Source organism: Geminocystis herdmanii PCC 6308 (assembly GCF_000332235.1).
In the GTDB taxonomy this organism is placed as follows: Bacteria; Cyanobacteriota; Cyanobacteriia; order Cyanobacteriales; family Cyanobacteriaceae; genus Geminocystis; species Geminocystis herdmanii.
Genome location: NZ_CM001775.1, coordinates 174,098 through 231,768, shown reverse-complemented (window position 1 = coordinate 231,768; position 57,671 = coordinate 174,098). Strand labels below are relative to the sequence as shown.

At 35.2% G+C, this 57,671-nt stretch carries 52 protein-coding genes, 1 pseudogene and 1 other annotated feature (2 of these 54 running past the window's edge); of the genes and pseudogenes, 26 read left to right on the top strand and 27 right to left on the bottom strand.

The features are described from left to right. From SYN6308_RS01250 to SYN6308_RS01235, 4 genes are all read right to left on the bottom strand, one after another. Positions 1 to 412, bottom strand: the 5' portion of a protein-coding gene (locus SYN6308_RS01250; protein WP_017292611.1) for a type II toxin-antitoxin system VapC family toxin. Its footprint begins 8 nt before the window's first position; only the first 412 of its 420 coding nucleotides appear in the window; the start codon lies at positions 410 to 412; its stop codon lies off the left edge, out of view. Continuing rightward, positions 409 to 654: a hypothetical protein gene (locus tag SYN6308_RS01245; protein ID WP_017292610.1), complete on the bottom strand. Its 246-nt coding sequence runs from the start codon at positions 652 to 654 to the stop codon at positions 409 to 411. Before SYN6308_RS01245 ends, SYN6308_RS01250 begins: the two co-directional genes overlap by 4 nt. 287 nt (positions 655 to 941) lie before the next feature. After that, complete coding sequence (gene secD / locus SYN6308_RS01240; RefSeq protein ID WP_017292609.1) at positions 942 to 2,351, bottom strand: protein translocase subunit SecD; 1,410 nt, start codon at positions 2,349 to 2,351, stop codon at positions 942 to 944. Positions 2,352 to 2,446: 95 nt separating this feature from the next. Further along, positions 2,447 to 3,430 (bottom strand): alpha-ketoacid dehydrogenase subunit beta, encoded by a 984-nt coding sequence (locus SYN6308_RS01235; RefSeq protein WP_017292608.1) that lies wholly within the window; start codon positions 3,428 to 3,430, stop codon positions 2,447 to 2,449. A 550-nt stretch (positions 3,431 to 3,980) separates the two neighbouring features. On the opposite strand from SYN6308_RS01235, the gene SYN6308_RS01230 reads away from it, so the two are divergent. Together SYN6308_RS01230 and clpS are read left to right on the top strand one after the other, a co-directional pair. Continuing rightward, positions 3,981 to 5,237, top strand: a complete 1,257-nt coding sequence (locus tag SYN6308_RS01230; RefSeq protein ID WP_026101850.1) for an aspartate aminotransferase family protein — start codon at positions 3,981 to 3,983, stop codon at positions 5,235 to 5,237. A gap of 112 nt (positions 5,238 to 5,349) precedes the next feature. After that, positions 5,350 to 5,640 carry an ATP-dependent Clp protease adapter ClpS gene (gene clpS / locus SYN6308_RS01225; RefSeq protein WP_017292606.1) on the top strand — a complete coding sequence of 97 codons (291 nt, stop codon included), beginning with the start codon at positions 5,350 to 5,352 and terminating at the stop codon, positions 5,638 to 5,640. 76 nt (positions 5,641 to 5,716) lie between these two features. Here clpS and SYN6308_RS21390 read toward each other — a convergent pair whose 3' ends face one another. From SYN6308_RS21390 to thrC, 6 genes are all read right to left on the bottom strand, one after another. Next, positions 5,717 to 5,950 carry a MoaD/ThiS family protein gene (locus tag SYN6308_RS21390; RefSeq protein WP_052312581.1) on the bottom strand — a complete coding sequence of 78 codons (234 nt, stop codon included), beginning with the start codon at positions 5,948 to 5,950 and terminating at the stop codon, positions 5,717 to 5,719. Then, positions 5,946 to 6,965 (bottom strand): hypothetical protein, encoded by a 1,020-nt coding sequence (locus SYN6308_RS01215; RefSeq protein WP_017292604.1) that lies wholly within the window; start codon positions 6,963 to 6,965, stop codon positions 5,946 to 5,948. The genes SYN6308_RS21390 and SYN6308_RS01215 overlap by 5 nt, the downstream gene beginning before the upstream one ends. A gap of 23 nt (positions 6,966 to 6,988) precedes the next feature. Next, positions 6,989 to 7,924, bottom strand: a complete 936-nt coding sequence (locus tag SYN6308_RS01210) for a TRAFAC clade GTPase domain-containing protein (protein ID WP_017292603.1) — start codon at positions 7,922 to 7,924, stop codon at positions 6,989 to 6,991. Between the two features lie 81 nt (positions 7,925 to 8,005). Beyond that, on the bottom strand, positions 8,006 to 10,174 hold the full coding sequence (locus SYN6308_RS01205) for a hypothetical protein (protein ID WP_144051367.1): 2,169 nt from the start codon (positions 10,172 to 10,174) through the stop codon (positions 8,006 to 8,008). A gap of 739 nt (positions 10,175 to 10,913) precedes the next feature. Beyond that, positions 10,914 to 11,189: a MoaD/ThiS family protein gene (locus tag SYN6308_RS01200; RefSeq protein ID WP_017292601.1), complete on the bottom strand. Its 276-nt coding sequence runs from the start codon at positions 11,187 to 11,189 to the stop codon at positions 10,914 to 10,916. A gap of 127 nt (positions 11,190 to 11,316) precedes the next feature. After that, complete coding sequence (gene thrC, locus SYN6308_RS01195; RefSeq protein WP_017292600.1) at positions 11,317 to 12,630, bottom strand: threonine synthase; 1,314 nt, start codon at positions 12,628 to 12,630, stop codon at positions 11,317 to 11,319. 195 nt (positions 12,631 to 12,825) lie between these two features. On the opposite strand from thrC, the gene SYN6308_RS01190 reads away from it, so the two are divergent. The 3 genes from SYN6308_RS01190 to SYN6308_RS01180 all read left to right on the top strand — a co-directional run bounded on the left by SYN6308_RS01190 (position 12,826) and on the right by SYN6308_RS01180 (position 17,078). Next, entirely contained in the window at positions 12,826 to 14,247 is a 1,422-nt protein-coding gene (locus tag SYN6308_RS01190) for a dihydrolipoyl dehydrogenase family protein (RefSeq protein WP_026101849.1), read from the top strand. A gap of 315 nt (positions 14,248 to 14,562) precedes the next feature. Then, entirely contained in the window at positions 14,563 to 16,290 is a 1,728-nt protein-coding gene (locus tag SYN6308_RS01185) for an ABC transporter ATP-binding protein (protein WP_017292598.1), read from the top strand. A gap of 170 nt (positions 16,291 to 16,460) precedes the next feature. Continuing rightward, complete coding sequence (locus SYN6308_RS01180; RefSeq protein ID WP_017292597.1) at positions 16,461 to 17,078, top strand: metal-independent carbonic anhydrase; 618 nt, start codon at positions 16,461 to 16,463, stop codon at positions 17,076 to 17,078. Between the two features lie 103 nt (positions 17,079 to 17,181). Here SYN6308_RS01180 and SYN6308_RS01175 read toward each other — a convergent pair whose 3' ends face one another. The 4 genes from SYN6308_RS01175 to murG all read right to left on the bottom strand — a co-directional run bounded on the left by SYN6308_RS01175 (position 17,182) and on the right by murG (position 21,010). Next, complete coding sequence (locus tag SYN6308_RS01175) at positions 17,182 to 17,403, bottom strand: hypothetical protein (protein WP_017292596.1); 222 nt, start codon at positions 17,401 to 17,403, stop codon at positions 17,182 to 17,184. Then, positions 17,400 to 17,723, bottom strand: coding sequence for a DUF4258 domain-containing protein (locus SYN6308_RS01170; RefSeq protein ID WP_017292595.1), 324 nt, complete (start codon positions 17,721 to 17,723; stop codon positions 17,400 to 17,402). The genes SYN6308_RS01175 and SYN6308_RS01170 overlap by 4 nt, the downstream gene beginning before the upstream one ends. A 56-nt stretch (positions 17,724 to 17,779) precedes the next feature. Further along, the gene (locus SYN6308_RS01165; protein ID WP_017292594.1) at positions 17,780 to 19,762 is read right to left on the bottom strand and encodes a mechanosensitive ion channel family protein; all 1,983 of its coding nucleotides are present in this window, start codon (positions 19,760 to 19,762) and stop codon (positions 17,780 to 17,782) included. 180 nt (positions 19,763 to 19,942) lie between these two features. After that, positions 19,943 to 21,010 (bottom strand): undecaprenyldiphospho-muramoylpentapeptide beta-N-acetylglucosaminyltransferase, encoded by a 1,068-nt coding sequence (murG, locus tag SYN6308_RS01160; RefSeq protein WP_017292593.1) that lies wholly within the window; start codon positions 21,008 to 21,010, stop codon positions 19,943 to 19,945. A 290-nt stretch (positions 21,011 to 21,300) separates the two neighbouring features. On the opposite strand from murG, the gene SYN6308_RS01155 reads away from it, so the two are divergent. Then, a complete protein-coding gene (locus tag SYN6308_RS01155; protein ID WP_017292592.1) occupies positions 21,301 to 22,131 on the top strand; it encodes an inositol monophosphatase family protein in 831 nt (276 codons plus the stop codon). A 116-nt stretch (positions 22,132 to 22,247) separates the two neighbouring features. Here the strand turns inward: SYN6308_RS01155 and SYN6308_RS01150 are convergent, their stop codons facing one another. Then, the gene (locus tag SYN6308_RS01150; RefSeq protein WP_017292591.1) at positions 22,248 to 23,453 is read right to left on the bottom strand and encodes a CCA tRNA nucleotidyltransferase; all 1,206 of its coding nucleotides are present in this window, start codon (positions 23,451 to 23,453) and stop codon (positions 22,248 to 22,250) included. Positions 23,454 to 23,724: 271 nt separating this feature from the next. On the opposite strand from SYN6308_RS01150, the gene SYN6308_RS21385 reads away from it, so the two are divergent. From SYN6308_RS21385 to bchM, 9 genes are all read left to right on the top strand, one after another. Continuing rightward, positions 23,725 to 23,925, top strand: a complete 201-nt coding sequence (locus SYN6308_RS21385; protein WP_052312580.1) for a nucleotidyltransferase family protein — start codon at positions 23,725 to 23,727, stop codon at positions 23,923 to 23,925. Between the two features lie 306 nt (positions 23,926 to 24,231). Beyond that, the gene (locus SYN6308_RS23680) at positions 24,232 to 24,531 is read left to right on the top strand and encodes a HepT-like ribonuclease domain-containing protein (RefSeq protein ID WP_071590970.1); all 300 of its coding nucleotides are present in this window, start codon (positions 24,232 to 24,234) and stop codon (positions 24,529 to 24,531) included. Positions 24,532 to 24,735: 204 nt separating this feature from the next. After that, positions 24,736 to 24,870 (top strand) — a sequence feature (ribosomal protein L10 leader region). Between the two features lie 95 nt (positions 24,871 to 24,965). Continuing rightward, positions 24,966 to 25,499 carry a 50S ribosomal protein L10 gene (rplJ, locus tag SYN6308_RS01140; protein WP_026101848.1) on the top strand — a complete coding sequence of 178 codons (534 nt, stop codon included), beginning with the start codon at positions 24,966 to 24,968 and terminating at the stop codon, positions 25,497 to 25,499. Positions 25,500 to 25,549: 50 nt separating this feature from the next. Continuing rightward, positions 25,550 to 25,933: a 50S ribosomal protein L7/L12 gene (gene rplL, locus SYN6308_RS01135; protein ID WP_017292589.1), complete on the top strand. Its 384-nt coding sequence runs from the start codon at positions 25,550 to 25,552 to the stop codon at positions 25,931 to 25,933. Between the two features lie 150 nt (positions 25,934 to 26,083). Next, positions 26,084 to 27,454, top strand: a complete 1,371-nt coding sequence (gene glgA / locus SYN6308_RS01130) for a glycogen synthase GlgA (protein ID WP_017292588.1) — start codon at positions 26,084 to 26,086, stop codon at positions 27,452 to 27,454. A 100-nt stretch (positions 27,455 to 27,554) separates the two neighbouring features. Beyond that, a complete protein-coding gene (locus tag SYN6308_RS01125) occupies positions 27,555 to 28,193 on the top strand; it encodes a histidine phosphatase family protein (protein ID WP_017292587.1) in 639 nt (212 codons plus the stop codon). A gap of 210 nt (positions 28,194 to 28,403) precedes the next feature. Beyond that, the gene (gene grpE / locus SYN6308_RS01120) at positions 28,404 to 29,204 is read left to right on the top strand and encodes a nucleotide exchange factor GrpE (protein WP_017292586.1); all 801 of its coding nucleotides are present in this window, start codon (positions 28,404 to 28,406) and stop codon (positions 29,202 to 29,204) included. An 85-nt stretch (positions 29,205 to 29,289) separates the two neighbouring features. Then, positions 29,290 to 31,299, top strand: a complete 2,010-nt coding sequence (gene dnaK / locus SYN6308_RS01115) for a molecular chaperone DnaK (protein ID WP_017292585.1) — start codon at positions 29,290 to 29,292, stop codon at positions 31,297 to 31,299. A gap of 76 nt (positions 31,300 to 31,375) precedes the next feature. Then, positions 31,376 to 32,074, top strand: a complete 699-nt coding sequence (bchM, locus tag SYN6308_RS01110; RefSeq protein WP_017292584.1) for a magnesium protoporphyrin IX methyltransferase — start codon at positions 31,376 to 31,378, stop codon at positions 32,072 to 32,074. Between the two features lie 615 nt (positions 32,075 to 32,689). Here bchM and SYN6308_RS01105 read toward each other — a convergent pair. Next, entirely contained in the window at positions 32,690 to 34,843 is a 2,154-nt protein-coding gene (locus SYN6308_RS01105; RefSeq protein ID WP_017292583.1) for a polyribonucleotide nucleotidyltransferase, read from the bottom strand. A gap of 284 nt (positions 34,844 to 35,127) precedes the next feature. On the opposite strand from SYN6308_RS01105, the gene SYN6308_RS01100 reads away from it, so the two are divergent. Continuing rightward, on the top strand, positions 35,128 to 36,699 hold the full coding sequence (locus tag SYN6308_RS01100) for a photosystem II high light acclimation radical SAM protein (protein ID WP_017292582.1): 1,572 nt from the start codon (positions 35,128 to 35,130) through the stop codon (positions 36,697 to 36,699). A gap of 35 nt (positions 36,700 to 36,734) precedes the next feature. Here the strand turns inward: SYN6308_RS01100 and SYN6308_RS25075 are convergent, their stop codons facing one another. Both SYN6308_RS25075 and SYN6308_RS01090 read right to left on the bottom strand, forming a co-directional pair. Then, positions 36,735 to 36,902, bottom strand: a complete 168-nt coding sequence (locus SYN6308_RS25075) for a hypothetical protein (protein WP_017292581.1) — start codon at positions 36,900 to 36,902, stop codon at positions 36,735 to 36,737. A gap of 2 nt (positions 36,903 to 36,904) precedes the next feature. After that, positions 36,905 to 37,126: a hypothetical protein gene (locus SYN6308_RS01090; RefSeq protein ID WP_017292580.1), complete on the bottom strand. Its 222-nt coding sequence runs from the start codon at positions 37,124 to 37,126 to the stop codon at positions 36,905 to 36,907. Positions 37,127 to 37,237: 111 nt separating this feature from the next. Between SYN6308_RS01090 and SYN6308_RS24785 the strand changes: the two genes are divergently transcribed. From SYN6308_RS24785 to SYN6308_RS01075, 3 genes are all read left to right on the top strand, one after another. Beyond that, complete coding sequence (locus SYN6308_RS24785; RefSeq protein WP_017292579.1) at positions 37,238 to 37,393, top strand: helix-turn-helix transcriptional regulator; 156 nt, start codon at positions 37,238 to 37,240, stop codon at positions 37,391 to 37,393. Between the two features lie 269 nt (positions 37,394 to 37,662). Next, on the top strand, positions 37,663 to 37,857 hold the full coding sequence (locus tag SYN6308_RS21365; RefSeq protein WP_017292578.1) for a helix-turn-helix transcriptional regulator: 195 nt from the start codon (positions 37,663 to 37,665) through the stop codon (positions 37,855 to 37,857). 42 nt (positions 37,858 to 37,899) lie between these two features. After that, positions 37,900 to 38,787: an ROK family protein gene (locus SYN6308_RS01075; protein ID WP_017292577.1), complete on the top strand. Its 888-nt coding sequence runs from the start codon at positions 37,900 to 37,902 to the stop codon at positions 38,785 to 38,787. A gap of 114 nt (positions 38,788 to 38,901) precedes the next feature. Here SYN6308_RS01075 and rplT read toward each other — a convergent pair whose 3' ends face one another. The 4 genes from rplT to SYN6308_RS01055 all read right to left on the bottom strand — a co-directional run bounded on the left by rplT (position 38,902) and on the right by SYN6308_RS01055 (position 41,160). Beyond that, a complete protein-coding gene (rplT, locus tag SYN6308_RS01070; RefSeq protein WP_017292576.1) occupies positions 38,902 to 39,252 on the bottom strand; it encodes a 50S ribosomal protein L20 in 351 nt (116 codons plus the stop codon). 47 nt (positions 39,253 to 39,299) lie between these two features. Beyond that, entirely contained in the window at positions 39,300 to 39,500 is a 201-nt protein-coding gene (rpmI, locus tag SYN6308_RS01065) for a 50S ribosomal protein L35 (protein ID WP_017292575.1), read from the bottom strand. Between the two features lie 382 nt (positions 39,501 to 39,882). After that, positions 39,883 to 40,320 carry a Fic family protein gene (locus SYN6308_RS21360; RefSeq protein ID WP_272943052.1) on the bottom strand — a complete coding sequence of 146 codons (438 nt, stop codon included), beginning with the start codon at positions 40,318 to 40,320 and terminating at the stop codon, positions 39,883 to 39,885. Between the two features lie 228 nt (positions 40,321 to 40,548). Beyond that, positions 40,549 to 41,160 carry an alpha/beta hydrolase gene (locus SYN6308_RS01055; RefSeq protein WP_017292573.1) on the bottom strand — a complete coding sequence of 204 codons (612 nt, stop codon included), beginning with the start codon at positions 41,158 to 41,160 and terminating at the stop codon, positions 40,549 to 40,551. Between the two features lie 371 nt (positions 41,161 to 41,531). Between SYN6308_RS01055 and SYN6308_RS01050 the strand changes: the two genes are divergently transcribed. The 4 genes from SYN6308_RS01050 (at position 41,532) to SYN6308_RS01035 (ending at position 45,535) form a co-directional block, all read left to right on the top strand. Beyond that, a complete protein-coding gene (locus SYN6308_RS01050; RefSeq protein ID WP_017292572.1) occupies positions 41,532 to 42,269 on the top strand; it encodes a Tic22 family protein in 738 nt (245 codons plus the stop codon). A gap of 116 nt (positions 42,270 to 42,385) precedes the next feature. Beyond that, entirely contained in the window at positions 42,386 to 43,294 is a 909-nt protein-coding gene (locus SYN6308_RS01045; protein WP_017292571.1) for a hypothetical protein, read from the top strand. A gap of 64 nt (positions 43,295 to 43,358) precedes the next feature. Then, complete coding sequence (locus SYN6308_RS01040; RefSeq protein WP_017292570.1) at positions 43,359 to 44,540, top strand: sugar phosphate nucleotidyltransferase; 1,182 nt, start codon at positions 43,359 to 43,361, stop codon at positions 44,538 to 44,540. A gap of 119 nt (positions 44,541 to 44,659) precedes the next feature. Continuing rightward, the gene (locus SYN6308_RS01035; RefSeq protein ID WP_017292569.1) at positions 44,660 to 45,535 is read left to right on the top strand and encodes an RluA family pseudouridine synthase; all 876 of its coding nucleotides are present in this window, start codon (positions 44,660 to 44,662) and stop codon (positions 45,533 to 45,535) included. Positions 45,536 to 46,016: 481 nt separating this feature from the next. On the opposite strand, the gene SYN6308_RS01030 is transcribed toward SYN6308_RS01035, so the two are convergent. The 3 genes from SYN6308_RS01030 to SYN6308_RS01020 form a co-directional block, all read right to left on the bottom strand. Continuing rightward, a complete protein-coding gene (locus tag SYN6308_RS01030; RefSeq protein ID WP_017292568.1) occupies positions 46,017 to 46,403 on the bottom strand; it encodes a RidA family protein in 387 nt (128 codons plus the stop codon). Positions 46,404 to 46,503: 100 nt separating this feature from the next. After that, on the bottom strand, positions 46,504 to 48,639 hold the full coding sequence (locus tag SYN6308_RS01025) for an HAD family hydrolase (RefSeq protein ID WP_017292567.1): 2,136 nt from the start codon (positions 48,637 to 48,639) through the stop codon (positions 46,504 to 46,506). Between the two features lie 255 nt (positions 48,640 to 48,894). Beyond that, positions 48,895 to 52,107 carry a type ISP restriction/modification enzyme gene (locus SYN6308_RS01020; protein WP_017292566.1) on the bottom strand — a complete coding sequence of 1,071 codons (3,213 nt, stop codon included), beginning with the start codon at positions 52,105 to 52,107 and terminating at the stop codon, positions 48,895 to 48,897. A gap of 211 nt (positions 52,108 to 52,318) precedes the next feature. Here SYN6308_RS01020 and SYN6308_RS23675 point away from each other — a divergent pair. The 3 genes and pseudogenes from SYN6308_RS23675 to SYN6308_RS21355 form a co-directional block, all read left to right on the top strand. After that, positions 52,319 to 52,519 (top strand): annotated as a pseudogene (locus SYN6308_RS23675) (Uma2 family endonuclease); the annotation flags it as partial. A gap of 79 nt (positions 52,520 to 52,598) precedes the next feature. Next, entirely contained in the window at positions 52,599 to 53,747 is a 1,149-nt protein-coding gene (alr, locus tag SYN6308_RS01010; RefSeq protein ID WP_017292564.1) for an alanine racemase, read from the top strand. A 230-nt stretch (positions 53,748 to 53,977) separates the two neighbouring features. Further along, positions 53,978 to 54,784, top strand: coding sequence for a DUF3747 domain-containing protein (locus SYN6308_RS21355; RefSeq protein WP_017292563.1), 807 nt, complete (start codon positions 53,978 to 53,980; stop codon positions 54,782 to 54,784). Positions 54,785 to 55,052: 268 nt separating this feature from the next. Here SYN6308_RS21355 and SYN6308_RS21350 read toward each other — a convergent pair whose 3' ends face one another. Further along, positions 55,053 to 57,512: an alpha/beta hydrolase gene (locus SYN6308_RS21350; RefSeq protein WP_017292561.1), complete on the bottom strand. Its 2,460-nt coding sequence runs from the start codon at positions 57,510 to 57,512 to the stop codon at positions 55,053 to 55,055. A gap of 142 nt (positions 57,513 to 57,654) precedes the next feature. Further along, on the bottom strand, positions 57,655 to 57,671 hold the 3' portion of the coding sequence (locus SYN6308_RS00990) for a 5-(carboxyamino)imidazole ribonucleotide synthase (protein WP_017292560.1). Its footprint extends 1,117 nt past the window's final position; 17 of the gene's 1,134 nt are visible here — the last part of the coding sequence; its start codon lies off the right edge, out of view; it ends in the stop codon at positions 57,655 to 57,657.

Here is a 57,671-nt window from a genome sequence, read left to right as displayed (position 1 = left end):
GAAGTAAATTTTCAAAAGTATTAATATTATTCCAACGATAAACTGAAAAATCTCGAAAATCAGTAGTAAGAATTCTTCTTTCCTTTAATTCTTCAGCTAAAACCACCAAAGAAGCATCGGCATAATCCATCGGCAAATTTTGATATTGACTAATTAGTAATGCCATTCTATGGAAATGTTGAGGATTGAACTCAAAAATTTTAAATGCTTCATCGGCTACATCTTTTAAAAATTGACATTCTTGCTTAATTCCTCCTCCCCTAGTCACAAGTAAATAGCAAGTTTCTGTAATTACTGGATGGGTGGTAATTAAAGATTCACTAAGACTGTATAAAATATTTCGAGCTTTTAAGTGATATTTGTCATTAAGGTTGAATAAAGCTAAAAAAAACCCCGTATCTGCAATAATCATTTATTTTCTAGGGAATGACGGAAAATTTCTTCACACTTTTCCGATAAATTAGCATCCCCTTCAAAACTAGCAATTAAAGGACTTTGTTTGAGTCGTGCGAGGGGATCTTCTTGAGCTTTTATTTGTTTAAAATAAATTTCAATAGCTGTAATGATTGAAGACTCTATATTTTGATTAGTCTTTTCTTGAATATATTGGAGTTTTTCCTGATTTTCTTGGTTGAAATTAATAAAAGTTTCCATGATTCTTTAAATATATAAATATTAGAATAACAAAAATATTATAAGTTAAAAACAAAGAGAGACAAGGAAAGCATGAAGGATTTTTTATTAGTGTATTAGACATCTCCTAACATACGGGCAGGATGCCCGTTCCACAGTGAAACAATCATAATTATTGAAGACTCTTTCTTGTACAAAAAAAAGAAGAAAATCAATAAACATAAGTTTCTTCTCAATTCTTTAACCTAACACTTGAGACGTAAAATTTTACGTCTCGATCGAAATGATTGGAGAGACAATGACTAAGTTTATTCGATCGGCTTAAGATTAGGACAGAATAATTCGGGACGTTGACGAATATTGGGAAAGCCTAGTACGGTAATTAGCATAAAAGTACGAGTACAAGTTAACGCAGTGAACATACTGACGACAACACCAATACCTAAAGTTAAAGCAAAACCCTTGACTAAACCTGAACCTAACCAGAATAAAGCAATACAAGCGATTAAGGTAGTGACGTTACCATCTAAAATACTGCCAAATGCACGATAAAAGCCCGATTCGACCGATCGATAGAGGGTTTTTCCGTCTCTTAATTCTTCCCTTGTCCGTTCAAAAATTAACACGTTGGCATCTACCGCCATACCAATACTCAGGAGAAAACCTGCAATACCGGGTAAAGTTAACGTTACTCCTGCGATCGAAAAACAAGCTAAGTTAAGGATGGCATAGATAATTAAAGATAAATCGGCAATAATCCCCGGTAAACGATAATAAATAGCCATAAAGATTAAAACCAGCACTAAACCAGAAAGTCCTGCAATAATACTTCTACGAATACTATCTTGTCCTAAAGTTGCTCCAACGGTACGATTTTCGACAATTTTCACGGGTAAAGGTAAAGCGCCTCCTTCTAATTGTAGGGCTAATTCTCTAGCTTGTTCGAGGGTATAGCCTCCTCCACCAGAAATCGTTGCTCTACCCCCCATAATTCCTGTACTAGCATATTCAGCACTGACACCGGGAGCGCTAATTAATCTATTATCGAGAAAAATACCTAAAGTACGTCCTGTACCTGCGATACTTTTAGTTAATTCAGCAAATAATTTGCCTCCTTCGTCATTAAATTCGAGGATTACTTCCCAGTCTGTACCCTGTTGAGTCGGTTGATAACCGGCGGTTTTCAGTTTTTCCCCATTTAATTCGCTTTTTGTGTATAACTGTTCTGATAATTCGGCTATTTCAGCTCGTTTTGCCTCAATTTTAGCCTCTTGGGCGGTTAATTCTTCTCCTTGCAATAATTGAGCTTGAAAAACTAACTCTCCTAATTCTTGTTGTCTAATTTGATATTGAGCTTGAATTTCGGGGTTGTCGGTTTCGGTACGAAAATCTAATTGAGCTGTACCCCCTAAGACTCTTTCCGCTTCTTGGGGATCATTTACACCGGGTAACTGTACTAAAATTCGATCGTTTCCCACACTTTGCACCACCGCTTCTGATACCCCTAAACCATTGACTCGATTATCAATAACCGTGCGTACTCCTTCTAGTTTCTCAGTGGTAATTTCTGGCACTTCGGGAGTAGTTTGTAATTGTATGGTTAATTGTGATCCTCCTCGTAAATCTAACCCTAATTGTAAGGGCAAATTTATCAAAGTTACGATCGAAGTGGCAATTAAAACAATGATTAAAATAATAAAAGCTCTTTGTTTTTCCATTAAAATTTATAATAAATAATGATTATTTCTGTGTATATTATCCGTTGCATTGTTAATTATTCATTGTTAATTGTTAATTGTTAATTGTTAATTATTTAGATTTTATTCGTCATGATTTTACGCACAGCATCAACGATTTGCTCCGGTTGTACGATCGTCAATCTTTCTAAAGTACCATTATAAGGAGTAGGAATATCTTGAGAAGATAAACGCACCACAGGCCCATCTAACTCATCAAATAATTGATCATTAATCGATGCCGTTAATTCCGCAGCGATACCTCCCGTTTTCATACACTCTTCCACAATGATCACTTTATGGGTTTTGCGGATAGACTCCCCAATTGTCTCCATATCTAAAGGTTTGAGGGAAATTAAATCAATGATTTCAGGATCATATCCATCTTTTTCGATTTGTTTTAACGCTTGGGTACAATGATGTCTCATCCGAGAATAAGTCAAAATAGTGACATCTTTTCCTTTACGCACTATTTCCGCTTTGTTTAAAGGAACGGTATATTCGTAATCAGGTAGATTTTCTTTGTGGTTATAGAGTAAAACGTGTTCAAAAAATAATACAGGATTATCGTCTCTAATAGCAGATTTTAATAAACCTTTAGCATTATAAGCCGTCGAACAGGCAACAATTTTTAAACCGGGTACAGCTTGAAAATAAGCCTCTAAACGTTGAGAATGTTCAGCCCCCAATTGTCGCCCCACACCTCCGGGTCCTCGAATTACAGTAGGAATTTTATAATTTCCCCCCGAAGTATAACGCATCATTCCTGCATTATTGGCAATTTGATTAAAGGCAAGTAAGAGAAAACCCATATTCATCCCTTCGATAATGGGGCGTAATCCTGCCATGGCGGCACCCACTGCCATTCCTGTAAAGCTATTTTCGGCGATGGGGGTGTCTAATACTCTAAATTCGCCGTATTTTTCATATAAACCTTTAGTTACTTTATATGAACCGCCGTACTGCCCAACGTCTTCTCCTAATACAAAAACTTTGTCATCCCTTGCCATTTCTTCGTCTATGGCTTGACGCAAAGCATTAAACATCAATGTTTCTGCCATTTATTTCCTTTAATATTACTAGCTATAGCAAAAATTATCTTATCATTTTTTTCCCTCAATCCATGAGAGTTTAACTAGGGATGAATAATCGATTATCAAAAGAAGTTTGTAGTGATGGCTTTAGCCATTAGACATCAACCACATTTTCTGGAATAAGGGTTAAACCTGAGTGAATCATAAAATTTTTGGTGCTGTAAAGGTTGCGGAAAGGGTATCGGAAAGGGTTAAAGAATTCACAAAAAATATATCCTAATTGATTTTTTTATCTTCAATTCTTTGATCGAATTATATAATCTTCTGAAAATTACACCTGAAACCTGCAACCTGCAACCTGAAACCTGCCCTTATCAAACATTCTTGCATCGAACTAAGGTGGTTAAGGGTTAAAACCCTTACTACGAACTTATTAAAAATCTTTTGTGGAGGCTTAATTGTCTGCATTTCTTCATATTAATCATGGAAAGGGGTTGAATATGACAGAATAAAAGATAATTGTCAATCTTAAAGGAATTAATTATTTTCCCTTAGATAGAAAATCAGGAGTAAATTTGTGAACACAGCAATATTAGAATCGACTATAAATACTGGTTTCGATCGAGATACATTCAACACCTATGTAATGAACACTTACGGGCGTTTTCCCATTACGATCGAAAAGGGTAAGGGTTGTAAATTATGGGATACCGAAGGAAAAGAATATCTCGACTTTGTCGCAGGTATTGCAACCTGTACTCTTGGTCATGCACATCCTGCCTTAGTAGAAGCCGTAACCAAACAAATTCAGCAGTTACACCATATATCTAACTTTTACTATACAGAACAACAAGGACAGTTAGCAAAATGGATTGTCGAACATTCCTGCGCTGATAAGGTATTTTTCTGTAATTCTGGTGCAGAAGCCAACGAAGCCGCTATAAAATTAGTGCGTAAATATGCCCATACCGTACTAGAATTTTTAGAACAACCTGTGATTCTTACCGCTAAATCGAGTTTTCATGGACGCACATTGGCAACCGTTACGGCGACAGGGCAACCTAAATATCAAAAACATTTTGAGCCTCTCGTTCCGGGTTTCGAGTATGTTCCCTATAATGATATTATCGCCATCGAAGAAGCGATTACGAATATCGATGAGGGCGATCGAAGAGTAGCCGCAATCATGATTGAACCACTACAAGGAGAAGGAGGAGTCATCCCCGGTGATTTAGATTATTTCCTACGGTTACGCAAAATTTGCGATGATACGGGTATTTTATTAGTATTTGATGAAGTACAAACAGGAGTCGGTAGAACGGGTAAAATGTGGGGGCATGAAAATTTGGGAGTTGAGCCGGATATTTTCACCTCAGCCAAAGGTTTAGCAGGTGGTATTCCCATTGGTGCGATGATGTGTAAGGCTTCCTGTGATGTTTTTGAGCCGGGTAATCATGCCAGTACTTTTGGCGGTAATCCTTTCGTTTGTGCAGCGGGTTTAGCGGTTTTACAGACTCTGGAAAAAGATAATATCCTTCAAAATGTTCAAGCTAGAGGAGAACAATTACGCACGAAATTAAGATCGATCGTCTCAAAATATCCTAAAATATTCTCAGAAGTAAGAGGCTGGGGATTAATCGATGGTATTGAAATCGAAAGGGATTTTGATTTAACCTCTGTGGATATTGTCAAAAAAGCTATGGAAAATGGTTTATTATTAGCTCCAGCAGGTCCAAAAGTATTGCGTTTTGTACCACCTCTTATTGTCTCAGCTGAAGAAATCGATCGAGCTAGTGAAATTTTAGAGAGTACGATCGCTTCTTTAGTAATCTAGGGATTTTATTCCCTGATTGTTAATGGTTTTTTTCTAAAACCCAATAAATTTTGCTTATGTTAATCGTTAAAATAATCTTTATAAACTTTTATAAAGGAGGTAATTAAATTTTATGGGAACTCAAGTAATTGATAAACCTACAGAAAAATCAGCAACTAAACGCAAACATGACTCAGGTTACAGAGTATTGTTACACAACGACAGTTTTAATAGTATGGAATATGTAGTGCAAGTATTAATGGAAACTGTCGGCATGAATGAACCTCAAGCCGTTAGCGTCATGATGGAAACCCATACTAACGGTATTGGCTTAGTGACTACCTGTGCTTTAGAACACGCAGAATTTTACTGTGAAACTTTAAAAAGTCACGGTTTAACAAGCACGATCGAACCTGCGGAATAAGATAACATAACTGAACTTACGTTGTAGGGTGGGCAATGCCCACCCTATGATAAAATATAATATGATTTAGTTAAATTTAGCCCCCAGCAACCGCAGGTACAATACTAACTTCATCACCATCGGTTAAAGGAGTTGCCACATTATCTAAAAAGCGAATATCCTCACTATTAACATAGAAATTGAGGAAGCGACGAGGTGCACCTTGTTCGTCACATAAACGAGCTTTAATTCCGGGGCAATTCGCTTCTAAGGCATCAATCAATTCTTGAACATTAGTTGCACTACATTCGATCGAACTTTGAACTTTAATTCAGTTTTTGCACACTATCACTTAAATTTTGTTTTACTTTTGTCATTTCAGTTTTGTATTTAGTAGTTGCACCAGAAATATCTTTATTAAATTGTTTTTTTGCTTCTATAAATGCCTTCTCAAATTTATCTTTAGCAGTATTAATATCAGTTTCTAAATTGGTTGTTAGTCTTTCTACATCAGCTTTTGATTTATCAATTACTGATTGTAAATTTTCAATTTGATTGATTTTTTGTTTTAATTCATTAATTTGATAAAACCAGAAAATATTACTTACGATTAAGACTATTGCTAATACGATCGATAATCCGTTGATGAATAATCCGTTGGAATTGTTATTTGTGGAATAATTCTTTGATGATTTTGATGATGTCGATGATTGTGACTTTTTTTCTAAAATAATCCATTCTCCGCCATAAATTTTACTAGATAATCCACGCCAAGGCTTCAATTCCTCAACAATTTCTTTTGATTTACTGTCAGTAATCAAGATTAATAAACCTTCATTTTTCGGTAAATTATATTGCTCAATTTCTTTACTTAAATCTTGTTTATATTGAGCTAAATTCCCAATTTTATAAGCTAAATTAGATTGTGGTAAAGAAGCTCTTTTTACTTTAGTTTCATCACCAACACTCTTAATTTTTTGATAATCAATCTTAATTTCTGGTGTCTCAGTAATGGCTTTAGCAACTTTGCTTTCTAATTCATCTTTAGCAGTTAAATATTCATAAATAATTGCTCTAATTTTTGCTTCATCATCATTATCAGCAATCCAAATTAAAGAGTTACGAATAGGGCGAGTACGATTATCAGTTCTACCACTTTTTAAAGCAGTTATTGCCAGAATTAATTGCCTTGATTCACGGTATAAAACCAGAGATTCAAATTCAGTATCCACTAATTTTTCCAATTGATTAGGATTAGAAATACTCGGAAATTGTATTTGACTATTTTCAGCATTGAACCATTTATAATCTTTTGACTTGTTACTTGTTTTAACAAAAATATCCATAATAATTATTTTTCTATTTCTATTTAATTAATTGTTAATAAATTTGCACCTTGAAAAATTGTAAAAGCACCATTATTTTTGCAACCATTAGAAAATTCACTCATGGCATTGAGAAAAGTTTTATCTTGATCGAGCATCACAAAAATTAATTCTAGAAAAGACATTTTACGTTTTTGTAGATGAAGTTTTAATAAAAATCTGAGTAGATAACGTAAGGGTTGATCACTATTGTTTGGTGAATAAAATTTATTGGGATCTGGTTTACGAAAATAAAAAATGGGTTCACCATTTTCATCTTCTTCTACCCTAGAAAAATCCACACTGCCTAAAGTTTCCACTGGTGTCATAACTGTTGCAACGTAGGGAACTAAAGCATCACTACGGAAAAAACTGAGCAAGTTGCTATATTTTTCTTGTATTGCCGTGACCAATTGTTGTTCTCCAGTGGTGTCTCGTAAATATTTTTCACATTTAACGGGTGCAAAAATAACTAATTTAGGGGAATCGAGATCGGCAAAACTGCTTTTAAATAAATCATAAATAATTTGAGGTTGATTTAATTCCTCATGCCATTGACTATTATTTTCCATCAACGCTGGGGTATCAATAGCAATAAGAATAGCAACAGAATCACGAATATAGTTTATTACCGCTTCTTTTTTTGTGAAAATATCGCCACCAGAATAGTCTTGAAAAAGTAATTTTATCGAAGCAACTTTTCCTGTTTTGCCCAAGTCGAAATTATATGTTCTCGCTGTTTCCGTTTTATTGATACCTCCTCTAACCTTAATACTATTTTGTTGTGCTGATTCTTTTAATTCTTTTAAGCGTTGATCTAAGATAGTTTTTGTTTCATCATCAGGAGTTAATTGTAAATTAGTTTTCCCAATGATGCGATCGAATTGATCATACATAGCACATAAAAGACTTGTTTTCCCGACTCCAGAATGACCTAACATTGTCACTTTCAGAGTCTGTTTTTTAATTAGGGGTTACAATATTCTTGAAAGCATAATTTTTGTTCCTTAATTAATGATTAGTTATTGGAGTAAAGAAGAATTGATATTTTCTGTTTCTTCTATTAATTGAATCCACTGTTGACGTAAACGGGTATTATCTCCCAAAATTTGAAAGGTATCACTCCAAATGTCCGCTCTGTAAGGTAATAAAAACTTACGCCATTGTCTTTGAGCATCTTTACTTCTCAAAACTAAATCGACAAATTCCTCCACAATGGCAAAAGCCGCTTGACTTGGTATCCGCAAAAAGTTGTTATCTAGGGCATTTTTACATAGATAAATCGTTTCTTTGTATAACTCTTGCAGATTATCTAAAACATCTTGCTCTTTTCCTCCTTTCGGTAATGGACTATTATCCTGTCTTAAATTGTCCAAATTTTCTCGAATATGATATTGAATTAAGCCTCGATAAGATAACTCAAAATTTCCCATAACAGTAAAACCTTCTTTCAAAGTAGTACAGGAATCAGGAATTAAATCTGTTATTTCTTGCAAAAATTTACTACCTTTCTCCATGCTTAAACCTTTCAAATTACACTGATTAGTTAAAACATTAGTAATCTCTGTTTTTAATTCTTCGATCGATTTTTTTAACCCATCATCTAAATTAAGAAAACGACGAGATAAACCTGTTCTTATTTCATTAATATAAGTACCATAAGTACTAGGATAATCACCTTGTATAATGCTATTTTTTCTTTTTCTGATCTGTTCGAGACTAGGGAAAATAGTTTCATCTTTTTGGCACTCTTGAAAAACTTTTTCTACTTGTTCTTTAAAATAATCATCTTGATCATTTCTTTTTTCTCTTAAATCTTCTAATAAATCTGTTAAATCATTAGTAAGATTATCCCAAAAATTATCAAAAAGTTCATCAAATGTTGACTCAGATTCAACACTGTCAACTTTATTTAAAGTCTCTTTTGCTTTCTGCAATTCTCCTTTAATTGTTGACTGTAAATCACCTAATTGATCATAAAATGCAGTGACATATTTTTGATCTAATTGACTGATATTCTGACTTAAATAATCGAGGGTTTTTTCTAAAATTTTCTCGTTGACTTCTTCGGGATTCGCACAATTAACAATAATACAATCACTTACGTTAATGTGTTTTTCTGTCATGGATTGAATTAAATCTTGACAGTTAGCAGAATTATCACCATAATCTGAATTTTTATTAGTTTGATTTAACACCATAAATGACCATGATTTTACGGGTAAATCTTTCAAAGAAGTGTTGACGGCATCGTAAAGTTTAACATCCACATCCTCCCAATAAGCTCCTGAAGCATTAGGCTTTTTGACAAACAAGACAAAATCAATATCCTCGGCTAAGACTTGAATCATTCTTCTTTCATCACCAACCCCAGTATCTCCTAACCCCGGCATATCTACCACAGCAATTTGTCCTACTTCTTTATTAGGAAATTGACAAGTAATTTTGACTTCTTTAACAGCTAAATAGTTAAAATAAATACGCTCTCCGTTGTTGTCATCTTGGGCTACATATTGACGAATTTCATCTTGACGAATATTGCGAGGGGAAGGAGATTTTAAAAGATGACTATATTGGGAAAAATGGACGTGATAACGTTTTAAGTGTTCGTATTTAGCTTGATTTTCAGAGTCGTCTAATCTTAGACTGGGTAAGGGATTATTGGCAAAATCTTGAATGGAAATAGGATTTTGTCCTAAATCTAAGGCTCTATAGTAGGGATAGATAACTTCATAAAGAAAACTGCGTTCTGTATAAAAATATACTTCCCCATAGGTTTCCACATGGGGATTATGGTGAATGGTACTGCGAACACCTGTACAGTGTTGACGATTACCGTCGGGAATTTCTCCAGTTCCTAAACCCGTAATACTTTGTAATAAGCGACTTTTTCCTTGTCTAGCACGTCCCACTACTCCTATATTTAATGTTTGTCTTTGGAAACGACTGGATAGTTTACTAAGTTTTTCTAAGGATTCTTGTATTTTAGTTTTGGAGTCACTGAAATTGATTTCTTGTAATTTACCTAATACTTTATCGTCTTGAGTTTTGGCTTGTAACTGATTACGGTAATCTTCGAGTTTGTGCCAAGTAATCTGTAAGTGATTCAGGTTATCTTCTACGATCGTCAATTTTTGAGCTAGGGGTTGACGCAAAGAGATTATTTCTTTGATTTTTTGACTTTTGTTCATAACCATTATTAATTCATAATCAAATATTATAGAAGACTTTGTCTAATTAATATTTCATTTTTTTTGAATTACTAGCCCAATACTTGTAACTTGCATTAACCTAACTGATTTTGTAGGGAAAGGAGGTTAAGGGATGAAACCAATAGAAGTTACGCACTTATCCCAAAAAATCAAGGGATTGAGATTCAGTGATGTCTAGTTTAGTCATGTCAGCATTTTAACAAAATTGTTTCTAAAAGTTAAATGGGGAAATGATACAGGCTTTTGCTAGGAAGATAGTATTTAGGTTAGTTTATTCTACAAAAAGGCTATAAAAATCTTGATAAGTGACAATTTTCGTTTTCTCAAACTCTTTAATAATTAATAAATCTAAATCTCCTGTAATTAGATAATCTGCATTACTATCTAATGAGGCATATTATTAACAATAAAAAATAAATAAATGAAGGTCAAATGTTTTTACTCATTATAAAATATATTTCTACTATATTTTTGGTAAAGGAAACGCCTCAAAATACTCTACAGAATCGATCGAAACTATATAAATCAAAGGAGACACTCGATTTTTGACAAAATGTATCTAGTAACCTTTGTCTCTAAATTCCCTATAAATCTTGATATTAAAGAGTTTGAAGTGTGTTTTAATACAAATATTTAGGGAGAAGTTAGGCTATAAAGAAATCAAAAAAAAGTGGGGGGGAAATGAGACAGGCAAGATGCCTGTTTTACGAAAATTTGATCAGCCCCCAGCAACCGCAGGTACAATACTTACTTCATCACCATCGGTTAAAGGAGTTGCCACATTATCTAAAAAGCGAATATCCTCACTATTAACATAGAAATTGAGGAAACGACGGGGCGCACCTTGTTCGTCACACAAACGAGCTTTGATACCGGGGCAATTCGCTTCTAAGGCATCAATCAATTCTTGAACATTAGTTGCACTACATTCGATCGTAGCTTGTTCTTTAGTAAATTTTTGTAAAGGAGTGGGAATTAATACTTTAACGGACATATTTTGAGTAATTTTAATAAAGTTAACAAATTTGTAGGGGTTGAATAATATTCAACCCTTGATTACGAAAAACACAGGCAAGATGCCTGTTCTACGATGAATAAATTAGAATTATTGGATAAGTTTATTACACTAAGACTTGTTGCCATTCTAAACGCTCTAAAGTACGAGAGCGTTCTAAAGCACGTTCAAAGCTATCTAATTTAGGTTCGATTAAGAAAGGCTCACTAATATAACCTTGTACAGCTTCTTGAGTTTTCAAGCCATTACCAGTGATATAAACAACGGTAGTTTCTTCAGGATCAATTTTTCCTGCTTCCACTAATTTTTTTAATACGGCAACGGTTGTGCCTCCTGCCGTTTCTGTAAATATACCTTCAGTTTCCGCTAATAATTTGATCCCTTCAATAATTTCCGCATCGGTGACGGATTCGATATTACCGTTAGTTTTACGAGCTAAATCTAAAGCGTACATTCCATCCGCAGGATTACCAATGGCGATCGATTTTGCGATGGTGTTAGGCTTAACAGGGATAACAAAATCTCTACCTTCCTTGAAGGCTTGGGCAATAGGTGAACAACCTTCCGCTTGCGCACCACTGAAACGCACAGGTTTATCATCCACTAAGCCAACCTTAACGAACTCTTGGAAACCTTTATGAATTTTGGTAAATAAAGAACCAGAGGCTAAAGGTGCAACAATATGATCAGGTAACTTCCACCCTAATTGTTCAGCCACTTCAAAACCTAAAGTTTTAGAACCTTCAGAGTAGTAAGGACGTAAGTTGATATTAACAAAACCCCAACCATAGGTATTACCAACTTCACAACAAAGGCGGTTAACTTGGTCATAGTTACCTTTAACAGCCATTACCGTAGGATTATAGATCAATGTGCCTAAAACTTTTCCTGCTTCTAAATCCGAAGGAATAAAAACACAACAGTCTAAACCTGCATGGGCGGCGATCGCAGCAGTGGAGTTAGCCAAATTACCGGTACTAGCACAGGAAACGGTAGTAAAACCTAACTCTCTAGCACGGGTTAAAGCAACAGAAACAACTCTATCCTTAAAACTAAGGGTAGGCATATTAACAGCATCATTTTTAATATAAAGATTTTTCAGACCCAAACGACGAGCCAAACGATTTGATTTCACAAGGGGAGTCATCCCAGTACCCACATCGATGGGATTTTCACTTTCAACGGGCAAAAAGGCTTTATAGCGCCAGATAGAATTAGGCCCATTAGCGATACTTTCACGGCTTACTTGAGCTTTGATAGCATCGTAATCGTAGGCTACTTCTAAGGGTGCAAAGGTTTCTTCGCAAATATGGATTGCTTTAAGGGGATATTCTGTATTTCCCTCTTTAGAAACTAATTTGGTGAAGGTAGGTTTAAATTTAGGGGTGTTAGTGACGGGACGATCGAGTGCTTGGGTCATTTTATCTTCTCCTGTGTGATCGATAATGATGAATCTGAAAATAATCTTTAAATGATTGCTTTTTCAAACTATAACAGTTATTTAATTAGTTGGCAAATATACCCGACTAAAATAGTCGGGATTTTAAGCTCAAATTGTTTTGTATTTTCATCTTTGAGAGAGAATAGGAACAACAGTAAAAAAGGTACTCTCACCATGAAAGAATATGACTTAGTGATTATCGGAGGCGGTTCAGGTGGTTTGGTTGTAGCTAGTGCGGCATCACAATTAAAAGCCAAAGTTGCCTTAGTAGAAAAGCATCGTTTAGGGGGAGATTGCTTATGGTATGGATGTGTACCAAGTAAATCCTTGATTCATGCTAGTAGAATGGCTTATCAAGTACAAAATAGCGGTAATTTTGGGGTTTATAGTCAGGATGTGGAGATTAAATTTGATCAAGTAATTCGTCATGTTGATAATGTAATTAGCACGATCGAACCTCACGATTCTCCCGAAAGATTTAGGGGGTTAGGAGTTGAAGTTATTTTTGGAGATGGTAAATTTATCAATAAAAATACTTTTGAAGTTGATGGGAGACAATTACAAGCTCGTAATTTTGTGATTTCTACGGGTTCAAGTCCTAAAATTCCTGATATTGAAGGGTTAAAGGAAGTGGGTTTTATTACCAATGAACAGGTTTTTTCTTTAAGGGAATTACCAAAATCTATGGTTATTATGGGAGGAGGCGCCATCGCCTGTGAGTTAGGACAAGCATTAAGAAGATTAGGCTCGAAAATAACTATTATAGCCAGTAGAAGTCAACTTTTAGCTAAAGAAGACCCAGAAGCCTCAAAAATCATCGAAAATCAGTTTCAAGAAGAAGGGATAAGAATAATTAAGTCGGCTAAAGCGGAAAAAGTGGAATTAATTGATGGTAAAAAAGTTGTTTTTGTGCTAGGTGAAAAGTTAATTGCTGAAGAAATTTTAGTTTGTGTTGGACGTACTCCGAACATCAAATCTTTAGATTTAGAAAAGGCAAATGTTGACTATAATCAACAGGGAATTAAGGTTAATGAAAAACTGCAAACTACCAATAAAAAAATCTATGGTTGCGGTGATGTGATTGGCGGTTATCAATTTACCCATGTCGCAGGATATGAAGCGACGATCGTACTGCAAAATGCTCTTTTTTTCCCTAGCAAAAAAGCTGATTATCGAGTCATTCCCTATGGCATTTTTACTTCCCCTGAATTAGCTAGAGTTGGCTTATTAGAAAGTCAAGCTAGGAATATTTATGGAGATAATATCATAGTTTTAAAACAAGAAATTCAAGGGATCGATCGAAATCAAACAGAAGGAAAAATAACAGGATTTGCAAAAATTATTACTACTTTAAAAGGGGATATTTTAGGGGCAACAATCATTGGAGAATCCGCAGGAGAATTAATCAATGAAATTATATTAGCAATGAAAAATAATCTCAAAGTAAGTAGTTTAACTGGTATTCATATTTACCCAACTTTAAGCGAAATTAATAGTAAAACAGCATTACTTTTTACTAAACAAAATTATGCTAAAAATTTAACTTTACAAAACTTATTAAATAATTTTTTTAGTTTTCGCCGTTGGTTAGAGTAGCCTATTTCTATCTCAAAAAATTAGCATTTTTACTTTAATTTTATTTAAAACAATTTTGTATAACTTTATCTATACAAAGTCTCAAAACCTTGATTTTTCACTTTTTAACCAAAAACCAAAAACCCGCCCTTTCAAAACAGGAAGTTTGGGATTGCCTACCTACGGATATTTTTTGGTTGAGTGCTTTTCATTCTCCGTTAAATTCTGTGAGTATTTTTGGTTGTAAATTTTAACGGGGCATTCAATCGACATTTAAGGTAAAATGATTGTCTAATTTATCATTGCTTACCTAATACCTAATCAATATTAATCGTTTTGAAATTACCACCAAAAACAAGCTACTTATTACCCTATCTTCGTCAAGAAAGACAAACTATCATTATCGCCTTTATCTTTACCATCGGTTTTACTATCTTTTGGCCTATCTTAGCATGGGCATCAGGTTCGATGACAGAATATGTTGGCACTGGTGATACAAATTCTATTATCCCTTTTGCCGGAGTTATCGCCGTTGTCTTTTTGCTTAGAGGTGTAGCACAATACGGGCAAGATACTTTTATGGCAAAAGCAGCTCTTAATATTACTCTGGATTTACGCCGATTAGTTTATAGTCATTTACAAAAGTTGAGTTTAAATTATTTTGAAGTAACAAAAACTGGTGATTTAGCTTATCGATTAACGGAAGATGTCGATCGAATTGGAGAGGTTATTAATAAATTTTTTCAGCAATTTATTCCTAGTATTTTACAGTTAATTGTACTATTAGGCTATATGATTTTTGTAAATTGGCAATTAACTATTGCTACTTTTATAGTTGCTCCTTTGATGGCAGGTTTAGTAACTTGGTTTGGGGATAAGCTATTAAATTTGACAAGAAAAAGCCAAGCAAGGGTATCAAATTTATCAGCATTGATTACGGAAGTTTTTTCGGGTATTAGATTAGTTCAAGCCTTTACTGCTGAAGAATATGAGATCGATCGATTTGTCATCGAAGCAGAAAATAATCGTAAAAGTAAATTTGCCGCCGAAAAAATTAAAGCCCTTCAGTTTGTAGTAGTGGGATTTTTAGAGGCAATGAGCATCATTTTTTTATTATTTTTAGGTGCTTGGCAAATCTCTTTAGATAACATCACCGGTGCTGATTTTGTTAGGTATATTGTGGCGGTAGTTTTGTTAATTGATCCTATTAGTATTACGACGAATAATTATAATGAATTTAAACAAGGTCAAGCATCGATCGAGCGCGTTTATGAGTTGTTAGAAATACAACCTTTAATCACTGAAAAAACCGACGCAATCGAGTTATTAAATGTTAATGGATTAGTAGAATATCGAGATGTTAATTTTGGTTATGACAGCGATAAATTAGTCCTCAAAAATATTAATTTGACGGCGAAAAAGGGGGAAGTAATTGCCTTAGTTGGTTCATCAGGAGCGGGTAAAAGTACCCTAGTTAACCTCTTACTACGTTTTTATGATGTTTTGTCTGGAGAAATTTTAATTGATAATATTAATATTAAAAATCCAACTGTAAAAAGTCTTAGACAACAAATTGCTATCGTACCTCAAGATACTAACATTTTTTCAGGCACGATCGCCGAAAATATTGCTTTTGGTTGTAAAAATTTTGATATTCAAGCAGTAGAAAAAGCAGGAAAAATTGCTAACGCCCATCAATTTATTAGTACCTTAACCCAAGGATATTATACCTATGTGGGAGAAAGGGGAGTTAGTCTTTCAGGAGGACAACGGCAACGGATTGCGATCGCACGGGCAATCTTTTCCAATCCGCAAATATTGATACTAGATGAAGCTACATCCGCCCTAGACTCAGAATCAGAAGCCTTAGTACAAGAAGCCCTAGAGCGCATTATGGAACAGCGTACAGTGTTTGTAATTGCTCACCGTTTAGCCACCGTCAGAAAAGCGACAAGAATATTAGTACTAGAACAAGGAGAAATTATCGAATCTGGCACTCACGAGGAATTGTTAGCAAAACAAGGAAAATATGCCCGTTTTCACGCTCAACAATTAAATGATTAACCGATTTTTTAACTAGAGTCAAATACATCGATTAAGTGGTTTTCTTATTTTCAGATGGATAACAAAAAATACTCAAGTAATAAATAATCAATACTTTTTTTTGTGTTAATGTTTATCGTTAGGTAAATTTACAATTTGTAACCAACCACTAAAAATTTAAACATCCATCTATGAAACTTTTAAAAACAAGTATATCAGTATTATTTGCTACGGTGACATTTGTCTCCCTTCCCCGAATTATTTTTGCTCAGACACCGGTTATAGAATCGACTAATGTTAATGTCATAGATGTCGAAACACCCATTGTCAATAGAGCAATTACTAAAAGTGAAGTATTAGCCGCTCAAAAGGCTTGGGGGGAAGCATTGGTAGCTATTGCGACAACCTACGACAATAATGGTATCGAAGCGGCTTCATCATTGGCTGGAAGAGTAATTGACGAAGCCTATGGCTATCAATTTGGCATTGTACTTTTTAACCCTACACTTACTGTTCGTCCTCAAACTTTTCGTACTACTCGTGCCGGAGCTTTAGCGTACTTTGTCGGTAATGATCCAGAATTTCCCAATGATCAAGGTTTTGCATTGGGCGGTTGGCGTAAAGTGGAGATTAAAAACGCCGGTATTTTTATTTCTGGTAACACGGCGACTACCATGGGGAATGTGACTCTTACGGATAAAGATGGTAATATTACCACAGTGGACAAGACTTGGCAGTTTTTTAAGGATGATAACGGTAAATTGAGAATTATTGTGCATCATTCCTCACTACCTTTTACAGAAAAATAGGAGATAGAAGAAAAGATTTTTTCTTAGTTTGTAGGGGTTAAATATGATTCAACTCCTACTGGTTTTTAATTCTTATTCTCTCAATTTTGAAGATGTCTATTCCTTAAGCACTTAAAGCTACAGGAGTAAGGTGATAAATTTGAGCTAGTTGAGTTGCTGTTTTTAAGTCTTTATTTTCAAGGGCAAGACGTAGGTTATCGAGTTTTTGTGCTTCCTCAAGGGATAGATAAGGAGACCAATCATCATCGGTATATGTAACAATGATGTTAATTTCTGCTAGATATTCACCCTGACGAATAATTTTTGTTTGAGTTTTCGTTTTCATAATTTTCGGGTTTGATAGTCATTTTCCCAACGCTCAAAAGTGGGACGATATGCCGTAATTAACACTGCTGGAGAATCAGCATTTTTCGGAATACCCCATACCGTATGAATTGCTTTATTTTGATTATCTTGTTGTAACAACAAAATACAAGCTCCTTTGGGATAGTCAGGATAGTCTTCGATAATTTTAGCTCGATCGATATTCTTGATAATATCTTGTACAAAAATGTTATCGTTTGCTAGTTCATCATAGCCATGAGCAGATATTTTGATTTCTTTATTTTTAATTAATTTTAATATCTTACTAAATGTTTCACTCATCTCTACTGAATATTTTGATTAATTCCTAATTCCAAACTTTTATCTCGTTGTCTCCCCTAATTATAAAGCGAGGGAATAATATTATTATCCGAAGGACGATGTAAGATTTCCGTTTGAGGTACACCAATTTTAATTCCGGCTAAATCAAAGGCTTCTTTGACGCGCCAACGATATTCTCTACCCACATCCCATTGTTGTATCGGTTTTGTTCTAATTAATACCCTAATCATGATACCTTCATAGTTAATTCGATCGAGCCCTAAAACTTCCGCAGGGGATAACATCTTTTCTCGCCATTGAGGATCATCGTACATCTGTTCACCAATATATTTTAAAATGGTGACGACTCCTTTTAAGTCAGTATCCCAAGTTACCTCCACCGTAAAGTTAACCCTAGACCAATCTTTTGTCATGTTAATCACCGTTAAAATTCTACCATTGGGAATGACCGTTAAGTTACCATCTAAATCCCTTAAGGAAGTAGTATAAAGGTTCATTTTTTCCACTAAACCCCCCAGATTATTAATATTTACCACATCTCCCACCGCATATCGATCGGTAACAAAAATTAAGATACCATTAAGCATATCTTCCAACAAATTACGGGATAAGAAAGCAAATACTACGGCGATCGCACCTGCCCCTGTCAAGACACTGGCATTGATACCGATAAAAGATAAATAGATAAAAATACCTAAAGCGGTAAAAACCACAGTGGTAGCACCTCGAAGGGCGGGAGAGTAAGTATTAATCCTTAGTGTTGGGCGATTAGAATCAGGATGTAACTCTTGCTGTTCTTTTGCCCATTCATTCAAAGCATAATCCACCCAAAAATCCACAAACTTATCACAAAAAACCATCAATATCCAAATCACAGGAAATAGCAAGGCTTGGAGAAAGAAAAGATTAAACAAAAAACGAGTTTCTCGATAGGTAAATGCGATCGAGCCGATAGTAAACAGTAAGATAGTAACTTGACTTAAAAAAGAAAGACTCATGATCAATTCAACAATATTAATACGCTGTCGAATAATGTTTTGTTTCTTTCTGATACTTTTAGGCAACAATTTTGCCGATAACCACACCCCATCCTGAATTAACTTGCGACTGCCATCAATACCCCTAGAAAGAATATTTTGAAAACCGTTACCATTATCTTCCTCTACAACTTTAGATTCTTTTTGATGTTGAGATTTTTTATCATTGTAAGAAATAGAACTATCAGTAGCGATCGCTTCTGCATCTATAATTAAACTATGTTCTAACTCCTTCAATTCTAAAAGAAGACTTTTTCTGTGTCTAAAAATCAACTTTTGGAAAATTCTGATGATAAAAATTAAAACCAATGCAACAATAACCGTCATCACAGACACTTGTAACCGCAAAAAAGGCAATTGCCTATCCATTTCTAAACCCCAAATAGCTTCACTAAGGGAATCTCTCACTTTGATACGCCATTGTTGAGCTAAATCTTGAACATCCGTATTATTTGCCCTAGCATCAACCCCCGTAACCGTGAGGATAGTTTGTTGAGTTAATCCTAATTCTGGTTTACCAGCGATAAAAATTACATTTTGATTATTTTCATAGCCCACATCCACAATAGGAGTTAAGGGATGGATAGGTTTTTCTTTCGTCAATATCCAAAACTTTAAATTCTTTACCTCTATTTGTCCTAGCTGATCAGATGTACTAATATTCTCAAAAATTTGTCGAAAAACATATTGTACTAATCTTGCCCGTTGCTCAATTTCAAAAGAGACATCTCGAATGGGGCGATTATCTCTAGCAGAAGCAAGGGTAATTAAATCCTTATACCATCGTCTATTACCATGAAAAAATACATCGCTACAGACAAATCTACCACAGTTTCTAGCTCGGTTTAAATCCCAAGTGGGAGTTTCAGGTAACTGAGTTGTCGGACTTTCCAAATTAGGCAAAAAAGGTAATACTGCCAATACTTGAGGGCTAAAACCCACACAAAAAAGCAAACTCACCAAGAAGATTAGGCAATATTGACTAATTTTACGAATCATCATTCTAAAATCTCTATAGGTTCAAGTGATATAGTAACAGATGTTCGCAGAGACAGGGGATTAGGGAGTTAAGGAGTTAGGGAGTTAGGAAGACTCCGAAGACAGGGAGACAGGAAGACAGGGAGACAGGAAGACAGGAAGACAGGAAGACAGGCAGACGGGGAGATAATTAATTCTTCATTCTTAATTCTTAATTCTTAATTCTTCTACTATTTGAGCCAAAATTTTAGCACTATCTACTAAGGCTAAATTTCCAGCTTTTTCTCCCATATTTGCTAATTTGTCAGAATTATTTAATAAATCTAACACAGTTTCTGTTAATAAATCTGGGGTTAATTGTTCTTGCCTGAAAAGTAATGAAGCCTCACCACTGACAAATTCTTGTCCATTATAAAATTGATGATCTTCGGCGGCAAATGGATAGGGTATTAAAATAGAAGGAGTTTTGGTAATGGCTAACTCTGTTAATGCACCTGCACCCGATCGACTTATGGCTATATCTGCTCTTTGTAGTAACCCCGCCATGGCATCATAAAAAGGCATTTCTAAATATCGATCGTGCTTAAACGTACCAATTTCATCGTCCTGATTTCCCGTTAAATGGACAATATAAACACCCTGTTCTAATAAACGAGGGGTCGATCGTCTCACTAATTTATTCAGCCCTACAGCCCCTTGAGAGCCTCCCATAGCCACAATTAAAGGGACATCATCAGGTATGGGTAAATCTAAGGATTGGGGTGATAAAAATTCGTCCCTTACAGGAGTGCTTACCCATTGAGTTTTTGCCTTCGGTAAATATCGACTTGTGCCAGTAAAACCAATGCCCACAAGATTACACCAACCCCCTAACAATTTTGTGACTTTACCCGGTATATAGTTTGATTCATGTAAAATAACAGGAATTTTGGCTAGTTTTGCCCCAATAATGGCAGGGGCAGCAATATATCCTCCTGTGGTAAATACGATGTCAATCTTTTTTGACTTAATCAATTGATAGGTTTTGGCGATCGCCTTAATCATCTTCAACATTACAACAATAGTTTTAACCCCGAAACTGGTTTGAAAACCATCAATATCTACCGTTAAAAGAGGGTAAGATTTAGGCACTAAAGAAGTTTCGAGACGATGAGGCACTCCCAACCAACAGATATTATAATCAGGTAATTGTTGAGCTACAGCTAAAGCAGGAAATAAATGTCCACCAGTGCCACTAGCGGCGATTAATAAGTTAGGATTTTTAACAGACACAGAATTTAGAGTAAAAGATTAGGCTCGATCGATAATTTAAAAATTATTGACGAGTATTTTAGCAGATTTTCATTTCATTATTGTCATGATGAACATTCTCCATTCTCCATTCTCCATTCTCCATTCTCCATTCTCCATTCTCCATTCTTTATATTACTTTTATTTATCTATAAAGTGAAGAATACTTATAGTTGATAGCTCATAAGTCACTGCTATACTTTGAGAAGATGAATTTTAAGCTCAAGAAATAAAGCCTTGATTCATCGAAGTAACCAAACAGGGGAAAAAAGATGATTTATTTTTGGCAGGAAGTATATAATTTTTGTCGGCAAATAACCCACCGTATCGGAGAAAAATTATTAGAAGATTTTGCCCAACTAGAGCCAACTCGTAAAGCGGATGGTAGTCTAGTTACCGAAGCAGATAAATGGGCAGATTTTGAATTGAGAAAGGCGATTAAGCAGTGTTTCCCCACCCACGGAGTTTTGACAGAAGAAACCGAGCATATTTTACCCTATACAGATTGGTGTTGGGTAATTGATCCTATTGACGGCACAACTAATTTTACACGGGGTATTCCCATATGGGGTATTTCCATTGGCTTACTTTATCAAGGGATACCTGTATTTGGATTTATCCATTTTCCCCAAATTAACCAGACATATCACGGTTATTTTTCTGAAAATACTGGTTTAACTAGCCCTAAAGGTGCTTATCTTAATAATAATCCTATTTATACCAGTTTCGATCGACCTAGCTTCAATCATGTAGTGATGTTTTGTAATCGCAGTTTAGACATACTCAAAAATCCTTTTCCTTGCAAAATTAGGATAACGGGAGTTACTAGCTATGATTTAATGTCAGTAGCCTTTGGTGCTACACTAGGTGCGATCGAAGCCAGTCCAAAAATTTGGGATATAGCTGGGGCTTATCCTATTTTAAGGGGTGCAGGTGGTAATTTAGTGCTACTGGGAGAAGCTAATTTTCCGTTAACCAAAGGAGTGAATTATGGAGATGTGGGTTTTCCTTGTTTAGCCGTAGCCCAAGAAAATTTGATTGGCACATTTAAGCCGTTAATCGAAGTCAGTATGACTTCGGTTAAGCAGAAAATTTATTCTTAAAAATTAAGAATGGAGAATAAACATCGAACGTATTCAAGGAAATAAGGGTTAAAACCCTTACTACAAACTAGGGTAAATATTTTTTTTGAAAAGTCTAATAATCCCTATTGCCAATTTTAGCTCGATCGAACGTACTGTAAAGCCTCATTTTTATTATTAACTTTCCCTTCAATATAGGCAATTTGAACATCCGTTAACAGTTTGCCAACTAAAGGGCTAGGAGAGATGTTGAGAGTCTCCATAATCTCTTTTCCCGTGAGTATAGGTTGACTATGGGCAACTATATCATTATCATCCATATATCGATCGAGCAACATCATAATTAAATTTTGGTCAATGTGATGTGCATGGGCGAAAATAGCCAAAATGGGGAAAATATCTCTTACAGCCCGAAAGAAAAAATATTGTTGTGTTAAATCAGAAGCAAAATCCTTTTTGAGTAAACAGGGAGTATATTCAAGAATCGTGGTGACAACTTTAATATCTTGACGAGAATATTTGAGATGGATTAACTCTTTTTCCGCATTTTTAGGGTTATTATCGGTAAAACAAGCTAATTTCGCATTTTGATAATAACTAGGGATAATAGACTCAAATTTACAACCTTTTGCTTTTAACCATTGAGCAGAATTATCTATCAAAGGAAGATAACTTATTTTTGTATCGTCAAGATGAGGGTGACGTATAGTCAACAAACCATCCTCAAAAGCCTTGATTAACCAATAACTACCCTTTTCATGGGCAAACATATAACCCAACTCGGTGTTAATTCTTTCTGGTGCAACCTTTGTTAGTTGAGAAGCTAACTGTTGAATCGTGTAACGGGTTTTGTCTTCTATGGTAAAGTTTAATTGACAACCCTGACGATAACCTCTTAATAATCTTAAGGGATCATCTTCTAAGTTTTTAGGACTTATCATTCTCATTATCCCCGCTTTGATGTCTTTTTGTCCTTCAAAGGGATCAATAATTTCTTGTTTATGACAATGATAGGCGATCGAGTTAATCGTATAATCTCGTCTAGCTAAGTCAGTATAGATACTATCCCCTTCTTGATTTGCTAGATCGATCGTACCATCAGAAAATACCACTCTAGCAATATGTCGATCGGCATCTAGTACCACAAAACCACCATGATATAAATGAGCAATATTTTTAGCAATTTTAATGGCGCTGTGAGGTACAACAAAATCCAAATCAATAAATTCTCTTTTTCTATTTAACAATACATCTCTAACCGCCCCTCCCACCAAATAACAATCATCTGGTAATAAAGTCAAGGGGAAAGGCAAATTATCAAGAAGAAACTGAGATAAAGACATTAGAAAATCTATAATTTAGCATAAAAATTATATCAAGTTTCCATAGTTAATTACATTTAATTTGTAGGTTGGGTTGAGAAAACGAAACCCAGCACAAATGCCACTAAGTTTATTTATGACTAATTTAACCAACCTAATACTATAATGTTATTGTGAAATAACTAGCCAATAATTCTCTTTAAGCAACCCTAATTACACAGTTTATAAGAAAATTTTTAAATTTTATTCAGATGAAAAGTTAATCAATAAAATTATTAAGGACTTTGTTAAAATGTTAAAAATAGCTGATAATTACTATTTAATTTATCAAAGATTAAAGATAAAACCTCAAGAATTAATTGATTTTTGCCAAGATAATTATATCTCTGAGTTAGCTGTTTTTGGCTCTATTTTGAGAGATGATTTTAACTCTCAAAGTGACATAGATTTTCTTGTTACTTATTCTCCCTTTGCTACTAGAGGATTATTATAGCAGTCAGTTATGAGTTGTGAAAATTATCTTATCATCAAAGGCAAGAGGCAAAAGGCAAAAGGCAAGATTAGTCGTATCTTCGATATTTTTTCTAATAATTTATTTCTCACAAATGATTCCTGATTGCTATAGAAAAAATTATTCTCAAAGAAAAGTTAGAAAAAATGTGTAACAGAAAAGTAGATTTAGTTAGTAAAAAAGCTATTGAAAATAGTAGTAATTGGTTAAAAAAAGAAGAAATTTTAAACTCAGCAGAGGTGATTTATTGTGAGTAATTTAATAACTTTATTAGATATTTATTAAGCCATTGAATTAATTTTTAATTATACAAAAAATGTTAGTTATCAAGAATTAGCAAAAAATCAAGAAAAACAAGATGCCGTTTTAAGAAGAATTATCATTATTGGAGAAGCAACAAAAAGATTATCAGCAGATTTTCGACAACAACATCCTTCTATTCCTTGGAAACAAATAGCAGGAATGAGAGATATTATTACTCATAATTACGATAATGTAGATTTAGAAGAAGTTTGGACAGTAATAAACGTCAATTTGCCTACTTTACATCAATATATTTCTCCTCTTTTACCAATGACTAAAAACTAATGTTGCCTTTAAAAAATACAATGACACTATTTATGAGGGTTGGTGGGCAATGCCCACCCTACTAAATCTTAAGTCAAATAGTTGTAGAGTAGTAAAATTTTACGCCTCTACAGGAATTACGATCGATGTTTAATCAGTATAGATAAAATCTTTTGCAAAAAGAGTCACAATAAGTTATAATATTGATTCTGAGTCAAAAAATATTATAAAAATTGACGACAGCCAAAGACAGCAGGCGCTTAAAGGCTTAATAATCCCTGCCTAGGTTGATGCAGATATTAAAAATTCAAAGTGATTCTTAGATTATTTCTAAGCAATTCACGATTTATGATTAAAAATTATCTCGATACATCAACCAAAACCCGTGCTAATTATGGCTAGGGTTTTTTTAATTGTCACTAGACAACAATTTAACACCCCAGGAGGTGAGAACAATATCTAAATCCCTTGAGAGCAAAAAACAAGAAGTAGCTGAAATTAAACAGTTACTCGATAAATCTCGATTGGCGATCGTAGTTGATTATCAGGGGCTTAGTGTTGCTGACATTAGCGACTTGCGTAATCGTTTAAGAGAAAACGGCACTATCTGTAAGGTAACAAAAAATACCTTAATGAGTAAAGCCGTAGAAGGAAACGAATATTGGGAAGCAATTAACCCTCTATTAAAAGGTACTTCTGCTTTTATCTTAGCTGATGAGGAAAATATTGGTACAGCAGTTCGTGCTTATCAAGCATTCCAAAAAGAACGCAAAAAAAGCGAACTAAAAGGTGGCGCCATGGAAGGACAAACCCTTTCTGAAGCACAGGTTAAAGCCTTAGCAGACTTACCCACCAAAGATCAACTCATTGCCCAAATCGCTGGTACTATCAATGCTATCACCGCCAAAGTCGCTCGTGGTATCAACGAAGTTCCTACATCTTTGGCTCGTGCCGTTGATGCAGTCAAGTCTCAAAAAGAAGCAGCCTAGTAGGCTCGATCGATTATCGAATTATTACACAAAGGAGATCAAATTTAATTATGTCTGATAAAGTAGCAAATATTATTGAAGAGTTAAAAACTTTAAGCCTCTTAGAAGCCTCTGAATTAGTTAAACAAATCGAAGAAGTATTCGGCGTAAGTGCTGCAGCTCCTGTCGGTGGTATGATGATGGCAGCTGCCCCTGCTGCTGCGGCTGAAGAAGTTGAAGAACAAACTGAATTTGATGTTATCTTAGAAAGTTTCGGTGAGAAGAAAATGGACGTACTTAAAGTCGTTCGTACTATCACTGGTTTAGGCTTAAAAGAAACCAAAGAATTAGTAGAAGCTGCTCCTAAAGCTGTTAAAGAAGGTGTTGCTAAAGAAGAAGCTGAAACCATCAAAAAACAATTAGAAGAAGCTGGTGCAAAAGCAAGTATTAAATAATTTTTGTACTTAAAATTAAGCATAGGAAAAAGACGGAGTTAATTTATCATTAGCCCGTCTTTTTTTGATTCAAAAATTTTTTTTGCATAAGTAGTAAGATTATGTCAAAATCACCCTAGTCTTGAGAAATCACACTTAAACTAAATTACTATGCAAATTTTATTTGTGGCGGCAGAGGCTGCACCCGTAGCTAAGGTTGGAGGAATGGGGGATGTTGTCGGTGCGTTACCTCAAATTTTACGCAAACTAGGTCATGATGTCCGAATTTTCATGCCTTATTATGGCTTTTTACCAGATAAATTAGATGTTCCTAGGGAACCCATTTGGTGGGGAGATGCCATGTTTCAAAAATTTGCAGTGTATGAAACTGTTTTACCTGAAACTGATGTACCTTTATACCTTTTTGGACATCCTTGTTTCGGGGGACGTAGTGTTTATGGTGGCGATGATGAATATTGGCGTTTTACCTTTTTTGCGAATGGTGCAGCAGAATTTGCTTGGAATTATTGGAAACCAGATATTATTCACTGTCATGATTGGCATACGGGGATGATTCCCGTATGGATGCACCAATCTCCAGATATTAGTACTGTTTTCACTATTCATAATTTAGCCTATCAAGGACCGGGACGAGAGTTGTTAGAACAGATGACGTGGTGTCCTTGGTATATGGTGGGAGACAATACTATGTCCGCAGGTTTACAGTTTGCTAATTTGGTGAATACGGTTTCCCCTACCTATGCCGCCCAAATAAAAACTCCTGAGTATGGAGAAAATTTACATGGTTTATTATCTTGGATTAGTGGCAAGTTGTGGGGTATTGTTAATGGTATTGATACGGATAAATATAACCCAGCTACGGATAAATTAATTCACCAAAATTTCACGGCAGAAACCATTGATAAAAGACGATTTAATAAAATTTCCCTTCAGGAAGAATCGGGGTTAGATGTGAATCGTAATGCTTTTTTAGTGGGTATGGTGACTCGTTTAGTGGAGCAAAAGGGTATTGATTTGGTTTTACAAACGATCGATCGATTTTTGGCTTATACCGATGCTCAACTAATTATACTGGGTACGGGCGATCGATTTTATGAAACCCAGTTATGGGAAATGTCTTCCCGTCATCGAGGACGAATTTCCGTTCAGTTGTTACATAATGAAGCTATCTCCCGTCGGGTTTATAGCGGTATCGATGCCTTTTTAATGCCTTCTCGATTTGAACCTTGTGGTATTAGTCAATTGTTAGCGATGCGTTATGGTGCGATTCCCATTGTGCGCAAAACTGGCGGTTTAGTGGATACGGTTTCTTTCTTCGATCCTAGCAACGAATCTGGTACAGGTTATAGTTTCGATCGATATGAGCCTTTAGACTTATATACTTGTCTAATTCGAGCCTATGAGGGTTTTCGCTTTAAAAAAGAATGGCAAAAACTGCAAATTCGAGGCATGAATCAAGATTTTAGTTGGCAAAAATCCGCCGTTGAATATCTCAAAATGTATGAACAAATCATTAATTAATGGAGAATGGAGAATGGAGAATGGAGAATTAACGATGTTGCCATCCTTACTCATTATCTATTCCCTAATACCTAATACCTAATACCTAACACCTATCCTAATGAGTTTAACAATTTACTTTTTAAGGCACGGCGAAACCACTTCCAGTGTCAGTGGTGGTTATTGTGGCATTCTCGATTTAGATTTGACAGAAGAAGGTTATTTGATGGCTGAAGATTTTTGTCAAGCCTATAAAAATTTATCTTGGCAAGGTATTTTTTCTAGTCCGTTATCACGCACGATCGCCACCGCAACCCCTTTGGCGAAAACCCTTGGTATGGGAATTCAACAAAGAGACGGATTACGAGAAATTGCTTATGGTAATTGGGAAGGGAAAACCCCTCAACAAGTTAATCAAGAATATCATGATGAGTATGTGCGCTGGTTAGCAGACCCGGGTTGGAATGCCCCTACGGGGGGGGAAAAAGGTATTGATATAGCTAGACGTAGCAGTCAAGTCTTAGAAGAAATTGAACAAAATTATTCTACAGGTAACGTTTTAGTGGTTTCTCATAAGGCAACTATTCGCATTATGCTTTGTAGTTTGCTGGGTATCGATATAGGACGTTATCGAGATCGCATTGCCATGCCCGTTGCTTCCGTGACGGTGGTAGAATTTACGGAAAGAGGTCCTTTACTGAAAATCTTAGCCGATCGATCGCACCTTCGTGATGATTTAAGGAATAGGCAAGGAACGTAATAAGTAATGAGTAATGAGTAATGAGTAATGAGTAAGGAGTAATAAGTAAGGAGTATATAGAGAAGGTAGAATTAAAAATATTTCCACTATTCACTATCAACTATTTATTATTCACTATCAAGACAAGAACATTTTAGGGTAAAATGAGGTATAAACATTAAATACAGAGAAATAGCTTTCTTTTAAGTATTAAAAATATTTGCAGTTATGATGAGTGAAACGGACAACTACCCTGATTTAGAACAAGAGATAGCAATGGCTGATAATTTAGAAAATTCTTCCGATGAAGATTTGACTACACAGGAAACAGATTTTATCTCAGATCAACTCGGTGACGAGTCAATCCCCGTTTCGGGAGATGACACCGAAGATTCGATCGAAGAATTAACCTTAGAATCGGAATCTGAGGAGCAATCCCCAGAAAATATTGAAACAGAAGTCGTCTCTATAGATGAGGCAACCCAAGCCCATATAGACCAACTAGAAGCAGAAATTGCCCAACTAAAAACAAAACTAGAACTGGAAGTAGAGCAGGGCAAATCGATTCAAGGGCAATACACTAGATTGACCGCAGATTTTGAGAACTACCGCCGTCGTACCAGTAAAGAAAAAGAAGAACTAGAACAGGTAATTAAGAAAAAAACTATTCTGGAACTCTTACCCGTAGTAGATAACTTTGAACGAGCAAGAACTCAAATTAAACCCTCTAATGACGGAGAATTGAACATCCATAAAAGCTATCAAGGAGTATATAAAACCTTTGTGGATAGTCTCAAAAAAATTGGCGTTTCCGCCATGCGCCCTGAAGGAGAACCCTTTGATCCTAATTTCCATGAGGCAATGTTAAGAGAGCCTACTAAAGAATACGAAGAGGGTACTGTTATGGAACAGTTAGTTCGAGGGTATCTTCTTAACAATGAAGTTTTAAGATATGCCATGGTTAAAGTCGCTGCTGTCTTAGAAGATTCTGACACAGAAGAAGTTAACGACAATGCTTCAGAAAATAGTTAAGAAAATTTGTTCATAATTTTCTATCCTAACTATAATTATATAACGATAGTTCAATCACTAAGTAAACCACCATCACTGTTTAGCTATGGGAAAGGTAATAGGTATAGATTTGGGTACAACTAATAGTTGTGTTTCCGTTTTAGAAGGGGGAAAACCCATCGTCATCACTAATCAAGAAGGCTCAAGAACTACCCCTAGTATTGTGGGTTTCGGTAAAGGCAATCAAAGATTAGTCGGGCAATTGGCGAAAAGACAAGCAGTGACTAATGCAGAAAATACTATTTATAGTATTAAACGCTTTATAGGTCATCGTTGGGAAGAAACGGAAATCGAACGTAAAAGAGTCACTTATAACTGTGTTAGAGGAAAAGATAACATGGTAGCGGTGGATATTCAGGGTAAAAGTTATACTCCTCAAGAAATATCCGCCATGATTCTGCAAAAATTAAAAAATGATGCGGAAACTTTTTTAGGTGAAACCGTTACCCAAGCCGTCATTACAGTTCCAGCCTATTTTACCGATGCTCAAAGACAAGCCACAAAAGATGCTGGAGTTATCGCTGGTTTGGAGGTAATGAGGATTATTAATGAACCAACGGCGGCAGCTTTAGCTTATGGCTTAGATAAACAAGATGAAGATCAATACGTTTTAGTTTTTGACTTGGGTGGTGGAACTTTTGACGTTTCTATTTTACAACTAGGCAATGGTATTTTTAAGGTTGTTTCTACTTCTGGAAATAACCAGTTAGGGGGAGATGATTTTGATGCGGTGATTGTGGACTGGTTGATTGCGAGGTTTGAACAACAGGAAGGTATTGATTTACGATCGGACAAAATGGCTTTACAACGTCTGCGAGAAGCGGCAGAAAAAGCCAAAATCGAATTATCGAATATGTCTCAAACCTCCATCAATTTACCTTTTATTACTGCCGATGAAAGTGGACCGAAACATTTAGAATTGGAGTTGTCTCGCCCTCAATTAATTGATTTGATTACCCCTTTAATCAATGACATTGTGTATCCCATGGAACAGGCTTTAAAAGATTCTGGTCTGAGGAAAGATCAAATTCGTCGTATTGTGTTAGTGGGCGGTTCAACTCGTACTCCAGCTATCTCAGAAAAAATTGAGGAATATTTCGGTAAAAGTATCCCCATCGATCGATCGGTTAACCCCGATGAAGCGGTAGCTTTAGGGGCTGCCGTGCAAGGAGGAGTTTTAGGGGGAGAAGTACGCAACTTGCTTTTATTAGATGTGACTCCTTTATCTTTAGGGTTAGAAACTTTAGGGGAAGTGTTCACAAAAGTTATAGAAAGAAATACAACAATTCCCACCAGTCGCACTCAAGTGTTTTCCACTGCCATTGATGGACAAAGTTCCGTAGAAGTCCATGTGTTGCAAGGGGAACGATCGATGGTGAAAGATAACAAAAGTTTAGGAAAATTCTTGTTAACAGGAATCCCCCCTGCCCCTAGAGGAGTACCCCAGATCGAGGTATCTTTTGATATTGATGTGGACGGTATTTTAAAAGTATCGGCGAAAGATAAAGGTACAGGAGTTGAACAAAGTATCTTAATTACTAATACGGGAGCGTTAAGTTCTTCGGAAATTGAAGGCATGAGACAAGAAGCGGAAAGATTTGCTTCTGATGATAGTCGTCGATTAGAATTAGTGGAAATTAAGAAACAATTAGATAGTCTCATGTATAGCTATCAGTTAACCCTGGATAAAAATCCTCATCTAGTCAGTAGTGAATTAAAAAATAGTATTGAATTAAGTCGTCGCAAACTTGAAGATGGCATCGAATCTTCTACTACACCAGTTTCCCAAGTAGAAGGCTTAATGGATAACTTTCGTAGCTTAGTTGTTAATATTGGAACTCAAGCCTATGAATCAAATCAAGACCCCACTATTATCGGTAGTTTCCAAGATCATAGCGATACAGCCTACGAAGAATTAGATAATGATGACGACTTTAAGAGCATTGAAGACGAGATTTTAAGCGGTTTAAGTCAAATTTCTGAAGACCCCAGTGAATTTGAATTTGACTATGATAAAGATGAGACTATTACGGGGGATTATGAAACCGTAGATTAAATTATTCCCATGCTGAATATAATGATAAATTAATATCTTGTAGATTCAAATAATATTATTTTCAGCAATATATCTCATGGTTAATACAGTACAAAAATCCTTAGATGATAAGACGATCGTCAAAGAATATTTTAATGCTACGGGGTTCGATCGATGGCGCAATATTTACGGTGACGGACAAGTCAATAAAGTACAATTAGATATTAGGGAAGGACATCAACAAACCATCGATAAAGTTGTCACTTGGTTAAAAGAAGACGGTAACTTAGCTGATCTTACTATCTGTGATGCTGGTTGCGGTGTTGGTAGTTTAACCATTCCCCTTGCTCAAGAAGGCTCGATCGTCTTTGCTAGTGACATCTCGGCTAAAATGGTGGGAGAAGCAGCCGAGAGGATAAAACAAGTGATGACAAATCCTCGTAATATCAGGTTAGGAGTACAAGATTTAGAATCCATTAGGGGAGAGTATGACACCGTGATCTGCTTAGATGTCTTGATACACTATCCCACAGAAGAAGCAGCCACCATGATTAAACATCTATCATCCTTAGCAAAATCTCGTTTAATCTTGAGTTTTGCCCCTAAAACCTTCTTTTTAACTATTTTAAAACGTATTGGCGAGTTTTTTCCCGGTCCTAGTAAAACCACTCGTGCTTATCAACACAAGGAAGAAGATATTATCAAAATTCTTCAAGATAATGGTTTTCAAATCAAGCGCACAGGTATGACTAGTACCAATTTTTATTATTCTCGTCTCTTAGAAGCTGTTAGATAATTGAGAGTAGGAGATAGAAGATAGGAGATAGTGCTCAGTTTTGAGGATTGTTATTCCTCAAGTGAACACTTTTGACCTTATTTTTACCTCAGTTCGATACAAGAATGTCTGATTTAGGTAGGTTGCAGGTTGCAGGTTGCAGGTTTCAGGTGTAGTTTTCAGAAGATGATATAATTCGATCAAAAAATTGAACATAAACAAATCAATTAAGATATATTTTTTGTCAATTCTTTAACCTAATACCTAATACCTGACACCTAACACCTTTACAGCACCGAAAATTTTATGTCGAACTCAGGTTATTTTTAATAGTTTTTTTGTATTATGCAAGGATTCAAAGCCTTGATTTTTCATTCTTTAACCTAAAACCTAACACGCCATACCTAACACCCTAGTCAATAACCTGAGTGAACTATAAAATTATTGGTGAGAACTGACTCTCGTTGACAGGCAGACAGGCAGATAGGGGGATTATATTTCTTGTGAATCAATAAAATTCTCTCAAAAATGTACAAATATTGAAAATTTTTCTTCCTGTCCACTTGTCCACTTGTCCACCTGTCTCGTCTTCACCATTTTTCTTCTGTCGAACTGAGGTAGTCAATAAAACCCTACTTAAATTTTTGATTCTTGTCGGGCGATCGCAGCTTGTTCAGGATGAATACCTAAACGAGTTAAATTCAAACGTCCTTTTTGATCAAAACCACGAATTTTAACGATGATTTCATCGCCGATAGTAACTTCATCTTCCACTTTACCCACACGATGTTCAGCAAGTTGGGAAATATGAATCATGCCTTCTTTACCGGGTAAAACTTCCACAAAAGCACCAATATCGATAACACGGGTTACACGTCCTAAATACACATCCCCCTCGTTGAGTTTACGAGTCATGGTTTGAATGATGCGTTTAGCTTCCTGCGCCCGTTCTGCTTGTACTGCACAAATAGTTACAGTACCATCATCGGCGATGTCGATTTTTGAGCCTGTTTGTTCTGTAATACCTTTGATAGTCTTTCCACCGGGTCCAATGACTAAACCAATCATATCAGGATCGATTTTCATGGTCATTAAACGAGGTGCATAGGGAGACAATTCTTGACGAGGCGCGCTGATGGTTTTCATCATTTCCCCTAGGATATGCAAACGAGCTTCTTTTGCTTGTTTCACAGCATCGGAGATGGTTTCCATTCTCAACCCTGTAATTTTCATATCCATTTGTAAAGCAGTAATACCGCTATCTGTACCTGCTACTTTAAAGTCCATATCTCCTAAAAAGTCTTCGATACCTTGAATATCGGTTAAGATGCGAATTTCATCGCCTTCTTTGATTAATCCCATAGCTGCACCACTAACAGGCTTAGTAATGGGTACTCCTGCATCCATTAAGGCTAAAGTTGAGCCACATACCGAACCCATAGAGGTTGAACCGTTAGAAGACAATACTTCGGACACAACACGAATTACATAAGGGAAATCTTGCTGAGGTGGTAAAACAGGGGTGATAGCCCGTTCTGCTAACGCACCATGACCGATTTCACGTCTGCCGGGGGGGCGTAAGGGTTTGGTTTCTCCCACAGAGTAAGGGGGAAAATTATAGTGATGGAGGTAACGTTTTTCAAAGTCGGGGTGTAAGTCGTCGGCTAAATCCTGAGCGTCTCCTGATGTACCTAAAGTTGCGATCGAGAGTACCTGAGTTAAACCTCTTTGGAATAAACCACTACCATGAACTCTGGCAGGTAATAAACCAACCCGGGAAGAAATAGGGCGCACTTGATCTAATTTTCTGCCGTCAACTCTGACACCATCTTCAATAATTTGACGGCGCATGAGTTTTTTTGTCAACTTTTTAAATAGATTAGCAAGAAGTTTAGAATCCTCAGCTACGACAGTTTTAATTTCATTGTCATCCTCTAAAGCCTTAATCGCTTCTTGGACATTAGCTTGAATAGCGTCTAAGGCTTCATCTCGTGCGGTTTTATCGTAGTCGAAATGAGTGAGAACTTGTTTGATTTCTTCAGTCGCTTTTTCGTTAATAAAGTCCACAACGGCGGGGTTGTCTTCTTCTTTATTTTCGACTTTGATCTCAATACCTAATTCTTTAATGAGATCTGTTTGCGCTTGAATTAACTCTAAAATTGCTTCATAGCCAAATTCGATCGCCTCAATAATATCTTGTTCGGGTAACTGATTCGCACCAGCTTCCACCATAACGATACCATCAGGAGTACCAGCTACCACTAAATCAAGATCGCCGTTTTCGATTTCTCGGAAGGTAGGGTTAATGATAAATTCATCATGAACTAATCCTACCCTTACCGCCGCCATCGGTCCACAAAAGGGAATTTGAGCTACTAAAGTTGCGATCGAAGCTCCTGTAACAGCTAAAACATCTGGGGGTACTTCTTCATCCATCGATAAAGTCGTCGCCACGATTTGTAAATCATCCCTTAACCATGAGGGAAAAAGAGGGCGTAAAGGTCGATCGATCAAGCGACTGGTAAGGGTTGCCCGTTCTGGAGGCCGTCCTTCTCTGCGTAAGAAACCTCCCGGAATACGCCCTGCGGCATACAATCTTTCTTCATAATCCACCGTCAAGGGGAGAAAATCAATACCCTCTCTGCCTTTAGTACGAGTTGCCGTCACCAAAACTGCGGTTTCACCTGCTTGAATTAAAACTGTTCCACCAGCTTGAGGAGCAAATAATCCGACTTTAATCTTTATATCTCTTCCTTCAAAAAAAGAAATTGACTTATTATATTCTTCCATTCAACTTTTTTCCTTATGCTTCACTTTTCTCTATACACCATGTAATCCTAACATTTTTAGGACAATTAAGAATTAAGAATTAAGAATTAAGAATTAAGAATTTTTTTCCCTAATCCCCTAATCCCCTAATCCCCTAATCCCCTAACGCCCTAATCCCCTAATCCCCCTAACGCCCTAATCCCCTAATCCCTATTCACCATTGTTAAAATATATTAAGATAGATGAGAAATCATTAACTCATTCCCACCGTTAACTCTCATTTAATTAAAGAATTGTATAAAATCATGGCAGAAAAAATATTATACCTAAGACTTCCTTGTAATCCCATTTTTCCCATCGGAGTGGTATATTTAGCGGATCATGTTCATAAATTATTCCCTGATATAGAACAAAAAATCTTTGATTTAGGTACAATTCCTCCTTTGGATTTCGATCGAGCTTTGATAGAATGTATCGATGAATTTCAGCCTACCATGTTAGTTTACTCATGGCGAGACATCCAAATTTATGCACCAGTAGGGGGTAGGGGAGGCAATCCGTTACAAAATGCCTTTGAATTTTATTACGCCCAAAATCCTTTAATTAGGTTACGGGGAGCGTTTGGTGGTTTAAAAGTGGCTACCGCTTACTATGGGGAATTGTGGCGCAATGCAAGGTTGATTAAAAAAGGCTTAAAACAAGCTCAAAAATATAACTCAGACATCAAAGTAATGGTGGGCGGTGGCGCGGTGAGTGTGTTTTATGAACAGTTAAAAACTTCACTACCTCAAGGTACGATCGTATCTGTGGGAGAAGGAGAAGCATTGATGGAAAAAATCCTCACTAATCAAGATTTTACCAACGAGCGTTGTTATGTAGTTGGTGGGAAAGAACCCAGAAAAGGCTTAATTCATGAACAACCTGCACCCCTCGAAAAAACTGCTTGTAATTACGACTATATCGCTAATATTTGGAGTGATTTTGACTACTATTTTCAAGAAAATGATTTTTATATCGGGGTGCAAACTAAGCGCGGATGTCCCCATAATTGTTGTTACTGCGTTTATACTGTAGTGGAAGGGAAACAAGTTAGAATCAACCCTGCTGAAGAAGTCGTAGCGGAAATGCGTCAACTGTACGATCGAGGTATTCGCAATTTTTGGTTTACCGATGCTCAATTTATCCCTGCGAAAATGTACATCAATGATGCGATCGAACTACTCAAAAAAATTCAAGCATCAGGCATGGAAGATATTCATTGGGCTTCCTACATTCGAGCCGATAACCTCACCCCCGAATTATGCGATTTGATGGTAGCAACGGGGATGAATTACTTTGAAATTGGTATTACGAGCGGTTCACAGGAATTAGTGCGTAAAATGCGCATGGGCTATAACCTCAAAACCGTATTGCAAAATTGTCGAGACTTAAAAACTGCTGGATTCAATGATGTGGTTTCCGTGAACTATTCCTTTAACGTTATAGATGAAACTTTTGACACTATTCGCCAGACGATCGTCTATCATCGAGAATTAGAAAAGATATTCGGTGCAGATAAAGTCGAACCTGCCATATTTTTCATTGGATTACAACCCCACACCCACTTAGAAGAATATGCCCTCAAAAATAACATCTTGAAAGAAGGCTATAACCCCATGAGTATGATGCCTTGGACTGCAAAAAAATTACTCTGGAATCCCGAACCTTTAGGCTCATTTTTTGGGGAAGTCTGCTTACAGGCATGGAAACAAAACCCCCTCGACTTTGGTAGAGAAGTATTTAATATTCTTGAGCAAAAATTAGGCTGTGCCAACTTAGAAGAAGCCCTAAGCGCTCCCATGAGTAAAACAAAAGAACTAACTACCATGCTGAAATAACCTTTTTAAATTCCGTCATTGCTAGAAAGCAATCCTTACGAGATGGCTTCGAGGACTTGAATACTAATAATAATATTATTCGTATTAGTAATATTTTTAGCTATATTATGCTTTCTAATTTCTTCCAAGTTATCACTATTTGGATCAATTAAAAAACGATATAGCCAAATATTAGAATCAAAACAACAATGAGAATTTTTCATATTTATAAATTGTAAATATCCTCTCTTGTTAATTTACGAATATTTTTAACAGAAATAGGATTTTCTGTTAATTCAGCAATAACTCCTGTTGGAGATATTTTTTTAGGTTGTTTAAGAAGAATAACTGTTATTTCATCTTCTTCAGTTAATTCTTGTTGATATTTTTCGGGAATATAAATTTTGCCTTTTTTAATTTTAGTTTGAAATTCTAGTGAATTAATCATTTTTTTATCTCAATTTTATTAATTGAAGGTTGCGTACCTTATAAATTTTATAATTTTTCCCAGTTAAAATGATCAAATGTTCCTCTGGAGGATCGATTCTCACTAACAATTATGACCACAGAATTAATTAAAAATCCCCATGCTGGAGATATACTCAAACAAGAATTTTTACAAGAATTAGCCATGAGTCAAAATGCTCTTGCTCGTGCGATCAATGTACCGCCTAATCGTATTCATGCCATTATCAAAGGAGCTTTTAACTGTTAACTAATAGTTTATTATAATTATTTATACTTACTCACTTTCAAAGGTTGACATTTTTTTAATAATATGTTAGTTTTTAGTGAAGTCGATAACCAAGACTGTTAAAACTATTTAATTTAAAGATTAAATTAAATAAAAAATTAGTTATTATTCAAGATTAATCAATTAATTAGAATAATAAAAGTAGGATGGGTTACATCCGAATCGACGCTTGTGGACAGTATCAAGCCGACTTGACTGGTAGAAGCAAGAAGTAAACGTCATAGGTAACTATGAGTAAGTTTTATATAACAGAAAGAAGTATCACCGCCGATACTGATTTACGTTTGTGTCATTTTTTTGGACTGTCGGAAGGCTATTTTTTAAGACTACAAAATAGTTATCAAATCATGGAAGCAAAACGAAAATTAGGAGAACAATTAAACTTAATTACGCCGTTGAAAATTAACGTAGGAAATATGGGCTAAAAAATCCTAAAATTATGAACAGCGAACCATATCAATAACATCATGACAGAAAAAGAAGTAATTGGAGTCGATTTAGGCGGTACAGCTATTAAATTAGGTCGATTTCTCTCTAATGGCACTTGCTTAGAATCCCTCACCATTCCTACTCCCCAACCTGCCACTCCCGAAGCCGTAATGAGTACGATCGAGCAAGGAGTACAACAGTTAAACCATCAAAAAAAAGCCGTTGCCTTGGGAATTGGTACACCCGGACCAACAGATGCAAAGGGGAGGATAGCTCTTTTAGCCATTAACCTCAGTGGTTGGCATAACGTACCCTTAGCGCAAACCCTTGAAGAAAAAACTGGTTTAAAAACTTCGATCGCCAATGATGCTAACTGTGCAGGATTAGGGGAAGCATGGCTAGGTGCAGGAAAAAACTATCAAAACTTGATTCTTCTCACACTGGGTACGGGGGTGGGCGGTGCAATTATCCTCAATGGTAAACTCTTTACAGGGCATTTAGGATCAGCCGCCGAATTAGGATTAATTACTATCAACCCCGAAGGTGCTCCTTGCAACAGTGGCAATAACGGTTCATTAGAACAATATGTATCCGCTACAGCGATTTATCGAGACACCCACAAAACCCCTGCGGAATTGGGAGAATTAGCAGAAAATAATGACCTTTCAGCCTTGACATTTTGGGAAAATTATGGTAAGAAATTAGCTTATGGATTGACCAGTTTAATCTATGTGTTGACTCCCGAAGCTATTATCATTGGTGGAGGAGTATGTGCTAGTAGTAAATATTTTTTACCTTCAGTAGAGGCGGAGATAGAAAAAAGAGTGTTACCAACTTCAAGGGTAGGACTCAAATTAATGGTAGCGCAATTAGGTAATCAAGCCGGAATTGTTGGGGCGGCTAAATTAGCTTTAGATAACTGTTAGTTTTGTTTGAAGGTATTTTGAGCAAAAAAATTTCAGTCAAAATTTATCCGACACTGGGTTATGTTTAGTTGTTGTGAAAACTCAGTGTAGGATTTGTTTCGACATCTTGTGATATTAACCTTGAAGTGCTAACTCAACTACTTTTTGAAATGCTTCAGCATCTTGAATAGCTAATTGTGCTAACATTTTACGATTTAAGGCAATATTGGCTTTATCTAGTTTATTGATTAATTGGCTATAGCTAACACCATTAAGTCTAGCTGCCGCATTAATACGGGTAATCCATAAACGGCGAAAATCTCTTTTTTTCTTACGACGGTCTCTGTAGGCGTTGCGTAACGCTTTCATAACCTGTTGGTTGGCGGTACGAAATAGCTTAGAATGAGAGCCACGAAAGCCTTTAGCTAACTTTAAAATTTTCTTACGTCTTTTACGGGCGACGTTACCTCTTTTTACTCTAGTCATTTTTTTTACAGTTTAATATTTAATAGTTAATAGGATTGAGAATTTTTTTAAGCGTAAGGTAACATTAAACGAACTTCTTTTTCGTTGGTTTCATGTACTAAGGCAGGATTGCTTAAGCGTCTTCTTTGTTTGGATGTTTTATGTTCTAATAGGTGATTCTTATTAGCTTTACGGCGAACAATTTTTTTGCCACTTCCTGTGATACGAAAACGTTTAGCCGCAGATTTTTTAGTTTTTAATTTAGGCATAAGTTTATGTAAATAGACACAATTTACTATTATACGATGAAAAATACTCTTATGACCATAAAATCTTTCTTCGATCGAGAAAAGGTATCCTATCAATAACAGGTTTGACAATAGATTTTTAGGAAAAATTAAATTTTCGATAACTCAAGCTACTGTAGAGACATAAAATTTTACGTCTCTATCTAAAATATTAGTATTAACTTAAATCATAATTGGTGAATGAAATGGTTGCGATCGCATCTAAAGTACAATTAAGTTTTGATGAATATTTAAGGGAATATCCTCAAGGGGAGGGATTTTTTGAATTAGTAGATGGAGAATTAGTCAAAATGGAAGCCATTAGAGCGCATAAAAATATCAGTCGATTTTTAGTCAAAATATTTCACAAGGAAAGTGAACGTTTAGTATATTTTTCAATATCTCCTGTGCTAATTCTACCATGCTCCTTTGCTAACTCTAAAATCTGCACTGATAACTTAGGTAAAGATGTTTGAAAAATCAATTCTCTTGCTAATTTTTTAGCTAATTTATCTTTTTGTTTTTTGAGAGATTTTAGGAAGAATAATAACCAGATAAGATAATCTGGATGATCAGTTTTAATACTTTGTTGAGTACGTCTTAAAGCTAAATAATAACTGTCTTTATTTTCCTCAATAACGCTTTCTAATGAGCTATAAGGCACATAAATATAACCACTTTTTAATAATAATAATGTGGTTAAAATTCTCGAAATTCTCCCATTACCATCTTGAAAAGGATGAATAGCTAAAAAATTAACAATAAAAATGCCGATAATTAACAAAGGATGTAATCTTTTTATTTTGATGATTTTTTTACGTTATAAGTAGGGTTTGCCTCATAGTCTTTTGATGAGGATAGGAGAGAGGAGTCAGGAGACTCCGAAGACAAGAAGATTATATTTTGCCTGAATCAATAAAATTATTTTAAAGGGCATCGAAATATTAGGAATTTTTCTAGCATTCGACTTGTCCACTTATCCACCTGTCTCGTTTTCACCACTTTTCTTATATCGAACGGAGGTTACTAACTAACTTTTTTGAGCGTTTTTCACGACAAAATCCCTCACTAAGTGCATTTGAGCGGGGATAATCTCATGGGAGATGGGAAATTCTTTATATTCTACGGAAACTCCTACCTCTTCTAATTTTTGTTTTGCCTCTCTTGCTGTATTAATCGGTACAACATTATCGAGAGTGCCATGGGAAATGAAAGTCGGGGGAAAAGGATTTCTGTCGGCACTGGGTTGAAAATGTAAGTATCCGCTTAAGCTAACTACTCCAGCGACAGGTAACTGTAAACCTACATCTAAACTCATCGCTCCTCCTTGAGAAAAACCTCCTAGGATAGTTTTTGATAGAGGAATTTTTGTGATGTCTTCTAAGGATAATAACCATTGATATAGTTTATCTAAACTGGTTTCTATACCTTCGTTGTTATTTTCTAAAGCATACCACGCTCTCCCTCCTTCTACTTGATAATGACTATAGGGTGCGTTGGGAAAAAGATACCAACAATTACTTAGGTTTAACATTGGGGTAAGGGCGGTTAAATCATGATAATTTGCCCCCCAACCATGCAATAACACCAATACAAATTCTGGTTTTTGTCCGTTTTCAGGTTCGATCGAAATTACGTCCATAACATAGTTAATAGATAAGAGTTCACAAAAAAATAAACTATAAAAGTTTCATCTATAGGTATTAAAATTTTGTGGCAAACTTTATCATACCATCGGTGAACTATCTGTTCAGAACAATGTCAACTCTGAAATCAAGTGATATAGTAATGGAATCTATGGAATTAATTATGATCACTAGATAGTTTTTCGCTAAAGTGTCATCAAGAAAAGAGTTAACATTGAATTTTGATTAATTAATTAGTCACTCCTAGGTTAAATTCTTATATTTTCCTTAAAGTCTCATCAATTTGATTTGATTGTTTTAAACTGAAACTATCCATCTTTTAAAATCGTCATCGACAAAGATATAAACATTATTATCTCTAAATCCTATGAAAAATAAATCTTTATTCACTCACATTAGAAATGCTAGTTTAATTGGTGCAACAGTTGTTAGTTGTTGGTTAACTAATACGACGAAGTTATTGGCATTACCTTCCGAAGTGATTGTAGAAAAACTTCGTCCTATTCCCGTATTTACGATCGCCGATTCCCAAGGAACTCCTCTGATTGCTCCTAATGATGATAATGGTGGAGTCTCCCCAGTATTCATCAGCAAACAAGATGCAAATAACTTTTTGGATAAATTGAAAAAAGATAATCCAGACTTAGCTAAACAAGTCCAAGTAATTGTTATTCCATTGGGGCAAATTTTTGAATTAACTGAAGCTAATGCCAAGGAAAAAGTTCCCTTTGTTTTTGCCTATGTACCTACCCAAACTCAAGTGGAACAGGCGAAAAAATTAAACACTCAATATCAAGGGGGAGTACCTTTGTTTGTAGCGATGCTAGGAAATGATCAAGGCTCTTATTTTTTACCGATGAAACAAAATGATCAAGAATTTATCCCTTTATTTTTTGAAAAACAACAGGTTCAACAGTTAGTGGATGATTTCAAAAAAGCACAACCTGATTTAGCTTCTAGTATTAAAATCGATGTGGTTACTTTAGAAGGAATCCTTGAAGCATTCAAAGAGAGTGATGATGAAGTCTTAACTAAAATTGTTTTGTTGCCTTCCAAAGAATCGATCGACTTTTTACGAGCTAATGTACCCAATCCACAAAAGTAAGTAATAAGTAATAAGTAATAAGAATGTAAAATGAGGAATTAATATTATCAGTCACTGTTCATTGTTAATTGTTCCTTATTAATTGTTCACTGTTAATTGTTCATTGTTAATTATTCATGATTTGGAACTTCGATCGAGCATTATTAATACAAGGAATAGATCAGCCAAAAGCGTTATCTTACCTACAAGAATTAAATTTAGATAATCATGATATTATTGCAGGAATTGGGGATCAATATGTAGGGGATAATATAGAAAATATCCCCGTTTTTGATTTAGTAACAGAGGCAATAAATACCTATCCAGAAATCAAAACTACTCTAATTTTTAGTCATCCTTATAATGTCCTCAATGCTGGTTTAGAAGCCCTTGAGGCTGGAATAAAACAAGTTATTATTTATACGGAAAATATCCCCCCTTTAGATATTTTTAAACTGTGGCAAAAAGCTCACGAAAAACAAGTTAAAATCTTAGGCACTTCTCAAGCAGGAATCCTCATACCTGACAAACTTTGTTGGGGTGTTAATCATAGTAATTTATATCAGTCTGGTTCGATCGCCCTGCTTAATTATGGTGATAGTGTTATTAGTACTGAACTAGCTTTATTTCTCCAAAAACATGACTTAGGAGAATCGATCGTGGTTAATGTAGGTAATGATAAATTTATTACCATTGACTGGGATTTTTGGTTAGAAATATTAGCAGAATATGAATCGACAAAAGTTATTTTAATTAGTATTAGTGACTGTTCAAATATTGAGCCAGAACAATTTATTAATACCTTAAAAAAAGTAAAAAATAAACCAATAATTATTTACTTATTAGACCCCAAAAATCTTAAATTTATTATTCAAAATAATGGAGCTAAAATCATTACCGATCAAATTCCTCAACATCTAAATAGAATCTTATCCCCTAAACATTTTCAAGATTATTTAGAAAAACATGGAATTACAGTAATTCGAGAACATCAAGAAATTCTCCCTTGGTTGAAGAAACAAGAATTTCTGACAATTAATGAGTGATTTAGTGGTATCTTAAAACATGAATTTATATAAACTTTTTTAAATTTTTATTATCATAACTGTTATGAAAGCAATGATTCTGGCGGCGGGGAAGGGTACTCGTGTTCGTCCTATTACCCACACTATTCCTAAACCTTTAATTCCCATTTTACAAAAACCAGTAATGGAATTTCTAGTTGAATTATTAAGAAAACATGGCTTTAATCAAATAATGGTTAATGTCAGTCATTTAGCAGAAGAAATTGAAAACTATTTTCGAGATGGACAACGTTTTGGGGTGGAAATTGGCTACTCTTTTGAAGGGCGTATTGTTGATGGTGAATTAGTGGGGGAAGCATTAGGCTCGGCTGGTGGGTTAAAAAGGATTCAAGAGTTTAACCCTTTCTTTGATGATACTTTTGTAGTTTTGTGTGGTGATGCTTTAATTGATCTGGATTTGACAGAAGTTGTCAAAAAACATAAAGAAAAAGGTGCGATCGCAACCGTAGTAACAAAATCTGTACCGAAAGAAGAAGTCTCCAGTTATGGGGTAGTCGTCACTGATGATGAAGATAAAATTTTAGCATTCCAAGAAAAACCAGACCTTGAAGAAGCCTTAAGTACTCAAATAAATACAGGGATTTATATTTTTGAACCAGAAATTATTGACTATATTCCCGCCGGTCAAGAATATGATATTGGTAGTGAGTTATTTCCTAAATTGGTAGAGTTGAATTTACCCTTTTATGCTGTAAATATGGACTTTGAATGGATTGATATTGGTAAAGTACCCGATTATTGGGCTGCCGTGCGATCGGTCTTAAAAGGTGAGGTTAAAAATGTCGAGATACCGGGTAAAGAAGTACAACCGGGGGTATATACGGGGTTAAATGTATCGGTAAACTGGGATAAAGTCGATATAACTCCTCCCGTCTATATTGGTGCTATGACTCACATTGAAGATGGTGCAAAAATTGTCGGTCCGAGTATGATAGGACCAAATTGTTGGATTTGTGAAGATGCCACGGTGGATAATAGTGTCATTTTTGAATATTCTCGTTTAGGTTCGGGAGTGCGCTTAGTGGATAAACTGGTATTTGGTCGTTATTGTGTGGACAAAAATGGTGTAGCGATCGATGTTCAAGCCGCCGCTATTGACTGGTTAATTACAGACACCAGAAAAGATTTAACAGAAACACCCCAAAAAAATCAGCTTATTACACAATTAACAATTAACACTTCGACTATCCTCAGTGCAAATAATTAACAATGTTTCTCCCTTTACCTATTCCTCTTTCCTAAAATTTCCGATTCTCTCTCAATCTTCATATTTTGAATAACTCATCTTTTTCTCAAGAATTAATAGTCACCGATGACGGTGGAAGAATGGATTTATGGTTGTCCGATCGAATTACCGACTTATCTCGATCGAGACTACAAAAAATCATTGAAAGTGGACAAGTAACTCTCAATCAGGAAATTTGTACCCAAAAAAAGACTATCCTCAAATCAGGGGATGTGATTAATGTGGACATTCCGCCTCCTGTCACCTCATCGGTAATTGCTCAATCTATCCCCTTAGATGTTGTCTATGAAGATGAATATTTGATTATTATTAATAAACCTGCTAATTTCGTAGTACATCCTTCCCCCGGACATCAAGACGGTACTTTAGTTAATGCCTTATTAGCCCATTGTCCAGATTTACAAGGCATCGGCGGAGTAGAACGCCCCGGCATCGTTCATCGATTAGACAAAGATACAACAGGGGTGATGGTAGTCGCCAAAACAGAGCCTGTTTTACGCAGTTTACAGGAGCAAATCAAGGCGAAAACCGCTACTCGTGAGTATTTTGGGGTTGTGTATGGATCACCTCGTCAAGAGTCGGGAACTGTGGATTTACCCATTGGCAGACATCCTGTCGATCGAAAAAAAATGGCCATCGTACCTGTCGAAAAAGGTGGTAGGGAAGCAGTCACCCATTGGCAACTACAAGAAAGATTAGGTAATTATAGTTTAATTAAGTTTCAATTAGAAACAGGTAGAACTCATCAAATTCGAGTCCATGCTAGTCACATCAAACACCCCATTATCGGTGATCCTTTGTATAGTGCTGGTCACTCTGTAGGAGTCAATTTAACTGGTCAAGCCTTACACGCTTTTCGGCTCACTTTAGTTCATCCTATCACACAGGAGGTTATAGAGTCGATCGCACCCTTACCTCCAGAAATGGAGAAATTATTAAGAATGTTACGAAAATAAATTAGATCAAGTTTAACCTGAGTTCACCTGAGTGAACTATAAAATTATTGGTGAGAGTGACTTGGAAGACAGGCAGACAGGCAGACAGGAGGATTGTGTTTTTTTTGAGTCAATAAAATTATTTTTAAAACCCACAAATATTGGGAATTTTTCTACCTGTCCACTTGTCCACTTGTCTACCTGTCTAGTTTTCATCATTTTCTTTATGGTTCACTGAGGTAATATAAAATGTTATTTAGGGTCTGCTGAATAACTCAGAAAGCTATTAAAATCAACAGTTTAGGCATAATACATTAACCAAAAAGTGTGCAGTTTTAAGGATTTTTATTCAAAAATTCAACACTTTTAATCTTATTTTTTAAAATACAACTATACTCATTCTATCTATTAACAGCATCAAAACCTTGATGTTTCAGTATTTCTCCTATCTCCTGTCTCCTAACTCCTATCTCCCTAATCGATAAAGACTATGAGGCAACCCCTATTTAACGGCGATGCACTCAATTTCTACCAATACATCTTTTGGTAAACGAGATACTTCGACACAAGCGCGCGCAGGAGGGTTTTCGGGGAAATATTGGGCATAAACTTCATTCATAGGAACAAAATCCCCTAAATCTTTTAAAAATACCCCTGTTTTAACGATATTTGACCAATTCACCCCTGCTTCTGTCAAAATTGCTTCAATATTTTTCATTACTTGTTGAGTTTGAGCAACTATATCTCCCTCCCCCGTAATTTCCCCAGTTTCGGGATTAAGGGGAATTTGCCCTGCGATAAAGATTAATTCTCCTTGAGTGGCGATCGCCTGACTATATGGCCCTACAGGTGAGGGTGCGTTTTTGGTGTAAATAACTTTTTTGTTCATTATTGTAATTAAATATAAATTTTGTTTGTCAAAAATAAATGATTTTGTTGGGTTGAGGAAACGAAACCCAACCTACAATAGACTCCTTACTCCTTACTCCTTAGGATTCGCATAGATTAAAAAAGTCGTAGTGATTCAAGCCGTCAATGATTCCGTCTGCAAATTGTCGATGGGAAAAGTATATCGGTTCTACTTCACTAAGGTTAGAAAGCTCCTCTTGATGACGATTCGCAACTACCACAGATAATGTGTTACCTAGCATCATATCTTCATCACCTCCCGAACCTCCTGCCGTGAGAATACGATTTAAAGGTATATCCCATTGACTAGAAAACCATCTTACAGCGTAGCCTTTGGATGCTCTAATGGGTATAATATCCAAAAATTGTCCAAAAGAAAAGATGACATTCACGGTTTGTTCATTTTGAAGCAGTATTCTCTTAATATCTTCTATTTTTGGTGCGATCGTAGGATCATAAAAATAACTAATTTTGTAGAGACTTTGTTCTGTTTTAGGCTGTAGAGTTAATCCTTCCAATTCTGATAATAAGGTGGCGATGCTTTGACGATTCCATTGGTAGTTAATATGAGTTGTCCAAGCAGTATCTCGGATTAAGTCTTGAGAATAGTAGATTTCTGTACCCATGCTTGTTATTAAAACGTCTGGTTGCACTATATCATATTCTCTTAAAACCTTTAGGGCGGAGTCGAGTCTTCTCCCTGTGGCAAGACAGAAACTAATGTTTTTGCGTTTTTCTTGAATTAACACCATTAATTTCCCTAATGATTCTCGATCGCCCAGTAAGTTTTGATCTATACTAGAGACGATCGCACCGTTATGATACAACATTGCCCTACGTTGGGTAGGCATCCTGACTAACCGTTCATTCTTATCGATAATCGGTTGTAAGACTTTGAGATAGGTTTCTACATGGGAAGCCCAAGTATAATATTCTTTAACCTTCGTAACGCCATTGTGAGCAAAAATCTGCCATTGAGCTTTTTCCCGAATTACTTTTAAAATCTTATCACCAATGTCTTGAGGGTCAAGGGGATCGATTAAATAACCATTCTGACAGTTTTTGATTATATCGATCGGTCCTCCGTCTTTAGTGGCTACAATGGGTAAACCACTAGCGGCAGCTTCAATTAAGGTTAAGCCAAAAGGTTCGGTTAAAGCAGGATTCACGAAAACGCCTCCCGACAACGCCGCTAAACGATACATTATTTCGATATTATCTAAGGTGATGGTTTTAGGATAGGCTACCTTACCATATAAATCATATCGATCGATCATCAATAATAAATCAGTAAAAATGTCTTGGAGACTTTCATCTAAATCTTTGACATCATTTCTTGTACCTGCAAAAATAACTAAATTTGCTTCCTCTTGTAATTCTGAATTTTGTCCAAAGGCTTCAATAAGGGTAATGATATTTTTTCTCTGATCTAACCGTGAAAGAGCTAGTATAATAGGCTTATGAGGATTAGTTAAAAATCGCTCGATCGATTGGAAAACCTCACTATCCCACTCGTTACCCTCTGGGGGATAGAATTTTTCCACATCCGTACCCGGAGGAATGACACGCATTTGTGATGGTTCATAATAATCGTACTGGGCATACTGCTCATTTATTTCCTGAGAAGTGCTAGTAATAACCCTTTGTGCCGAGCTTAAAGTTTCTTCTTCTGCATTGATACGGCGAATCATCTTATAGCGTTGCTCAATTATCTCTTTTTTCACCCCACTAGCCAACAATCTTTTACGCTTACTTCTTCCTAAAGAATGCCCCGTATGAATCAACGGAATTCCTAACTGATGAGACAATCTCACCCCAACGTAACCAGCATCAGCATAATGAGTATGAATAACATCAGGTAATCTTTCTTGACTCTTTAAAAATTCGATCGCATTATCGGCAAAATTATCCAAATAATCCCACAATTCTTCCTTTGGTATATAGTCATCATTGCCTCCACTTATACGAACAATGTTCGCTTTTTCCCTAATAGTTTCCAGTTGTTGACTATAATCATCATTAACCTGAGCATCGATTAACAATTTCGTCATCAAATCGACTCTTTCCACTTCTTCTCGTTGGGATAATGCTTCTGCTAACTCTAAAACATACTTTGTTTGTCCACCAGTATCTGCATCCTTCCCTAATTCTAAATCTTTTCCTCTTATTAGACCGTGAATGCTAATGAGTAAGATATATTTTTGTGAATTTTTCATTATCTTAGTGATACAACGTACTTGATTTTATTATAACCTAAATGGGATTATTCGATATAATTATTACAATGAGCTACTTTATGTAAGAAGTTTACAACCTCTTTTATACTTGGCGAGGGCATAATTTGAGTTTGGTGAAGGTAGGCAAAAGGCAAGTAGGCAAGAGGCAACTATACATTTTGCAACATCAGATTATAACCTTGATGAGTATAACTTAACAATTTCTCTAAGAAAACAAGATAACAAGCAAATCTTTTATAACTTCATTGCTTCAATAATTTTCATGGTTTCTACACTAACAGTTGTCACTTTTTTTAACAACTCAATTACCGCCTCTTTATAGTCAGCAAATCGATAATTATTAAACTTTTCAGCTATAGTTTTATCCTTAGATTTTTTCTCTTTATATTGATCTAAAATCCACTCTAAAGCACTACGATTTCCTAGTTTATATTCCCATGCTAAAGGAGGAATTTCTGTTAAAGTTGTTACCTCATCAATAATGATTTTATGGTTAACTTTATCTGCTTTTAGTTTCGGTTTAGGAGTAGCTTCTGGATTATTTAAGGGGATATCTATTCTAGTTAATTTATAAGGTTTAATGGTTTCATAATTGAGGTGTAATTCTATTAATTGTTTACCCCATTTACTCCACTGCCAAAAGTCATTATAAAAGGGTATTCTCGGAAACTCTCGTTTTAAATTTAACTCATATTTCGATCGATATTCTGGGTTATATAAAACTCCATAAACGTAATGAAAAATATCAATCTTTTCAATATTATTAATCTTATTATCCTCCCCCGTAAAACAGGCATCTTGCCTGTCTGACAGTGACAGCCTAGAAGGCTGTTCCACATTGTAATATTTTTTAAATTTATTTAATGCCCAATCCGTTATATTCTCTTTTCTCTCTCCATTTTCATATCTATATAATGGCAAACATTGACAACCAGCAGGTAAACAATTCATATCAACAATCTTCCTTGAGATTAAGCAATGAAAATCTTTAGGTGATGATATTCCGGGTAATATGATTATTTTATTATCTACATTATCTTCTGTTTTTAAAGAAAACCAATAAGAGGGCATTCTATTAAAATGTCTATCAAAATAAAAATAATTTGACGAAAAAGGACGATATAAAGAATCTGTTATTTGCTGAATATCGAAGTTTTTATTAATTTTTTTATCTAAGTATTTAGTTAATTCTCTATCCCATTTAATTTTATCCTTATCTTGATATTTATTATCTTGTAATGTTGCTTGATAAGTATTGATTAAAAATTTAACTTTAATTTCTAAATTTTCTTTATTAATATCATAAACCCATTCATCTCTACCCGTTTCCATTCCCCTAAAAAATAATTGAAAAATTGCCTCATCACAAATTTTATTTTCCAACTCTCCCGTTTCCTCATTTTTAACCGCTTTAGTTTTTCCAGCTTTCACATCTTTATCAATTAAAGGTATTAAATCATCAAAATCATTATCTGTTTGATTAATCCAATTATTATTACTATCAGGTTTTATCGTTTCAAATTCAATATTTTCTATTCTATTTTGAACAAAAAAGGCTTTTTTATCATCAGCTTTTAAATAATCATCTAATTCATGATAGTAAATTTTAAATCCTTCTTTTTTAGGATTTTTAATCAAGAAATAAACAGCAATACCTACCTTAATTAAATCACTAAATACATTGCCTCCCTCTTGTCTTCTTCTCTCTCCACTATTACGGGCATTTCCTTTAGTATTAATTACCCAAATTTCGTTAAATTCTTGAGCAATAATTTTTCTAAAACCATCAAAAGCTAAAGCATCAATAAAAGAAGAATTAGAAATAAAAGCGATAATTCCTTCATCATGTAATCTATCCGTTGCCCAACGAATAAAACGGGTGTACATATCATAAACCACTATTTGATTTTGCGCTGTACCTTCCTTAATATAACTATTTTTGATTCTTCGATCGATCGATTCATACTTACGATTAGCATTATTATCATTAAAATTTTCCTGTTTAGCATTATAGGGCGGATTGCCAATAATTACCGAGATTTTTTTCTCATTTTGTCGTTTAATTCTCTCTGTATTTTCCTCATTCATCGCAAACATATTTAACTGTTTTTCCCCCTTATCTGTAGGGTTTAAAGTATCCACTAAACAGATATTTTCAAACTCTAAATATTGCTTAGTTATCTGTTGATAAGTGTATTCGATATTGAGATTTGCTATGTAATAAGGCAAAATTGACATCTCGTTACAGTGAATCTCATTTTGATATTTATATTCAATATCTCTTGTTAATAAAGAGTCTAATATTTCTGTAATAAATGTACCTGTGCCAGTGCAAGGATCAAGAATTTCTACTCCTTTATCTCCTAATGTTTTATTAAAGTGTTTTTCTAGTAAATAATCGGTACTTTGTACCATAAATTTCACAATTTCGTTGGGAGTGTAAACTATTCCTAATCTGTCTGCTTCTTTCGGGTTATAGGCTTTATAAAAGTTTTCATAAACTACTTTTAAAAACTTCTGTTTTTCCTGATGATTAACAATACTAGAAGCAGTGCGAATAATGGCATTATAATAACTTTGAATCGTCTTAAAAGTGTTGCGTTTAACGTTACCAGTAAAGAATGTTTTGATAACTTCATTTAATTGTCGAGCGATGTTATTTTCTTGATGAAATTGCCCTTCACTAAAAATATTATTAAATATATCTTCTGTCAAAATGTGCTGAATAATCATCTCTCGAATATCATCAATATTGATGTCTGGATTGATGGATTCTTGACAGATTTTCAGAAATTTATCCCTTACCTTAATGAAATTTTGATTTGCCCCTAAATCCCCAACATTGGGGACTTCTGAATCTTGTATTACTCCCCCAGAATTGGGGGTAGGGGGGCGATTCCCAGAATTAGAGGCTGGGGGGTCTTGACGATCGATCAGTTTTCTGAGAGTATCTATTATGATAGGTAAATCTTGACTAAAATTGCTGATAGCTTGTCGAAAGTTTTTAACTTCTGCCCTTTCATAGTCTAAAAATTGGTTAAGTAAAGCGTCTAAAGCCTCATCATCCTCCATAGCAATCCGTAGAGATTCGCTACCATTTTGGATTAAAACGGCGGTTTTGGTGTCTTCAAAGAGAATATTATCGATAGGATAACCTTTACTGAGTTTGGCTTCAATTTCTGCGTCTAGGCTATCTTTTTCGTCTTTGGCTTCCCAATATCCCCAATCTAACCTCAAAGCATCCTTAACAATACCATCTAACCTAATCTTAGTCTGTAAACGAGAGACGATCGACAATTCTTCGACTAAAATAAAGTCTCTTGGGCGACAATAACCGTTTAAAAGGGTAGCGAAGGCATAACGAATCGCACCTTCATTGCTACTACCTCCATAGCGTTTTCTAGTTTCTAATTCTTTACGATATTGGTTGATGAGGAGTCGGGACATAATAAGTGAGTAGGCAAAATTAATTGTATGTTTACTTTATGAAAGGCAAAAGGCAAAAGGCAAGAGGCAACAAAGATGTAAGTTATTTTAATTAATTTTAAAATTCACAATCTATTTTGCATGAGTACTTATAGGTGGAATTAGGTTATTTTTACTAATAATAACCCATAGTATAAAGATTAATAGTATGCCCTATAATTAAAAATCTCAAGATGACTTAAAAACTTTACAAGATAAAATGAGAGAGTATATTGATAATGGCACTAGATTAGGTTGGTTAATCAATCCTCAAGATAAAAAAGTAGAGATTTATCGAGAAGATAAAACAATGGAAATATTAAATTATCCTCTTACTTTATCAGGAGAAAATATTTTACTTAAATTTGTGCTTCAATTAGATAATATTTGCTAAAATTATCTGTTTGTAGTAATGGCTATAGTTTATTATTTATTACTTTTTACTTATTACTTATTACTTTTTATTTGTCACCGTGAATCATTTTTCGACTCAATATCAACAACAACGGGCATGGGTTAACATTAATCATCAAGCCTTAGTTGATAATGTCCAAGCCTTAAAAAGTTTTCTCAATCCTCACACTCAGTTAATGGCGGTGATTAAAGCCGATGCCTATGGTCATGGAGCGGTAAAAGTTGCACAAACTATTTTACAATCAGGAGTGGACTCTTTAGCTATTGCGACTCTACCTGAAGGGATAGAATTAAGAGAAGCTGGTATCCTTGCGCCGATTATGATTTTAGGTGCGATCAATTCGATCGAACAGATCAAGGATATAGTAAAATATAACCTTGAGCCTACTTTATGCACTCCCCATCAGGCTTTTATTTTTGGGGAAACTTTAGCACAACTCAACGCTACTTTATCAGTGCATCTCAAGTTAGATACAGGAATGTCACGGCTTGGCACTCATTGGCATAATGGGATAGACTTTGTTAACTATATTCAACAATTCCCCCAGTTACACATAAGTAGTATTTATTCTCATTTAGCCACGGCGGATGATGTGGATACCACCGTGATGAAGTTACAACATTCTCGTTTTGAGGAAGTAATCTCCGCTTTAAAAGCCACGGGTGTTGATATTCCTCGTTTACATTTAGCTAACTCTGCGGGTACTTTGTGCGATCGAACCTTACATTATGATATGGTGAGAGTTGGTTTAGCTTTATATGGTATTTATCCTGCTCCTCATTTACACGACACGATAAAATTACAACCAGCCCTCGAAGTGAAAGCTCGTATTACTCAAATAAAAACCTTATCCCCCGGCACTGGGGTAAGTTATGGACATACTTTTAAGTGTGATCAAGCTACAAAAATTGCGGTGGTAGGTATCGGCTACGCTGACGGCATTCCTCGTTTATTATCTAATAAAATGAAAGTAATAATTAGAGGTAAATTTGCTGATCAAATTGGTAATATTACCATGGATCAATTAATGTTAAATATCACAGATTTTCCTGATTTAGAAGTAGAAGAAACTGTTACCTTATTAGGTAAAGAGGGAGATTTAGAAATTACTGCTGATGATTGGGCAAATTCGATCGGCACAATTTCATGGGAAATTTTATGCAGTTTTAAACATCGTTTACCCAGAGTTGTTATTGAAAATTCCTAATTGCCATTAATTGTGGTGAAACAATTTTAACTCCTGAATCTTTTTAATTCTTTGCTAATAACATCGATTAAGGAACATAATAGTCGATCGAGGGGTCAAATGATATAACTTTCAACAGAATCAACAATTTAACCTTAAAATGTATCAAAGGATGTCCTAGTATTATTTATAATAGTTACAGCAATTTTGGCTGTGAGGAAAAAAAATTCAATCATCAAAAGAAATCAACTATGCTTAAATCATTTATATCTACCAAATTATCAGTTTTAGCTTTAACAACCCTCTCCGCTATTTTACCGTTTTCATCGGCACAAGCAGTCACATTTCAAGAAACAGAAGTAAATCAATCTGAGTTTATCGCTGTAGCTCAACCCTATGGGGACAATAAATACAACTTAATTGTAATAGAACAGATTGCGGGGAAAAATGCTTGTTGGAGTGAATCAGGCTCTAATCCTGTTAATGTGGACTTACTATTAGTTAATTTTGATTTTAGTGGTCATTGTCGTCGTAGTACTGATGCTAATGGTTATTCTATCAGAGCGGATGGACAAGACTACGGTTTAGACATTCTCTTAAATCTAGTCGAAAAAGACGGAAATTTATTGCTAATTGGTAATAATCGTAAAAATCTGGGGCAACCTCCCATTGTAGTAGGTACAGCACAAGGTTTGAATGGGCAACCCATGAAAATACAACTAAATCCGGGATGGCGCTTTAGTAAAAGAACCTATGAAGGTAAAATGTTAGGTCATGTTTATTTTAGCTACGATTCTGCCTCCGCCCAAACTCCTCTCCCTCTCAATAATAATAGTGAGGTGAATAATCCTGAAACTATTGATAATTTAGGAGTAACCAATACTTCCCCTGTCGTACCTGAAGAAATACCTCAAGGCACTATTCAAGAAATCGTTTCTCCTGATGTACAACCACAAAAACAAATCGTTAAACCTGTTGTTGCCCCCAGAAATACACAAGAAAATAATAGAAATACTCGTCGATCGAGCTTAACTCAATCTGGTTGGGATAGACACTAAGGAATGAGGAATTAGGAATTAAGAATTAAGAATGATAAACTTTGTTCGTAGTGAGGGTTTTAACCCTTATTTTACCTCAGTTCGACATAAAGAAAATGATGAAAACTAGACAGGTGGACAAGTGGACAAGTGGACAGGGAGAAAAATTCTTAATATTTGATGTACTTTTGAGAGAATTTTATTCATTCACAGGAAATACAATCTTCCTGTCTGCCTGTCTGCCTGTCTTCCAAGTCAGCCCTCATCTATTTTTATATCGAACTCAGGTTTATTTTAAACAATAATTGAGAGTTTTTGCCAAATTATCTTCAATTTCAGGAGAAAAATATTGTTTTGTTAAAGGAGTTTTATTTAAAAAATTATTAACTATTTCTATCCATTGGCTATCTTGTTTGGGCAATAATAAACCATAAAAATCACAGTTTAAAGGTAACGGTGGCACTATCTGATAATCTTCAGGATTTTTAAGATTCGATCGTAGATTATCTAATAAAATTTTACTGTCTATAATAGCATCGATCGAGCCGTTTTCCAGAGCCTCAATTTGTTTTTCAATGGCAGAAACTTCATCAAAATAAATGGGTTTAACTTGGGGATATTTTTCCTGTAAAAAATTAGCAGTAGTAGAATTATTCACTACCCCAATTTTAAAATTTTGTAACGACTGATTCGGATTAAATGTTTTCTCCATAGTTTGAGGAATTAAAAAATGATTTCCCGTCACAAAAAAAGGAATGGAAAAACTAATATCATCAAGATTTTGACTCATACTATTAGCACCACATTCTAAATGAACTTCACCATTTTTAACTAAACTATTATTTAAACTAGAAGGTAAAAAAACGACATCTGGCTTAAAAGACAATTCTAATTGTAGTTCTAAATAACTAGCTAACTCATGGGCTAAAAAATTACAATAACCTTCCCAATATCCCTCTTTATTAATAAAGCCAAAAGGAGGAGAATTTTGAGAATAAGCTACTTTTAAAATTCCCGTATTTTTAATTTCTTCCACCACAGAATCATAGTCATTTGCTAAGGGAAAAGAAACCACTAAAGGAGGTACAATTTTGATAGGTAAATTATTCCCAAAAACTTCTATAATATTTTCCTCAGTTAAATCATTAATTTGAAAAATATTAAATTTATCATTACTAGCAAATTCTCCATAATTAGGAGTAAGATAAGCTAAATATTGAGAGTTATTATTTAAGTAGGCTTCCATAAAAGCAACTGCTATGCCATGAAAATATTGGCTAGTGACATCCCGATTTTTACCAATTAATACTTCAGGTAAATTAGTTAAAGTATATTGTTGACTCGGTTGAGTAGAACTAAAATGAGTACCTGGTTGATAAAATAAGAGATGTTTGAATGGACTTTGTAACCAAATAAAAGGATGTACTTGCTCAATGACGACAGGAGTAATTACGTCATTACCCCCTGCGGTAATCATAATCGGTATTTTTATTTTACTCAAACTTTCAGCACCAAAAATCGCACTGGTGAGGGGATGAGTTGCGATGACGGCTTTAATTCTTGAGTCTTGTAGATTATATTCCACAGGAGGAAGATGGCTTCCTTGACATTGCAAAATTAAGGCAGTGTTGACAATCACTTGATTTTGATCACATTCTGTCTTTAATCGTGATATATTAAGGGGTGCTCCTGCCAAAGATAAAACCGTAGTACCCCCTAAAGAATCGCCAATAGCGCCTATTTTGCTTAAATCGACTCTTTTTGACCAAATTTCGCTTTCTGATGCCAATTCTTGCAGTCGATCGATAACTGAGGACATATCTTGAGGTCTAGCAATATATTCTACAGGACTTAAGGCACTGCTTAATGATCCTTTTAACAATTCTTCACGGTATTGTAAATCACTGCCAATGTGTTGAGGTATTGCGACTATAAAACCATAACTAGCTAAATGCTGGGCTAAATTAGCGAAATTATCTTTTAATGAGCCAAATCCATGGGATATTAAGATTAAAGGTTTCTTTTCCTCTGTATTTTGCGGAAAATAGACATCTACCTCAAAACTATATTCTCTTACAAATCCTTTATCTGTTTGTCTCAAGTCTTGTTTTTCAATAGTAATGGTTTCTTTTGCCACTTGATATGTGCCTTTTTGACTTAAATTTTCGAGGGTGTTTAAGTTTAAATCTGCATATTGTGCCTTGTCTGTGTTTGCTCTAACCTCGATCGATTTTGCAATAGCATCTCGATAACTTTGATAGAGAAATAAATCATCTTTTAACTGTGCTAATAATTCCAAATTAACATAGATACTAGAAGTAGGAAAACTGCGAAAAACATCTAAAATTGTCCATGATTTTTTCTCATTCGCAGTTGTTAAAATTGCCCCCCGAATTGCATAAAATCCATTTTTATTTCTATGGGTAGAAATCACTTTCCCTAACTCTTTTAATAAGTCTTCTGCTAAAGAAGTACGACTTAATTTCGACATGATTAAGGGATCAATATCATGAGTTTTATTAAGAAAATAGCGTATTTCTGTTAAGGTTTTTGCGTCTAAAGATGAGCTATATTGCTGTAAATCTCCCTTCATTTCTCCCGTTTTAGCAAAAGTTTCTAAGGATTCGATCGAAATAGAGAATATAAGAGAACTATGAACAAAATCAATCTTTTCTGCGGCTTTAATTTGTTGAGGAAATAAGCAACTAAAAACAATACTTATACTTAGGAAAAAAAACTGTTTTTTCATAACTAATAACCCTCAAAGAAATTTACTAATTATACATTTTTAAAATCATGAACAAATTGATTACACTTTATCGTACTTTTGCGGTTTAAAAATACTGCCGTTGTTAACAATTCTCAATTTTCAATTCTCCATTCTCCATTACCTAAGAGTACCAAATAG

Coding starts and splice junctions, on each gene's coding strand:
- SYN6308_RS01245 (WP_017292610.1), bottom strand. CDS start 654: ATGGAAACTTTTATTAATTTCAACCAAGAAAATCAGGAAAAACTCCAA.
- secD (WP_017292609.1), bottom strand. CDS start 2,351: ATGGAAAAACAAAGAGCTTTTATTATTTTAATCATTGTTTTAATTGCC.
- SYN6308_RS01235 (WP_017292608.1), bottom strand. CDS start 3,430: ATGGCAGAAACATTGATGTTTAATGCTTTGCGTCAAGCCATAGACGAA.
- clpS (WP_017292606.1), top strand. CDS start 5,350: ATGGGAACTCAAGTAATTGATAAACCTACAGAAAAATCAGCAACTAAA.
- SYN6308_RS01215 (WP_017292604.1), bottom strand. CDS start 6,965: ATGGATATTTTTGTTAAAACAAGTAACAAGTCAAAAGATTATAAATGG.
- SYN6308_RS01210 (WP_017292603.1), bottom strand. CDS start 7,924: ATGTTAGGTCATTCTGGAGTCGGGAAAACAAGTCTTTTATGTGCTATG.
- SYN6308_RS01205 (WP_144051367.1), bottom strand. CDS start 10,174: ATGAACAAAAGTCAAAAAATCAAAGAAATAATCTCTTTGCGTCAACCC.
- SYN6308_RS01200 (WP_017292601.1), bottom strand. CDS start 11,189: ATGTCCGTTAAAGTATTAATTCCCACTCCTTTACAAAAATTTACTAAA.
- thrC (WP_017292600.1), bottom strand. CDS start 12,630: ATGACCCAAGCACTCGATCGTCCCGTCACTAACACCCCTAAATTTAAA.
- SYN6308_RS01190 (WP_026101849.1), top strand. CDS start 12,826: ATGAAAGAATATGACTTAGTGATTATCGGAGGCGGTTCAGGTGGTTTG.
- SYN6308_RS01180 (WP_017292597.1), top strand. CDS start 16,461: ATGAAACTTTTAAAAACAAGTATATCAGTATTATTTGCTACGGTGACA.
- SYN6308_RS01175 (WP_017292596.1), bottom strand. CDS start 17,403: ATGAAAACGAAAACTCAAACAAAAATTATTCGTCAGGGTGAATATCTA.
- SYN6308_RS01170 (WP_017292595.1), bottom strand. CDS start 17,723: ATGAGTGAAACATTTAGTAAGATATTAAAATTAATTAAAAATAAAGAA.
- SYN6308_RS01165 (WP_017292594.1), bottom strand. CDS start 19,762: ATGATGATTCGTAAAATTAGTCAATATTGCCTAATCTTCTTGGTGAGT.
- SYN6308_RS01155 (WP_017292592.1), top strand. CDS start 21,301: ATGATTTATTTTTGGCAGGAAGTATATAATTTTTGTCGGCAAATAACC.
- SYN6308_RS01150 (WP_017292591.1), bottom strand. CDS start 23,453: ATGTCTTTATCTCAGTTTCTTCTTGATAATTTGCCTTTCCCCTTGACT.
- SYN6308_RS21385 (WP_052312580.1), top strand. CDS start 23,725: ATGTTAAAAATAGCTGATAATTACTATTTAATTTATCAAAGATTAAAG.
- rplL (WP_017292589.1), top strand. CDS start 25,550: ATGTCTGATAAAGTAGCAAATATTATTGAAGAGTTAAAAACTTTAAGC.
- glgA (WP_017292588.1), top strand. CDS start 26,084: ATGCAAATTTTATTTGTGGCGGCAGAGGCTGCACCCGTAGCTAAGGTT.
- SYN6308_RS01125 (WP_017292587.1), top strand. CDS start 27,555: ATGAGTTTAACAATTTACTTTTTAAGGCACGGCGAAACCACTTCCAGT.
- grpE (WP_017292586.1), top strand. CDS start 28,404: ATGAGTGAAACGGACAACTACCCTGATTTAGAACAAGAGATAGCAATG.
- dnaK (WP_017292585.1), top strand. CDS start 29,290: ATGGGAAAGGTAATAGGTATAGATTTGGGTACAACTAATAGTTGTGTT.
- bchM (WP_017292584.1), top strand. CDS start 31,376: ATGGTTAATACAGTACAAAAATCCTTAGATGATAAGACGATCGTCAAA.
- SYN6308_RS01105 (WP_017292583.1), bottom strand. CDS start 34,843: ATGGAAGAATATAATAAGTCAATTTCTTTTTTTGAAGGAAGAGATATA.
- SYN6308_RS01100 (WP_017292582.1), top strand. CDS start 35,128: ATGGCAGAAAAAATATTATACCTAAGACTTCCTTGTAATCCCATTTTT.
- SYN6308_RS25075 (WP_017292581.1), bottom strand. CDS start 36,902: ATGAAAAATTCTCATTGTTGTTTTGATTCTAATATTTGGCTATATCGT.
- SYN6308_RS01090 (WP_017292580.1), bottom strand. CDS start 37,126: ATGATTAATTCACTAGAATTTCAAACTAAAATTAAAAAAGGCAAAATT.
- SYN6308_RS24785 (WP_017292579.1), top strand. CDS start 37,238: ATGACCACAGAATTAATTAAAAATCCCCATGCTGGAGATATACTCAAA.
- SYN6308_RS21365 (WP_017292578.1), top strand. CDS start 37,663: ATGAGTAAGTTTTATATAACAGAAAGAAGTATCACCGCCGATACTGAT.
- SYN6308_RS01075 (WP_017292577.1), top strand. CDS start 37,900: ATGACAGAAAAAGAAGTAATTGGAGTCGATTTAGGCGGTACAGCTATT.
- rplT (WP_017292576.1), bottom strand. CDS start 39,252: ATGACTAGAGTAAAAAGAGGTAACGTCGCCCGTAAAAGACGTAAGAAA.
- rpmI (WP_017292575.1), bottom strand. CDS start 39,500: ATGCCTAAATTAAAAACTAAAAAATCTGCGGCTAAACGTTTTCGTATC.
- SYN6308_RS01055 (WP_017292573.1), bottom strand. CDS start 41,160: ATGGACGTAATTTCGATCGAACCTGAAAACGGACAAAAACCAGAATTT.
- SYN6308_RS01050 (WP_017292572.1), top strand. CDS start 41,532: ATGAAAAATAAATCTTTATTCACTCACATTAGAAATGCTAGTTTAATT.
- SYN6308_RS01045 (WP_017292571.1), top strand. CDS start 42,386: ATGATTTGGAACTTCGATCGAGCATTATTAATACAAGGAATAGATCAG.
- SYN6308_RS01040 (WP_017292570.1), top strand. CDS start 43,359: ATGAAAGCAATGATTCTGGCGGCGGGGAAGGGTACTCGTGTTCGTCCT.
- SYN6308_RS01035 (WP_017292569.1), top strand. CDS start 44,660: ATGGATTTATGGTTGTCCGATCGAATTACCGACTTATCTCGATCGAGA.
- SYN6308_RS01030 (WP_017292568.1), bottom strand. CDS start 46,403: ATGAACAAAAAAGTTATTTACACCAAAAACGCACCCTCACCTGTAGGG.
- SYN6308_RS01025 (WP_017292567.1), bottom strand. CDS start 48,639: ATGAAAAATTCACAAAAATATATCTTACTCATTAGCATTCACGGTCTA.
- SYN6308_RS01020 (WP_017292566.1), bottom strand. CDS start 52,107: ATGTCCCGACTCCTCATCAACCAATATCGTAAAGAATTAGAAACTAGA.
- SYN6308_RS21355 (WP_017292563.1), top strand. CDS start 53,978: ATGCTTAAATCATTTATATCTACCAAATTATCAGTTTTAGCTTTAACA.
- SYN6308_RS21350 (WP_017292561.1), bottom strand. CDS start 57,512: ATGAAAAAACAGTTTTTTTTCCTAAGTATAAGTATTGTTTTTAGTTGC.